Raw genomic sequence first — 57671 nt, 5'->3', positions numbered from 1 at the left:
TTGCGAATACTTCAAGTTCAACACCTAGCTCTCTGCAGTAATCAATTGTTACATGATTCTGTGGAATACGGGCAGGTCCTGCATTCATGTATTGTCCCTTATCAAAATTAGATGTTTGTTTTACACCATTAATTTCTGTTTCTGTAGTCCCCTTTCTTACTGTCCAATTTCGACCGCCTGTACGGTTTCTTGCTTCTAATATTTTACAATCATATCCAGCTTTACCTAATTCATAAGCTGCAGCCATTCCAGCAATTCCTGCTCCTAAAATGATAATTTTTTTACCATTTTTATTTTTTATTGCTAAATCACTTTTTTTAGGAGCAGTGAAATTTTTTGCGCTTACCATTGAGCTCCCTAATAAACCTAAAGATTCCATCGCACCCCAAACTGCAACTGCTCCGCCGACTTTACCAGCATGGTTAAGAAAATCTCTCCTTGTTAAGCTTTTTTCTTTGTTTTTTTCCATAAATTACTCCCCTTTGTTTTAATAGTTTTACCTTATTCAAAAAAGGTATATGTAATAAAATCTCACATACTTTGTTTTGATAGATATAACTTATACCTAAAATTTTAATAAGTGTATATTTTTGTAATAAAACCTTACACGTTATTTTGTTTGCATTCAGAAACTTGGGCAGCCATTTCAAAAATTCGTCATAAAGACCGAGAGTACTATTGACATAAAGTCGGCAAGCTTTTGAAACAATGTTGAAAGATTCCAAATCCCAAAATTGTTCTCATGGGCATTGTATTTTAGCTCTTTTGTACTGCAGTGGCTTTGGCGGAAATATTGCCGCAAAACGAAGATATCGCTTTTGTCCAGCAAAAGAAGAACACAGCTTCAAAGATTGGCGATAATATTGCAAGTAGATCAAAAAACACGAATAGGCAATTGGTCAAAGGATGAGCACTGAAGTTTTTTGCTGCGTGCGCTCTTAAAAAAGTACCACTTGACCGATTGCCTCGCCGTTTTCTTTTCCCTCGGAAAGGTTCAGGTGCCTGCCGGCTGGAAATATAGTCGGCTTGCGCTGTTTTACGATTCGGATTCAAAAGGAAAGGAACAATAAAAAGCAGCCAAGAAATGGCTGCTTCCCTTTTGACCTCTTATTCTTTTTCTTGAAATCATTTAATTTTTTCGATTTCTGGTTCGTCCGGTATGTCCCGTCCGTGCCATATCTTCGTTTTGCTGTTACTTCAACCCTAAAAGATAGATCGCCAAAGCAGGAGAAAAAAACATCCAAGAAAAGGAATAATCCGTAAAGCCAGTACCTAGCACTAAGCTTGTTATAGCCATTCAGTTTGTTTGCTCTGATTTGATTAGGTACATTGGAATATATCACTACTAAATCACCAACATAAATCTAATTAACCCTCTAACTTTTATTTTTTCTTTTTCACTAAATAGCCCATCCAAAAATACATCATGCTAATACATAAAATCATAAATTCAAATGTGCTTCCTATTGCTCCCATAGAAATAAAAAAGGTAACAAGAAGACAAATTCCAAGTACCAAACAGAACCCACAGTAAACGATTCTCCATACATTCCAGTTTAATCCAAAAGAACCTGCTCCGGTTATTACGCCGACAATGAGAAGGCTAATAAGAATCAATAAAGTAAGCTTATTAGTTGCCAATGTATCAATATTGGAATGGAGGGCTTGCCCTAAGGATGTACCCAGTAAAAAAAGAAAGCCATATCCTAACGTAGCAATGATCGTTAATGCCCCTAAGACAATGGCGATTGTTTTTGATAATACATATTTCTCCATTCACTCACCTGCTATAGCGTAAATTTTAATACATAGTAGAACTATTGCGTGCTATATTCATTGTTTTGCGTTGACGGCCACACCGTACGTACGTATCTTGCTAGGATCTCTCCGTCAAAATGCAATTGTCCTGCTAAGGACGAATTAATATTCAATCCCAATGAGCTCTTCACCTATACGCTGATAATCAGATTCTAAATTATATTTGAATTCCATTTTGCGCAGTGCCACATCCAAAGGTTCGGCATCTTCTACGCCCTAGGTGCTCCTCACTAAAGGTTGCTCAGAACGCACTGCATGCCGGAGCACGAGGACGGATGCCTGCCGCGCCAAGTTCTGTGTGTTACACTGCTGAAGAACACCGGGGATGACTTTAGCGTTCCGAAGGACATCGAGTCGATCCATGGTGACCAGAGGCATGTCGATGCGTTCTGGGTCTGGGGTTTACCTTTGCTGGCCATTTGCATGTACGATCAAAACTCATCCTGCGACCGTCGCTTCACATTATTTGGGTACCATAACAATAATACCAAATGAGTACCTATTTTAGATAAAAAAATCTCCTTCTCAAGTTTGTGTTAAGAAGGAGATTTCCGTATTACTTATCACACAGCAGTTTCTTGCTTCATAAAGAGAGATCTTAAATGTCTCTACCTAACATTTTAGGAACCAATGAAACACCGAGTTCTTTTAAAACATAAGTTAAGATAGTTTCGTTTAGCTATTATGGGTATGTTGTTTAATCAGATCAATTGTGTGGAAGAGTAAGCCCTTATCTCCCCAGTTCCCATGTCCAGGTACAACTGTTTCGACATGTGGATATTTTTCGATTACCTTTTTAACGGAGTTATCCCATTGTTCTACATTTGCATCAGAAAGATTTCCAAGATCTTTTGCATCTAATGATTTGATGAGGCATCCACCGAATAATAATTTATATTGGGGAAGCCAAACAGTAATGTTATCTTTCGAATGACCTTCGCCAGGATAAAAAGCTTCAATTACTGTGTCGCTTACTTTCATCACTGGGTTTACATCAAGTGTCGGTTTGGGCGAAGGATAACCATATTCTTTAGCTAGTTTTGCTGTCAAAAGTGTACTACGTACATCAATTCCCTGATTCAGTAACGCCCGAATGCCTGAAATGCTATCATCATGCGCATGAGTAATCAGCGCCAGAACAACTTTTTTCTTCAAATGTTTTTTGATCATCTTTAATAACTCTTCAGTTTTTTGGTCGTTCCCCCATGCTGTATCAATCAGGACTAATCCTTTGGAAGTAGAAACGATTAACCCATTGTGGTCATAGGTTGTGCCATTCCACTCATTATATGATGTATGTGTCCATACTTTGTCATTCAATTTCGTTAATACAATTGTCTTATCTGGATTGGTAATCTGAGTGGGAGATGAATTTTCTGATTGAGCAATCGTTTGATAATTAAACGATGTCATAACAACGGATAATGTTAGTAACAAACTAAACACAACTTTTCCTATCCATCCCTTGCTGATTTTCAAATGAATCTCACCTTTCTAAATTGGATTTCAACAACTCTTTACACACTTACCAATACAAAATATCAAGTATCTGTCGGGTTCTCCTTTATAATTCCAACATTCCTATTCCTCAACAGCTTTAAAAGTAAATATAGAAAACTTATTTCTTTTTTAGGATCCTAAGAGTTTCTAAATTCCTGAATCATGCCTTTCGATTTCTTCCCATAATAGAATTCGTTTGAAGAAAGTAGCTTCATCATTGATTTTCCCCTTAAACTTGAATGATCACCTCCTAGAAGCAACCTGTAACTCTATCAATCCATGAATTTCTACTTCGTATTATTTAAGATTTATCTAACACATTCGTTTCTCCCCTCACATTCCTTGACTTGTTATTCCAAGAAGAACAAGTAAACGAGCCTTCTTTGAACAATAAATCTTACATATGTAATTTTTTAATTATTACACGTGTAAGATTTCAAGTCAATCCTTTTAAACCCACCAAATTATTCACTCATATTTGGAAGTGATAACTATGATAATCCTAATAACTACATTTGTAAGTTTTAGAGGTAAAAAGAGTATAAGGATAGAAACTTTTAAATTATGCCACCGGCTTCCTACAGACACGCGGGTCGCACTTTATATCCTTGTCTTACTCTACAGCTCTACTGTCTTCACATTTCGGGAATTTTATCTTATCATCTGCAACTATCGAGGCACATATTTGGCATTAAATATTACATATGTATTTAATGCCAAATGTTTTTGCTTTATTATTTCAATTCATTGACTTCTTAAAATACGAACAATATACTATAATTATTACAATTGTAAGTTTAGGATGGTTTATATGAAAAAAATACCCCAAATCTCAGAAGCAGAATTAGAAGTTATGAAAATAATCTGGAAACATCCTTCCATCAATACCAATGAGGTTATTGAAAAGTTATCTAAAACAAGTAAATGGAGCCCTAAAACAATTCAGACGATGTTGTTACGGCTAATAAAAAAAGGTGCCCTGAATCATTCTAAGAAAGGCCGTGTTTTTGTTTATACAGCAAATGTAGCTGAAAGTGATTATCTAGAAATTGAGAGCCTTAGTTTTTTAAATCGTTTTTATAATGGTACTCTTAACTCTATGGTATTAAACTTTTTGGAAAATGATAAGTTATCAGATAATGAAATTAACGAGTTGTACCAAATTTTGGAAGAACGAAAGAACCGAAAGTAGGAAATAACATGGGCAGTTCTTTCTTTACTCTCTTTTTTATCAGTAATATCATATTGTCTGTGATTTTTTGCATCATTGTATTCATAAAAAAAATATTAAAGAACCAAATAACTGTAAACACCAATTATCATATCAGTGTGATTTCTCTTTTAACATTGCTTGTTCCTTTTATCCCCTTGCATTTTCTAAACACAAACTCTTTTTTTGACTGGATAATAAACTTAAGAAAAAGTCATTCAAAATTATCTACTATCTATTTTTCAGGTAAAACGAACGAGACTGTTCAAAGTGCAAATTGGCTACAAGATTTTTCGATGTCAGTTGACCATTCATCTTTCAAAATGATGGCTTCTGTCTTTTTCATAGTGTGGATAGCAGGAATGATTGTTATGCTTGCAGCCACTTTATATAGCAATCTGAGAATTAGCAAAATAAAAAAGAACTTACAAGAAGTTGAAAATTTAGAGTTATCAACACTTTTTAATACATGTAAAGAGGAAATACATATCCATAAAAAGATTGTTTTAGGATATTCCTCATTGATAAAATCACCCATTACCTTTGGACTTTTCCAACCATATATTGTCATACCAAAGGATATATCAACACTTTCTACTGACGAGATGAAATGTGTTTTGCTTCATGAGTTGTTCCACTGTAAACGGAGAGATATGCTAGTAAACTATTTCATGTGTCTGTCTAGAACTGTTTATTGGTTTAATCCTCTCCTATGGTATTTCTTAAGAGAAATGAAAACAGAGATGGAGATTTCTTGCGATTATGCAGTTTTAAAAACGCTAGATGAGGAATCACATCTCAAATATGGTGAGGTTATATTAAGATTTGCCTCTCTTTCTCAACGAACATCATCTTTGTTAGCTGCTTCGGAAATCAGCAGCTCATACAAACAAATAAAAAGGCGGATTGTTAAGATCGCAAATTTCCAAGTAGAACCACATCTGCTAAAGATAAAAAGTGCTCTAGTATTCATCATTGTTCTGGCGATTATCTTGATTAGTATCCCGTCTTTATCTGTATTAGCTGGGAACAAAGAAATACATTTTTCTAATACTAATGTAGTGAACAAAGATTACAATAGCATTTTTGGTGAATATTCAGGTAGTTTTGTACTTTATGATACAAAAACAAAAAAACATACTATATATAATAAAGAAGAAAGTACAACAAGATACGCTCCAGCTTCCACATATAAGATATTCAGTGCATTGTTTGCGCTAGAATCTGGGATTATTACAAGCAACAATTCTCAAATGACATGGGATGGAACTCAACAGCCATATGAAGAATGGAATCGAGACCAAGATTTATTCTCTGCTATGGGGAGCTCCGTCACTTGGTATTTTCAAAGTCTTGATCAACAAATGGGGAAAAGGAAACTGCAAAATTACTATGAACAGATAAATTATGGAAATGGTGATTTATCAGGCAATATATCTAATTATTGGATAGATGAATCCTTAAAAATTTCTCCAGTTGAACAGGTCGAAATTTTGAAAAAGTTTTATTATAATGAATTCGCTTTTGTACCAGCTAATATTCAAACTGTGAAAGACTCCTTACTTTTAGAAGAATCAAATGGTAATCTTTTATCTGGAAAAACGGGAACCTTAGATTTAAATGGAGAATTTATCGAAGGTTGGTTTGTGGGCTATGTAGAAACTATAGATAATACTTTTTTCTTTGCCGTTCATATTCAAGGTGAAAAGCAGGCAGGCGGAAGCTCTGCTGCAAAGATAGCACTTTCCTTATTGGAGAAGGAAGGTATTTATCGATCGGATTCTTGAAGATAGAAATGATTTTACATCTAGTTTTTCCTATTACGCTTCACTTATCCTCACCCTTATAAGTTAAACAGTTAAACCGCAGATTAAATCTGCGGTTTTTTTTTCAAAAAAAGGAGTGATTCCATTCCCTCATTTTTAGGAATATCGTGTTCCTTAGAAAGAAATCTTGCCTCTTGTTGAAAATACTTTAATAATACTGTAAATCCTAAACTTCTTGCCCCTGTTTATTACCAATCACTTATCTTTCACTTAGGATTTCAGATTGAATTATTTGTGATTAACGTTTGTTAGAATTAGTTAGATGGTTCTTTTAAATTTCCTCCGTTCTGAATATCTACATGAACTTTGAAGTCTACTGATAATTTACGATAATATTCTGAACGCCAATTCTTCAGCTCCTCCCTCGGTATCTTATTTCTGAAGAGCTGACCAAGTCCTAAAATATCAGCTTCACTTGCCTGCAGTTTATTGAACATTTTATTGAAACGCGTTGTCAGGAGAGCTTCTACTTCTTTTTTTATCCGTTTCAGTGAAGGATTCCCCTTTGTTTCTAAGATCATTACCTTCAGTCTGAGTTTTGACTGTAAGGAAGGCTTTTGATCAATGAACTCACTTTCATATTTCATTGTATTACCGAGAATTAGAACACTTGCATCATCTAAGACTTCTATTTCCCCCTGTGTACTTTCTCCTTTAAATGCATTGTATAGAAGAGTTTCATCAGTGCCGATTACCTCAACCAACCGTCCATTTTTTATCACAGCCGATCCGACTTGCTTTACTAAAGTAGTTTCCCCTAGACTTAGCATGGGGATGGCAACATCTCGAGTGTAAGAGTGAATACTCCTGTAAACATGCCAAACTCTTGTCAAAGCGATCTGTGGATCCCATCCTGCATTTTTTTCATAGAAGTCCAAAAGTGTGGTTCCTTCTGGTTCAACCTGCTTCATACTAGAAAAAAATTGGTCAATGTCATCATCACATATGGAGACTAAGGCCTTTGCAGGAATTTCTCTGGACCTCATGAACCCTCCTATAAGATCTTTCATTCCCTCTTCGGCAAATCTTTTTTCGATTACAATTACCTTTACATGAAGCAAGTCTACGCTGCTCTCCATATTCACACTAATATTATTGACTGCTTCGTTGACCGTCTTTCCAATACCAGTAACAACTCTGATCTGAATAGAATCCTGCAGAGGCTGGGGAATCTGGAGAAAAACTTTATAGTCTTCCCCCTTCTTAGAAATGCCTAAAACCACAGGCATGACACGATGGTTGATATCCTTGTTATCCCAACAGCCGCTCAAGGTGGTAGTCAAAAGTAAAATCATGATCATAAAGAAAATTCGTCTAAACAGTCCCATTCTGCCTCTCCTTTCTTGACCTGATTCCAAGGTATAAGATTGAAATTGGCACTGCACTCATGACATAGAATCTCAAAAATGTATTCCATATAAATAGGCGTTCAATATCATTCCAATTGGGAATGGATAAACAAATGATATAAATAAGTCCAGAGAGTGCGATTACAAGATAATGGGGTTTAATGGAAGGGATGCATGTGTGAACAATCCTAACCATCTTCCATAGGACTAATGAAATGAAAAGCATGATAAAAGTGATCAGACTCATCAAAAAAAACATGGTTACTCTGTCGAACATCAGCCAATTTAAATTGATTCCATCAATTGCCATGACAAAAGGAAGCAAAAACTTGGAAGCTGTAGCTTGTCCAAATGTAAGAATGGGAATATAGACAGAAATGAAAAAACAGGGAATGATGACGATTGCAGCTAAAAGAATTTTTTTCCTTTGGTAAGAGAAAAATGGCTGCACAAAGCCGAGGAACAAAAAACCTCCACCAACAGCAAAAAAACTATTTAAGTATGAGGGTTTTGTGATAAAAGAAAATTGTTTATTCCATATTGGGTAAACATAATACCAATCAACGTTCTGAAATGAGACAACTAAAATAAAGAAGATTAAAGGCAAAAAGAGGAGGGCTAGCAGTACGCCCGTTCGAAAAATGGCTTCTACCCCTTTAATAGTTAAGTAGCTTGAAATTGAAAGTAACAATGCCATGACTGCCCATAGCGGAGTCTTAGATAAAAAGACGATGGTAACAACTTCTGAATACGCACGTATCGTTATAATGTTGATTACAAGGAAATATAAAGCGACAGGTACTAAAAAAACAATAGCAATGCCCTTTCCTGCGCGTAAAAAGATGGTGATAATGTCTTCATTAGGAAAATAACTAAGCCCTTTCATGTAAAGAAAAATGACAATAAAATGAATACTCACCCCAATGCTAATCGGAATCCAGTGCCCAGCATCGGTACTTTCAATAATGTTTCCAGGGTACAAAAAGAAGATAAGTCCTAAATGAATTAAGATGTACATAAGTACGACGCAGAGACTTTTATCCACTTTTAATCTCATCCTTTGAATAATATATATTTAGGAATGGTACTCCTAATGTATTGATGCTTGCCCAATATGTACAAATCAAAAAAACACCTGCCAATATGCCCAATACACCATAAATAGAAGCAAGAATCAGGATAATATATTTAAAAATCCGGATAGAAATTGAATTCTGAAACCCGACTATTGTTGAGTTTGCAATTGTAGTAGCAGCCAGGATAATGATCAGCAGGTTGCTAACTAACTTGGCATCGACGGCAGCTTGCCCAAGGATAATACCACCGACCATTGTAATAGTCGGCCCGATGCTTTTCGGGAGTCTCACACTAGCTTCCATGATTAATTCCAATACTATAAGCATGATGATCATTTCCACAAATGCAGGATAAGGCACTCCTTCCCGGCTTTGTGCAATAGATAACGCTAATTCTATACGTAAAACCTCGGGATTAACGGATACCAGTGCAACATATAAACCGGGCACAATCAATGTTATTAAAACGCCGATAATCCGCAGCGACCGAATAGACACCATGAGAGGGAAAGGAAAATTCCGATCATTTTCCATTGCAAACATATCCCATAATAAGCTTGGAAGAATGAAAGCAAGGGGCATTCTGTCTACAAACAAAACCATTCTCCCCTTAAATAGTGACATGCTTGCTTCCTGTGGACTCTCTGTAGTGTTGAAGTGAGAAACCACACTCCAGAAAGAAATGCCCATAAGCTTAGATAAATCCTGTGCATTGTTCAGTTCCTTGTTCAGATTCTTTTCAATTTGATTCAGGATTTTATGCAAAAGGTTACTATTCACACGATCATCGTAATAGACAAGAGATAAGCTTCTTTTTTGATCAGTGCCTATTGAATAAGATCTAACTTGCAGCTTTTCTGAAACAATTTGTTTTCGAAGAATGCCTATGTTTGTATTAATGTCTTCATTAAAAGAACTTAAGGGTCCTTGCAGTATATTTTCATTCGCAGGCGACTCAATCGAACGATTGAGTGTCTGTGAAAATGGATCAACAGTCAGTACGAAATCTTGTTCATTCTTGAAAAATAGGATTATTTTCCCTTCTAAGATTAATGAAGTAATTTCATTCTTATCTTTATTCTTCACCTCTCCGATTCCATACAATCGCTGATCTGTTGTTTCAGTATTCAAAACCCGGGATTCAAATTGCTTTTGAATAGCCAGTAATGTCTTTGGGAAATCTACCAGGCTCTTTAGCCCTAAGATTACGGCTGAATTGTCTCCGAGCTCCTGTTCTATCTGAAAGAAATCATCATTTTTTCCTAATGAATCCTTGATTTCCTGTAATACAGATTCCATATACTATTATCCCTTCGTTAATGCATTCAATGTTAAAATGTTTCCCTTTTATTATTAAAATATGCATACATAGATAGTGTTCGATAAATAACATAGACTCTGTAATAGAGCTGAAATTTTTTCGTTTTACTATGGCGCATAACATGGCCGCACCCGCACCCATTCAGCCACTTTAAAGGCGGATTTTTTTAAAAGAGGATGAAAAAAAAGAGAAAGACAAATGGATATATCAGATATAAATGCAAGAAAAAATGACAACAAAACCCGCTGCAACTTCAATCAGTGGTTTGTTGTCACCATTAGCTTCCTTACCTTAATTCGTCATCAAAGAGTATTCCTTGCTTTCAACTATTGATATTTTTATAGTTCAGATGATAATTCCAACCCCATTTCATGTATCGAAAAGACAATTCCCTCCATCACTGCTCTGATAAAATCCTGCTTACGATGCGTGCCGTCAATGCCGGTAAATGTTTCTCTTATTTTCGAATCAGCATGCTTCCTGAAGCCTAAGAATTGGATACCAAAGCTCTAAATCTTCAAATTCACCATGCACCAGACTGACAATTTTCTTTCCTTGTAATCGCATGTATGAAATGTGTTAAATGGTTAGCACATCCCTAGGGGTCCTGCCAACGAAAGACATAATTATACGCTAGATGCCGGTTAATTTTCATCCTATACTTCGACATCCTCAAAGTGATTCTTTTTATTTTTATATCCGGCAAAAGTGCTAAGAGCTATTGCTAAAAGAGAAAGTACCATTAGCGTTCCTGATATAGGACGTGAGAAAATTTCTAAGAAATTGCCTTTATATAATCCTAATGTCTGAAGCAGTGATTCTTCCATCATTTTTCCTAATATAAATACTAATGCAATAGGGGCAACTGGAATTTCGGCCTTTTTTAAAAAATAGCCTAATAAACCAAAAACCAGTAACCCGCCAACATCCCAAAGACTATTGCTGATAGAGTATGTACCAACTATAGAAACAGCGATGATAATAGGGAAAAGCATTTTGAATGGAACACTTGCTATTTTCGCCCAGAATTTGGCCAGAGGCAAATTCATGAACAATAAAAGCAGATTGCCAATAAACATACTTGCTATAACTGCCCATACAAAGTCAGCATGACGAACAAACAATGTTGGACCTGGCTGTAAACCATGTAAAACAAATGCTCCCAGTAATACGGCCATTGTTGCTGAACTTGGAATTCCTAATAAAAATAACGGGATTAGCGCACCAGCTGTAAAAGCGTTATTTGCTGTTTCCGGTCCTGCAACACCCTCTATAGCTCCCTTACCGAAACGTGATTGATCTTTCGCTAATCTTTTCTCCATTGAATAGGATAACAAAGACGGAACAACAGAACTTATTCCAGGAATTAGACCCAAGAAAAACCCTAAAACTGTTCCTCTCCCTATGGACATAACAGAGGGACGGATTTCTTCCCGATTTGGAAGTAAACCTTTCACCATAGGTGGCTTTTCAGGCTTTTTCATCTGCTGTTCAAGACCTAATAAGATTTCAGATAGACCAAAAAGCCCCATCGCGATTGTTACAAAGTCAAATCCGTCTATCAGAAAAGGTGTTCCAAATGTAAATCTCATATCGCCAGAGCTTGGGGCAATTCCAAACATGGCTAGGACTAATCCGATTAAAACTGCTATGATGCCACGAATAATAGATTTCCCTGCAAGCCCTACTACCATGGTCATACCGAATAAAATTAAAGCAAAATATTCTGGAGGTCCAAAAGAGAGTGCAAATTTAACGAGATGAGGTGCTATAAATGCCACCCCAATTATAGCAACAACTCCACCAACGAATGAGCCAATTGCTGAAATCCCAAGCGCCACACCAGCACGACCCCTTTTGGCCATTGGATAACCGTCAAGACTTGTAATAACGGAGGCTGCTTCCCCTGGTACGTTCACAAGAACAGTTGTAATCGTTCCTCCATACATTGAACCATAAAATATTCCTGACAGCATGATAATGGCTGAAATGGGATCCATTGCAAATGTCATTGGAATTAGAATCGCAGTTCCTGCACTTGGTCCCAACCCAGGCAATATACCTACAAGCATCCCAACTGAAACACCTATTAAACAAAACACTATATTTTGCCAAGATAAAGCTGTTTCAAATCCTGACATCAATAACTGAAATGTATCCACCCTTTGCCCCCCTTACCATCCCCAAATGTTAGTTGGTAATGGAATATCCAAAATGGTCTTGAAAACTACAAATAATATTAGTGTTACTGAAGTTGCAGTACTAAGCGAGGTAGTCCACTTAAAATCAGGTATAAGAAGAATGAGCATAATAAGAATACTGGAAACGATAAATCCCAAATGAGGAGAAATAAGAATAAATAATAAAATGGAAAGGACAACTTTTAATACACTGATTAAAATTTTTCCTTTTGGAAGAACATCTGAAAAGGTAATTCTATTATTTTTCCTTAAGGAGTCAAGGATAAACAATATAGAAAAAACTCCAAGTAAGCCGCTTAACCACAATGGAAAAAATCCTGGACCTGGCCCGTACTGACCATAATATTCATACTTAAGTGAGGAATTAAACATAAAGATCGAAAATAATAATATAAAAACCCCAACCCATACACCATAATTTTTCATTAGAACAACTCCTTTCTTGGAGATAACTAATTTATGCAATAAACTCTTTTAAAAATACCCGGTTCAGAAGAAGAACCGGGTATTCATTTTATTACCAGCCGATTAAATCTTTTATATCTTCAATATCTTTTTTATCTTTTTCTAATAATTTCATATAATCATCTCCATTGACATAATGAGTCTGAGTTCCTAATTCTTTCATCTTTTCTTCGTGCTCGGCATTCTTTGCAGCATTCGCAAACGCTTTTTGGAGTACTTTAATTCTTTCCAGATCTACTCCAACTGGTGCTGCTAACCCTCTAGTTGATTGAGAGATAACGGGTTCAAAACCAGCTTCGGCAACTGTAGGAACATCTGGCAGGAAAGGTGATTTTTCCTCAGCCGTCACCGCTGTTACTTTTAATTGCTTTTCTTGATGCATTGGGTAAGCTTCGCCAACACTGGTAATTAATACATCAACGTGTGCACCTAAGAAAGCAGCTCTAGACTTAGCAGTACCCTCAAATTGTATTGCTCTAAATTTTGTACCGAGTTTTTCGTTTAATTTTAATGTAACTAAATGATCATCCCCAGCCACTCCAGTTGCTGTTGTGGTTACTTCATTTTTTTTTGCATACTCAACTAATTCTTCAAAGTTTGAAAATCGGTTGTCATCCACTCGAATTGCTACAGCACCAGGATCAGCAACGTGATTTCCTATTGTTTGAAATTTATCTAGATCAATTTGCTTCTCCATTGTTGGATTGACTAATCCGCTTGCAAGATTAGGGGAGTTAAGAAATCCTATTGTGTATCCATCAGGTTTGGCATTGGCAATTCCATTCCATCCAACCCAGCCGCTGCCACCTGGTTTATTAATGATATTTACAGTAACACCTAACTCATCCTCCAAGTATGGCTGAAGTGTTCTAGCTGTAGTGTCTGTTCCTCCACCTGCATCAAAAGCTACAATTATGTTTAACGGCTTATTAGGAAAATTATCCTTATTACTTGATGAAGTATTCGAACTAGCTTCCTGAGTACTTGAACATCCGGCCAGAATACTGAAAATTATAACTGCCATGAAAACGAGCGAAAGAACTTTTTTCATTTAGAATCCCCCCTAAATTAAATTGTTTTCTTAACTAGATAACTCTTTAACTAGTAAATTAGTTAAAAGGATTTATTCACCCTGAAAATTCGTTTAGGGCTGTAAGCAAAGCCTTTATATATCCCACTGAATAAGCAAACCCTATACTAGACGAACTCCATCCAATATTTGAATTAGACCATTTTATATCTGTATCAGGTAAATCTCCTTCCATAATAGGAACATGATCAGGATTAATACAGCCTTCATATCCAACCTTCTTGAGCTCTAAAAGAATCTTAAACATATTCAAGTCACCGTCATCTAATAAAGCTTCTTCAAATGCTTTTGCTGTAGCAAGACTTCCTCTAACATTTCTAAAGTGGATAAGAAATAATCTGCCTTTACGTCCGTAATGATTAATCTCATCTAAAACTAGTGAACTTCCGCCTTCTTCAGCTCTTGTTCCGACACAATAAATATAACCTACATTTTTGTTAGGAAATTCATCAATTATCCGATGATAACCAAGCCCGCCAAATGGACTGTCCGGATGCGGTGTATCGGATGGATGCATACCTATTTTGACATCGTAATCTTGTGCTATCGGAACGATTTGACTATATACTTCATTAAATCTCTCTCTCCACTTGATGTTTTCCTCCAGAGTAGGAGTAATCGCTTTTTCTTTTGTAAATCCTAAACTTTCTCCTCTAGAAATTGCACCTCCCCGTTGATAGGCTGTATATGGAGTTGATAATCCCTGGTATACGTCTCCCGCAAATCTTTGTCTAACAACTTTAATCCCTGCTTCGCCGAAGACCTTCACTGAATTGATAGCGCTCTCAATTACGTGCTCACTGCCTTCGCCGTCATTCATAAAGTTTTCTGTAATATTGGGTAGCGTTACACGATTAATATCAAGACCCCATGATCGAATCCTTCTCTTTTGTTTTAGCAAAGCGTCAAGGTCTGGATAGCCCTGTTCCTTAACACCGGGAAAGGATGATCCATTACCAAAGTCAACACAATCAACACCTAATTGACTCATCTGTTTTAAATCTTTATCTGATAAATCGAAGTAATTTGCAGTCACTGAAACCTTCATCAAATCGAATCACCTTCAATTCTATTATTTTTATGTAAAAGTGCTATTTTATGAAAACAGTTTTTATCGCAGTGAAAAATTCTTTTGCTGCCTCACCTTGCTCACGCGAATGGGAACTTGATTGTTTCATTCCCCCAAATGGTGCTTGAAGCTCAACTCCTGCACTTTCTGCATTAATTCGAACAAGCCCAGCCTCCATTTCTTCAACAAACGAAAGCATACTTTGAATGTTGCTTGTATAAATAGAAGCACTTAAACCAAACTTCACGTCATTAGCAACCTCTATAGCGTCTAAAAGAGTATCTACTTGAATAAGCGCAATGACTGGTCCAAATATTTCCTCTTGAGCAATAGTCATTTCAGAAGTAACATTTTCAAAGATAGTTGGTTCTACAAAAAATCCTTTTTCATAAGCATCACCGGTCAACTGTTTGCCGCCGATTAGTAGAGTTGCCCCTTCTTGTTTCCCTTTTTCGATGTATGCCAGTACTGTTTTAAATTGACTTTCATTGGCACATGGTCCCATCCAAATACCTTCTTTTAAGCCATCACCAACTGTAATTTCCTTGACTTTAGCTACCAGCTTTTCTTTAAATGTTTCATAAACTTTGCTTTCTACTATCACACGGCTTGTCGCTGTACATTTTTGTCCTGTGGATTTAAATGCTCCACTAATTGTTCCTTCTACTGCAAGTTCTAAATCCGCATCTGCAGCAACAATAACTGGGTTTTTCCCGCCCATTTCAAGTTGATACTTTGCACCACGGGCTAAAGCTCCCTGACCAATTCTTTTCCCTACTTCATTTGATCCTGTAAATGTAATCGCGTTTACATCTGGATTATCAGTAAGTGCTTGACCGATAACTGAACCTGAACCAGTAACTAGATTTAGTACACCGGCAGGGATTCCTGCTTCTTCAAAACATTCGATAACTTTTGCACATGTAATTGCCGTTTCTTGGGCAGGTTTAATTACAACACTATTTCCATAGATAAGGGCCGGTGCTATTTTCCATATCGGAATAGCTACAGGAAAATTCCAAGGTGTAATAACGCCTACCACTCCCAAAGGCACACGACTTGTAAACATTAATGCTTTACTATCAGTTGATGGAATGACATCACCTACTTTACGCATTCCTTCTCCAGCATAATATCGAAGAATTGCGACTCCTCTTGCTGTTTCACCTTTTGCTTCAGGTAAAGTTTTACCCATTTCACGAGTCATACATTCAGCAATTTCATCTGCTTTACGTTCTAAAACATTCGCTGCTTTATGCAAATAATTTCCTCGTTCATTACCTGATAATTTTCTCCATGCTATTTGTGCATTTTTGGCAGCTGAAACAGCTTGATCTAACTCTTCCTTTGTAGACATTTGAACATAGCCTACAACATCACTATTTGCGGGGTTCAAACTTGCTTGTACTTCCCCGCTAGAAGATGCTGCCCATTGACCATTCAAAAAGTTTAAGTATGTTTTTGTCTTTGTTTCTATAGTCATTGTTATCCTCCATTCAAATATAAACTCATTGCTAGATTACTTTCCCATGCAATTCAAGTAAACGCTTACAAACATTGACTAACAACTGATTTCTTTATTGTCTGAAGGATATTTTTCCAATGCATATTTAATAATTGTTTCTAGTTGCTGATAGTGTTCCTTCTCTACAGGTATCACCGGCGGACGAACTGTATTCACTACTGGTAATCCGATAACTTCCATACCTGCTTTAATCAATGATACTGCATAGCCTTTTCTGGCCTTGCGAATTCGGTTAATTGGCAAAAGAACATCCACATATATACCTCGTACAAGGCGATCATTACCTTCCAACAACGCTTTGTAAAATTGTTTTGAAATATGCGGAAGATAATTGGACATTGCTGAAGAATACGAATTATATCCTATTGGCGCATACGCCGGCATTGTAATTTCAGCAAACGGCATCCCATTTAGCCATTCAATTCGGTCACCAATTGTTTGCGTTAGTTCAAGGTTCAACTCCATATTACCGTGCCCATCTTTAAGCCCGACAATTTGTTGATACTCTAATAATCTTTGTAGAGTATCTAATTGTAAAATTGCATTATCACGTTGATAAACAATTGCATTTAAGTCACTATTCTCGACAATTGTTTTATAATAGTTGAACAAACCATCTTGCTCACCTTCAATTAAATATGGGGGTAGAATTAAATAGCCATCAGCACCTAAATCTTCAGATAGTGTCACTACCTCAACAGCATGTGAAATATTTCCTCCTACTCCTGTATACACAGGAACCTTTCCTTTAGCCACAGACATAGCTACTTCCACCATAGATTGGTATTCCGCTTTGTTTATTGCATGAAATTCGCCTGAACCACAAGCAATAAAGATGGAAGAGAGTCCCTCTTTCACTAAGAATTCAATATTTGCTGCTAAAGCTTTTTCATCTATTTTCCCAGCCTCATTATAAGGAGCAGTTGGAAAACCCAGGATACCCGTTGGTACTGCTTTTCTTTCGATTGCCATCATTGTGACCCGCCCTCCCAAATTAACTATTTTTATTTAGATAATACTTACACTAGGAAACTAGCTATCAGGTTTTAAACTTTTAATTGCTTTCTGTCTAACATAATTTAGATGGTGATACATACTGGCATATGCTGCTATTGGGTCACGCTTTTCAAGTGCATTATATATTTCAATATGCTGTCGCATTGTCTCTTTTAAATCCCTTTCTTCCAAAGGGATTTTTTCTAATATTTTGTGATGAAACTGCTGCAAGGGATTTATGACGCCTTCAAACAAAGCATTTTTGGCACTCTGTGCAATAATCATATGAAATTCTTTATCTTCTTCCGAAGAATCTTCTGTTGTTAAAACTTTCATTCTATCAATCGTTCCTTTTAATTTAGCGAGATCTTCATCTGTTATTTTTTCAGCCGCTAACGTTACTAGACCCAGCTCTAATGCGACTCTGATTTCACAAATTGAAAGCAAATCACCAGCTGAAAGTGCTAACATCATTGAGAAAGGTCCGCTCCCTACTTTTTTTGAAAAGAATGTTCCATTTCGCGTTTTACGGTTAACAATCCCCATAACTTCTAAAGAAGTTAAGGCCTCCCGTATAACTGGCCTGCTCACATTACAGATTTCCATCAGTTCAAACTCTGAAGGTAATCGTTCCCCAGGTTTTAGTTGACCAGTCATAAGTAAATCGATTATTTCATCGATTACTTGTTTTGACAGTGATTTTCGATTGACTGATTTTATATTACCTTCAAATTCTTTTTTTTCTCCCAAAACACTTCCTCCTTTTTGGGTGAGAACTTTTATTTGTTTAATTGTCTTTTTGTTTATTTGTAAGACAAATTAATTCCTAATTAAAATTGTAAGACAAATAAAATTAACTGTCAATTCTAAAAAATAAAAATATTCAAATTTTAATTACAACGGTCAAAAGGCTACCCAGTAATCATGTAGAGGGATATCTGAATAGACATTCATAACTTACACCTCGTCAATATAGAGCGTACGTTTGTATAATGAGTAAATTGAAAGGTGGCGATGATCCAATGCTTAGGGACCGTGGTAAAATGAGGTGGCAAGGTTTCTTTATGATGGAACATGTAAATATGCTCTGGGAAATGGAAGAAGAATATCTTAGAACAGCTAGACCACTGTTAGATGAAGGACAACTTTTTGAAATTTTAGAGTCAAAGTATAATGACATTATGAAACAAGTTGAATGAAGATAAAAAAGTAAAACAAAAATACTTACTCTTTTATGAAAAACTGGATAGCTATGTTGGCCTATCCGAGTACCGCTATATAATTTTTATTAAACATGCCAGTTCATACTTAAACATCAACAATAACAACATAAATAATATATATGTTGTTATATACTATAAAACTGAAAATAACAACATTGTCAGCAAAAATAAAATCAAGCTATGGCCATATTTCATTCTTAGAGAATGACAGTTAAAGAGATTCAGGAAGCCACAGGGATTTCGACTGCAACATTATATCGATCTAAAAAAAGAGCAAACCCCACAATAAAGGGTTTGCTCTTGGCTGTAATATGAAAATTCAATTCTCAATCTTATTTTTATTTTTCTCCAAATTGATGTTATTGATAAGAATTAATCGTTTACTGTTTTATTAAAAAACCCTATTTACTCCATTCAAAAACAAGATTTTCCGTTAGCCTTGAAAAAAAGCTCAGATTTTTTTACTGAGCTTTTTTATTGATATTTACTTATCCCATAATATACTTGTGATTGTCTTTTTGTTTAACTAACCTGCCCCCGTTTGGTTTGAGCTGATTGTTTGTAAGAATTGAACAACCTTTTTTGAGTATTAGTCGGTTAAATTATCTAAAAACAGGTTGTTTTTCCTCAGATAATGCTAATAGATGCTCTTTGATTTCTTCTACATTGACATTTTTTTGCGAAACACCGGTTTCCATTGCTGCGGTAGCAACAGCCGATGCTACATGAGCCGCTACTCTTCGGTCAAATGGGTCTGGAATCACATAATCCGCGTGAAGGTCTTCTGTTGAAATTAATCCTGCAATTGCATAAACTGCAGCAAGTTTCATTTCTTCATTAATTTCTTTTGCTTGAACGGTTAAAGCACCGCGGAAAATACCAGGGAATGCGAGCACATTATTGACCTGATTTGGGAAATCAGAGCGTCCAGTCCCTACTACGAGTGCTCCTGCTTCTTTTGCCACTTCCGGCATGATCTCTGGTACCGGATTAGCCATGGCAAAGATAATCGGATGTTGATTCATAGAACGAACCATTTCTTTCGTAACAGCACCTGCAGCTGATACCCCTACAAACACATCAGCTCCAACAAGAGCATCTGCTAATGTCCCTTGCTTTTGTTCCTTATTTGTCATGCGGGCCATTTCTTCTTTGAATTTATTCATCCCTACCGGACGATCTTTATAAATGATTCCTTTTGTATCACATAAAATGACATCTTTTACACCCATATGAAGTAATAGCTTGATAATTGCCACGCCTGCAGCACCTGCACCATTTGCCACCACACGAATATCTTCTATTTTTTTGTTCGCCAGTTTAAGAGCGTTGATTAACCCGGCAGCGGTCACAATGGCCGTCCCGTGTTGGTCATCATGGAAAACAGGGATATCACAAACTTTTCGTAAACGATCTTCTATTTCAAAGCATTGAGGTGCTGCGATATCTTCTAAGTTTATCCCACCAAAAGTAGGCTCTAATAATTTGACGACCTCCACAATTTTATCCGGGTCTGTTGTATTTAAGCAGATAGGAAATGCATCCACATCAGCAAAGGATTTGAATAACAATGCCTTTCCTTCCATAACAGGCATGGCAGCTTTCGGACCAATATTTCCAAGACCAAGTACAGCTGTTCCGTCTGAAACAACGGCAACTAGATTTCCCTTCATTGTGTAGTCATATACTTTGCTTTCATCCTCGTGAATGTCCAGGCAAGGCTCTGCTACACCTGGAGAATAAGCAAGACTTAGGTCTTTCGCATCTCGTACTGGAACTTTAGAATAGACACCTAGTTTTCCTTGGTTTTCCTTATGCATCTTTAATGCTTCATCACGTAAAGTTGACATATTTCGTATCTCTCCATTTGTTGAATTTTTCTGTTCTAGTTGAAAGTAGAAAACTTAGGACTGAGTAGTAGTTTCGCTGCTCTTTTCCCTTTAGTGTTCTCCCTATAATGTTTAAAGCATTTACCTTACACATGTCGTCTGTTTACACTAGTTTAACTAGTTTTTAACTTAATAATTTCATTAACAGCGTTGCTAATATAACAGTTGACGCACCGCCGAGTCTTGTTGCAACTTGTGCAAACGGCATTAATGACATACGGTTGGAAGCTGATAAAATGGCTACATCACCTGTTCCGCCTAGACCGCTGTGACAGCCTGTTACAATCGCTGAATCAACAGGATACATATTCATCACTTTCCCAACAATATACCCGGTTCCTACCATCGCAATAACAACAACAGAACAAACGACAACATAACCCGGAGTTACAATTTTCACCACATCTTCTAATGGGATATAGAGGATACCTAAACCAACCATAAGAGGCCATGTTAAGCTTGTTGAAACAAATTTATATAAATGATAGGCTCCTTGTTCCATTTTTGCAGGCATCACTTGCAAACATTTGACTAGTGTGGCAGCCACAATCATGAGTACAGGACCAGGAATACCAAGGAATTTATGCGCGAGACTGCCAAAGATGAAGAAACTGCAGGCAATCAATAATCCGGCACCCATTAGCGAAAAATCGACAGGTTTATTAATATTCGTTTCCTTTGAAATCCCATCGCCGCCTTTTGCTTTTACAAGTACACCATTTCCAGTTAGTTCAGGTCTTTTCTCCCCTAAACGTTTCATTAAACCTGCACAAATAATCGCAGCAATATTTCCAATGACAGCAGCCGGAATCATTTGGGATACAAAGCCTTCAGCAGATGTACCTAAAATTTGCGAGTATGCTAGAGAAAGCGGTAAGATTCCCTCTCCTATACCACCACCAATAATTGGTACGACAATATAGAAAAATGTATGTTTCATGTCATATCCAAACAATGATCCAACTAAAACTCCTGCTACTACTGCAGCAAGCGTTCCTAATACGAGTGGAACAAACATACGTGTAAACCCTTGGACTAAGACTTTTCGGTTCATCCCAAGTATGCTTCCTGCAACTAAACAAGAGATATATAGATAAAGAAAATTAGATGTTTTCATCAAGGTTGTGACCGCTTCCATTGCAGCCGGATTAATCAAATTATAAAATACCAAAATAGACGGAATTAAGAGTGCTAGTATCGCTGGGCCTCCAATATCCTTCAATATAGGAACTTTTAATCCTATTTCCCCAAGTAAAATTCCCATAACCATGATAACGGCAAAACCGCCAATCATATCAGGCGGGAGCTGATTGTATACAGATGCTCCATAAATAATAAGTGCTAATGCTACATAAAGTGGTAAGGGAATAACTCCTATCTTCAATTCATTAAGTTTAGATAAAAAGCTTTGTTTTTCAACTTTCTTATCTATATAATGAAGCGTTTGCATTTTTTTTGCTGGATCCATGTATTGCTCCTCATTTTCTTGACGTTGAAGATTTATCGCTTGTTCTTTCAGGTTTTTTGCAGACATATTTTATCGACCTCCTTAAAGTAACCGCTCTCATTTTGTTGTAATTATCTTACTCTAGTAGGAGATTAATATATATCTTTTGTAATTATAGACATCTTTTTGTAATTAAAAAAAGCAACCTAGGCTGCTTTTTAGTTATTCATATTTATCAAGTGCAGATCGGTTCGACTCATTATACATATAAGAATAAAGAGGTCTACCTATTCCATATGTTAATGTCTTATCAATTACATAAATATCATTTAAGAATTTTAAATACTTCCTAATTGAAACTCTCGATATATCTGTTACTTCTGCAATTTCATCTGTAGAAAATGGAGTATTCCCTTGCCTTTTAACAGCATCAAAAACTGTATTTAAAGTCTTTCTTGATAATCCTTTTGGCAGAGGCTTTAATGGTTCAGCTACAGCGTATTCATTTTGTTTGGCTAGTAAGAGTTCGTCTAAATCCTTCTGTTTCATTTTACTTTGTTGATTTAGATATAGGTGTTTATTTTGGTAAGATGTAAGTGCCTGTTGAAATCTCTCAAATTCAAATGGTTTAATTAAATAATCCACTGCTCCATATCTTAGTGCTGTCAAAATTTTATCTACGTCAGAGGCCGCTGTAATTAGAATGACGTCTAATTCTCTTTTTTCTTCTCTAATTTTACTTAATAGAGTTAACCCATTTTCTCCTGGCATGTAAACGTCTAAAAGCATTAGATCTACCTTTTTGCTATTGATGATTTTTGTCGCTTCATTAACAGAATGTGCTACACCCACTAAAAAGAAACCATCTATTTCCTTCAGATATCGTTTATTAAACTCTGCAACCATCGGGTCATCCTCTACAATTAGAACGTTTATCATTCGTTTTCCTCCTCTACCTCGTAAGGAACTTGAATAATAAATTCTGTCCCGTTTTCAACGCTTAAGTTTAGTTGAATTGTTCCTCCTAAACTTTCTATACTTTTACTCACTAAATATAGTCCGTAACCACGATTTGATTCTTTTGTTGAGTACCCTTTTTTAAATATATGAGGAAACTGCTCATTTTTAAGACCTGGACCTGAGTCACGGACTTTAATTTGAAGTTGATGTTTATAATAGTTTAATTTTAACTGTAGTTTCTTTTCCTTCATACCATCCATAGCTTCTATCGCATTATCTATTAAATTTCCAACAATTGTAATTAATTCATGGGTAACATTAGTCCCTTTAGGTGCTGGAATGACTGTCTCATTATCTATAATCATCTTCACCTGATTTTCTCTAGCAAAGCTAAGCTTCCCCATAATAAATCCTGCAAGAGCAGGATCTTTAATATTCTTCGTAACATAACCAACTTCATTTACGCGATGATTAACAACTTCATTTATAAAATTTGTTAACTCATCATAAAATCCCATTTTAACCATTCCAAGAATAACATGAAGCCGATTCATAAACTCATGTGACTGGGCACGCAAAGCTTCAGCATATATCCGAACACCTGTTAATTGTTCTGCTAATTGATGAACCTCAGTTTTTTCCCTAAATGTTGAGATTGCTCCGACTATTTCTTGGTTTACGATCAGAGGAACACTATTAACTAAAATTGATACACCATTAAAAGTTAACTCTTCATCCTGTTCGGGCTTACCTGTTTTTAACGCCCGATCTAATTTTGAATATGGCATATACTCTGTTAATTTCATACCAATAGGATTGTCTGGCAAGCCAGAATTCATAAAGATTCGTAAAGCTGACTTATTTACAAGTGTTATCGTTGAGTCTTTATCAACTGCAATAATCCCTTCGTGTACAGATTGTAGCATTGTATCTCTTTCTTCATGAATTTTGGCAATCTCAAATGGCTCTAATCCAAATAATATCTTTTTTATGTACCTTGCTATAATAACCGCTCCTAATACACCAACTAAAATACCTATGATTGAACCAAAGATAATATTATGATGCCCCTTTTCTAGAGCTTGTTCAACATTATTAAGAGATATCCCTACTGCGACGGCTCCAATCTGTTCATTATCAGCGCCGTAGATAGGAGTGAATGCACGTAATGATTGTCCCAGTGTCCCTTTAGATAACGAGATATGTTCTTCCCCCTTTAATACGGCCTTTTCATCTCCACCAACAAAGCTTTTTCCTATCATTTCTGGATTAGGATGAGATTTTCTAATTCCGTTCATATCCATAACCACGATAAAAAGAACATCAGTAGCTTGTTGAATATCGACCGTATATTGTTGGAACGCTCCTGCATTCTGTTCTCCATTCTCTAATCCATTTTTAACGATATCAGATTGGGCAACTGTTCTTGATACAATCTTTGCTTTTTCTTCTTGGTTGTTACGAATCGTATCACTTACTGTTTGACTAATTAATAAATCAGTAAACAGCAATGATAGAAGAACAACTATGCATACAAAGATAATGATGATGGTACTTAGCTTATATTTTTGTTTTGACAAGTGATCACTCCTATGAATCATGAATAGGTTGCACGCTTTATTTTAAATGACATATCTTTTTAATACATCGATGTTTAGTTGTAAATAAAAAGCCTTTCCTAAAAAGGTTATTAGGAAGGGCTAAAAAAGTAAATATTATTCTTAGTTAATTTATAAAAATACTAGTCTATAGCTAACATAACCACATACAAAAAAAATTATTTAAGGGGTAGCGTAACCCATTAAGCTAACAACCTAAATTACTAGATACGTAATGATCCTTGTTTTAAAATTAGCGAGCGATGGAAAAGTAGGCATGCCAAAGAAGCCTATTAAAACGCGATTTTTTTGCTAGGCAGCGTGTCTATGCTTCACCTTCGTTTCATACACACCCCCTAGAATATCAAAGACGGTCATTTTCTTGTACCGATGACATTTACGACCGTTCTTTTTGAGTAGCTGATAAAGGCGATGCAGAATTTTTAAAAGTTCTTCTGTGCCAACTGCTATCGCTTGAAACAGTAACGGAAAGTAATCTTTAATCATATAAATCGGTTTGTGTTCACTCAACTCCTGCTTTTTCTTTTCTAGTAGAAGCTGTCGCATTTGAAACATCGTAGAAGAACAGAGGAGAATGCCAAGGAGTTATCCATATAAATGGCACTCTAGGCGTTCTCTTTTAATATTCTTACATTCATCAATTTCAAAGAATGACTCCCACGTTTTAAATAAAATCTCAATCTGCCAACGAAGTGAATACAATGAATGCACATAATTCGTCGGTACTTCTTCTAGCGACGTGTTTGTGATATATACATTCATGCCCATTAAATGTTTACTTTTATTCTTCATGACAATACCTTTCTTCTTTTCACGTATCGCTTGGTTTTTCAGCCGTGTTTGCGTTTGATCACCGATAGGCTCAATGTGAAAAAAACAGACAGGTTTATAAAAAAAGCGTTTTATGCATCCCTAACAGGGGTAACTGAATAAGGGTGTTTTTGCACAACGCCTTGAAAAGGTATAATAAGCTGTATCCCTTGAGCCGCTTGAGTTCAAGGAAAGACTTTCAAAAGTACAGTATTTAAACGTGTCTTTTAGCCGACACAAGTAAATATTCCTAATGCTGAAAGCGCTTCATCAGTTGAAGCTTTTTGACGTGAACATCTAGTAAAGAAGACGGCTGTGATTAGAGACAGGTCAATATTATAAGAAACGTTTTCTTATATCCTCTTACCATAGGGATGAACTCCAAAAATTCAGTCTAAATAACGGTTATCAAGCAAAAGAAATTCAAAACGTCAACTTCTTGCTGCAGAATTGCGCACGATTGTGGAACAAGAAAACATATTTCTTTCTGCCAATTTAATTTAATCTTCGATTTCGGAAGAAAGGATCAATGGATTTGAGCATACTTTGTTAATGTAGTCTAAGGCTGAATCAGCAACCTGTTCAGGAGTATTCACTGTGCTATCTAACAAAAAATGATTAGGTTGTATTTTTACAAACCTCTCCAGACATATAGCCCAGTTTATGTTGTCTTCTATTTGTTTTATGTCCCAGTTTCGCTCCTGAAGTCTTTCCTTCACAAGTGCATCACTCGCTTTAATAAATCCAAAGTGAATGTTCAGAGACTCTTCATATTCTGGACACTCCAACACTTCAGGTGGCACAGATCCACCACATAAAATGGTGTGATATCCTTTGCTGTTACTTTCTTTTAAGGTTTTTAACCAGTTCCTCGTAGCTTTTTTTCTCCATGTCACATCTGCTCCATCTGGAACACCACAGTCGTCAAAATCATATACGATGAAATTGTTCAGCTGTCTCTTTTTTAACTCTTGAACGAGTGTCGTTTTCCCTGCTCCGCATGTACCTGTAATTAAGAAATTTATCTTGATCATGTTACGATTCACATAAGTTCCTCTTTTCTTAAATAGCTTCCTTTTTAACATTCATTATTGAGGAGTAGATTCCTTTTTTAACATTGTAAATCGTATAATCGTAATTTTAAGAAGTACGGAAAAAACCAACCTTTGCTCATATCTCGGTGTAGACGGGGTATTTGGTTCTAACACAGAAAAAGCAGTTCGTTCTTTCCAAAAATCCAAAAACCTGTCTGTAGATGGTATCGTTGTTCCTGCTACGAAAAAAAGCACTTGGAATATAATTTTAAAAAACCTAGGCAGATGTCGAAATCACCTAGGTTTCTTTTAATTTTTCATCCCTGTATAAATGTGAATCGCACTTCTTAAAAATTCTCGATTGTTGGAGATCGTCCTGGAACATAACGTTCACTCTGCATGGATATTTCAGGAAATCCCCTGATTGTGAGTAATGGAAAAACAGAAACTCTATAATTACACTACCCGCATTTCAGAAACGCCAAAAAGATTTGCTCTGTACTATTTAGTTGTTCTAATGACGTTAATCTCTCTACCTTCATTTCATAAGAAGAACAACCTTCCTAGGGGTTACAACCATTTGAATCTTCTCCGAACCAAAGCTATACAAACCAGCAGCAACGGCAACAATATACCATACGTAAAATCAAAGAACGGCCAAATGGCATTCAGATTGCTAATAGAAACAATATTCGGTGAAATAATGAGTGACAAGACAATCATAATCATCCCTAGTGGGTAAACTAGCTGACTGTATTCTTTAAGATTCAATGTTTGTGCTAAACCAAAACATGTAATATAAAAAGAAATAGTGAGTCTAAAGAAAATGGTAATAAACCATATTATTGCAAGTATTGCCTCTACCCTTGTAAAGAAATTAGCTATATTGATTTTCCTAGCCAATTTGTAGCTCGGATACTGTTGATTTGCGGTTTGATCTGCACCAAGAACAAGAATAGATAAAGTTGTAACTATAATCAAAACGAGTCCCCCTAAAAATGCTCCGGCAAAAAGACTTTTTTTTATTCTTTTTTTTTCATTGACATAAGGGAAAAACATCAGAAATAAAACGAGTTCTACAAAAGGATATGTAATAAATGTTAGAGAAGCACGGGCAATCGGTTTAAAACCCCCTTCCATAATCGGTTGGACGTTTTCGAACTTCATTTGTGGAATTAGTGAAATGACAAGAATTAACAATAACAGAAAAACACAAGGGAACATAATTTCTGCACTACGTGCTATGGTTTCTAGTCCAAGGCGGGTAGCCATAAAAACGATTATCGCAAAAAGGATAAGAATGGACTGGATAGGGGTATCCGGCATAATTTGAGTGGTCATGAAATCCCCGATTTCCCTTAAGGCCACTGCTGAATATAAAAAGGTGTAGGATAAAAACAAGAGGGAAACGAACATTCCCGGCCATTTACCAAGAATTTTTTTGCTGTATTCAACCAGCGTTAAATCAGGATAAAGCCTGCTGACAGCATAATAGAATAAAACGATAATCATCCCGATAGTCACGCTGAAAATGGCTGCAATCCAGGCGTCCTGTTTAGCTTCACTAGCGGTAATCGACGGCAATACTAAGATGGCATCCCCAATGATGTATACAATGATTAGTAAAGTGAGTTGGTGGCTACTGATTTTATTATTTCTAAAATTCATCGTCTTCTCCGGAACTTTGTTTTGAAAGAAGGTATCTTCATTTTCATATTCTTTTAATCGACTCCTGTAAGTAACTTTCTGTAGACATCTTTGCCCTGGGAAAAGTTTTTCAAACCATATTGCCCATTCACTTGGAGATTCGTGGGGTTACAAATATGGAGGAACTTTCATGCACCTACGTATTTCTGATAATGCTTTTAAATTTGTTTCAAACGTAACCCATTCTGAATAGTATTTGACCACTGTAAATTTAATTTTTATGAGGTAAAAACCCATCGTGCTGTGTATACTCTCTACTTGTATAAAACACAATCATCATGATTATAAATAAATCGATCCCAGATAAAATGGGTAAGGTGAATTTTACATTCATAATCTGTTTCAGCATCTTCATTGCAACAACGCTGTGCAGAATCCCTACAATAAAAGGAAGAAGTAAAAGGATCCATACTTGTAAGGAACCGATTTTTAACTTTTTTTATACTCATTCCTACCTGCAGAGTAAAAATGGAGATGAAAGAATGAATGCAGGAAGCAAAATGCCGCCTGCATGTTATAAAATACTATTACCTTTTAGTGATCCACTGACTAAATCCTGTAAATGAACATGTGTCACATTGGAAGGAAAATGATTATTTTGAGTACAAATTGCTAACTTATAGTGTGAATCAAGTGCCATTTGTTTAAAATAAAAAGAATGATCACCTAAATTCCCTGATTCCAACTCAAGTTGATAACTTGAATTCGTGTGAACGATTGAAAATGAATTCAGGGGAATTGTAAGGCCCTGCCCGACTGCTTTTATATAGCTTTCTTTAAGTGTCCATACTTCATAAAATCTAGATTCCTGTAAGTTAGGAGTTGAAAAGATATAATGGCATTCTTTTTCTGTAAAAAAGTGATTTGCAACTTCCAGATTAATTGGTTTAATTGCTTCCACATCAATCCCAACTGGAGTTGTATCTATTGCACACACGACCCAATCTTCAGAGTGACTTAAGTTAAATTCGAAATTTGGAAAATTCATTAAAAATGGTTTTCCGAAATCATTCATATTGAATTGACATTCACCATTTCTCATTCCTTTTTTGGCTATTATATATCGAATCAACAAATCTGCAACAAGTCCCCTTTGAGCATCCTCAAAATGAAGGAACTTGTTTATTTTTTTCTGTTTTTCTAAGGGTAATAGCTGTAATAATAGTTGAAATGTTGAAGTGTCTATACTTTTGTAAAGATTTACACCATAAATTTCACACATACTAACCACACCTTATCTCCCCCATTATTAATAGCCAATAATATATCCATATTGCTGCTTCTCGGAAAGCAAAAATAGTGTTTTAGTAAAAAATGGTATATCTTCAACAAAAAAACTGATAATAATACAAAACTCGTCTATTAACTTAAATTAAATACCCGATTATTATTTTAATTTCTTAATGAAATTTAAAACAATCCAACATTCCATTTAGGTGATGTTTTAACGTTTTAATAAGCGAGGTGTGTGGCTTATAGAAACAGTCCAACTTATACACTAATCGGACTGTTTCTTTGGTTTAGCTATTTTTTTCGGTTTTTCTAAGTCCTTACAGATCCACGTCCATTTCTTTTCTTTATTTAGTCTTTTTTACTTGTTGTACAGCTGCTTTTGAAACATAAAAATTCCCATTTGTTTGGACGGTCACACTATCAAGCTCTATTTCTTTGCCATTAATAATTACAATGTTTTTATTAACAGGGAATTCAGCTGTTGTTTTCCCTTTTTTAACTAAAAGCACCGGATTTTCTGAATTTGACACATCAACTTTCACATTTGCTCCAATTGCTTTAAATGCTGTCTCAGCATCAATAAATAATTGCTTGTCCAGTTTCTCCAAATCAAAGCCAAGCGCAGAAGCGACAGCGTGTGCAAGATCTGTGTTTTCTACAAGGCCTTCAGGTTTTCCGGGACCGTATGAGTATAAAAATAAATCCTCACCTGTATGACCTCCCGTCGTAAACCCGATATTGGCACGTGCAGCTAAAAGTTCTACAAACGTTTTTTGCAAGTTTGCTGATCCGTTTAGTAGCATTGATTCTTCTGCTGATAAATTATCTAATCCATAGAGTGCAGCTGCTTCTGCTAAGTTTGACCGGTCCGGTTTTAATTGCTTCATTGCTCCTTCAAGTGTCATGACAGCTTTTTTAAGTGGGTCTACATATGCTGAAACCGGTGTATTTGGATAGGTTTTGGTTGTTTTCTGGCTTCCAATTGAAAGTCCGCTGTTTCCGTGATCTGATACGGCAATTACCATAGTATTTTTATCTTTTTTTGCAAACTCCAATGCTTCTTTAACTGCAGCATCAAACGAAAGTATATCACTGATCATTCCAATTGAGTCATTAGCATGAGCTGCCCAGTCAGGCTTGCTGCCTTCAACAAACAGGAAGAATCCATCTTTGTCTTTTGAAAGCGCTGATATAGCCTTGCCTGTCATTTCAGCTAGAGCTGGCTGTGTTGGCTGAGTTTTTTTCCTGTCCAAATCATAAGCCAATTCAGCTGGTGCGAACGCACCCCACAGTTTGCTGGATTTAGAGGAAAGTAATTCTTCGCGTGTCTCGACAAAGTCATATCCCCTGTTTTCAATGACCTCTAATAAATTTTCTCCATCTTTTCGATTCTTTTCACCTTCACCTAAGGTAATAGAATTTTTCCCGCCCCCAAGAACGACATTCATATTCTGATAAACTTGCTGTTCTGCAATGTGATCATATTCACTTCGATGAGCTGCATGGGATGAAAATCCTGCAGGAGTAGCATGCTGAATTTCGGAAGTTGAAACAATCCCTGTTGCTTTACCGCTTATTTTCGCCCCCTCTAAAACATTGGCAACAGGCTTATAAGCTTTGTCTGCAAGTCTCGGATTCACACCAGGAGAAGTCACTTCTTCTGGAAGTACTCCTACAAATTTATCATTTGATTTGTTCCCAGTTGCCATAGCCGTTCCAGCTGGTGCTGAATCAGTGATAGCCGATTCAGCCGAATAGGTTCGAACTCCTCCTGTTAAAATCTCATCCATGACAAGAGGTTCTCCTTTGTACCACCTTGCTAAAGTGGTGGCACTTGAACTGACACCATCCATCACAAGCACGATCACATTTTTTGCTTTTTCAGGATCTTTTTTCGCTTCTGCTAAATCCGTTATATTAATGACAGATAAAGATCCAATTGCAATGCTTCCGGCCAGTGTCATGCTTAGTATTTTATTCTTCAACCTCCCCATCCCCTTTAACTTATATTTTTCTTAAACAAATCGATTATATACTGCTGTTTTTACCATACCGAACCTTCAAATAAATGGATAGATTATATCATCATGGTAAATATGTCATATTTTGAGAGTTAAGGGAATTGCGCTGAAGGAATAATAATTAATTAATATATATGTTTTAATTATCATATGTTTTAATATATACATCGTCATATATGAATAAATATATTTATAAGAATACAATGATTATAAAATCAATAATAACATTATCTTATATATAAATTTGTTATTAATAATATTGTTGAATTATATATTCAATTGAATGTTAATTATAATTCTATTTTATATATTATATTTAATGTTATTTATGATGGTAAATTATTTATTAAAAATAATTATTGATATATATATAAGTTATTTATTAACTATAAATATAACAATATTGATTTAGATACCAACATCAATAATTTCTTAATTAATGTTAGTGATAAGTTATTCTTTAATATCACTATTGCTAATGTGTTTATTATATACATCAACATATATGTTAATAATATAAATGAAATATATTATATTATTAATTTTGTATTTAATAATAATTTAAATAATATTAATTTCTTATAAGGCGACCTATATGATGACAAAACCTCTTAATAATATATGCATTCCCGAAGTTGATAATAAATCTAGAAAGTATTGAATTAAGCAAAAAAATATGTGATAATTTATAAAATAACATATACAACAACATATGTTTTAATATGCATTAACTATTGGATTTATTGATTGAAAAACGAGAAAAAGAGGTGTTCATTTTGGCAGCAAAAATAGTAACATTCGGGATTAGTAAGGGCGGCTGTTCAAAGTCAACCAGCAGTGGAATTACATCTTATCTTTTAAGTAAGGAAGAAAAGGTTTTAGCAATTGATATGGATGGACAAGGGAATTTGACCAGCTTCTTAACCGGGGAGTACGATATATGCAATGTGTTCGAGGAGAAAACAATTCTTGAAGCTATTTTAGAAGAGGACGCACGTTCATATATCATAAAGATCCAGGAGAATTTAGATTTAATTCCGTCTAACGATTTTTTGGCTACCTTACCGAGAAGGATGTATGAAAAAGGATTAAAATTGGATGCATTACAAAAAGCTCTACAGCCTGTTATGGAGGATTATGATTGGATTATTATCGATACGCCTCCAGCATTATCTGAACAGACAGTCATGCCATTAAGTACATATTCAGAAGCTGGAAGTTATGCTGTAGTTATGTTTGATGGATCAATGTTTGCATATTATGCCATTCCTAAATTCTTAGAGATTATTGAAGGAGCAAAAGAGCGATATAATCCTGCATTAAAAACTGCCGGCGTTCTATTCTCTTTAATTGATGCTAGAGCTAAAGAAAATGAAGTAATGGAAGAAGCCATTCAAGAGGATTATCCTGGATTAATGTTTAATTCAATTATTAGGAGAAAAGCTTCTACGAGACGATTAGCGATTTCAGGTTTTGATGGTAATGCCGAATTAAAAAATGCATTAGAATACTACATACCATTTGTGAAGGAGCTGAAAGATCGTGTCAACCAAAAACAGCCTCAAAGATAAAATAAAAAAACCAAATGCTACACAGGCGTTTTTTAACTCATATGATACAGAAAAAACAGATGAAAAATTAGACAACAATGTTAATGCTAATTTCAATAATGAAAATATAAACAATAATAAAGAGAATGATAATAACACAGATAAAATTAACAACAACACATATGTCAAAAACAACAGCGTTAATGTTGTTAATAATGATGTTACTGATAACATTGACAATAACAACGATGATGATTATCTTCGTGATTTAGTTGCTGGTAAAAAAACAACAAAGAAAAAAGCGAAGAAGGTATTCACTTCTTTTTATATGGATCCTGACTTAGCTGCAGAAGTAGACAAAATCGCAGCAAGAGGGGAAAAAGGTGATAAATCCAAGCTAATCAATGCGGCCATTAGAAAGTTATTGGAAGAGTACGGGGTTCTCGAAGGTAAATTTACAAGATAGAGCGATTGAATTGATTTCTCAAAACCGTCATTTAAACTAAAATAGAATTTACTTTAAATCACATAAAAGGTAAAAGATCAATCAGGTTATTTCTGATTGATCTTTTTAATATAACGATCTGTTAAATATAATGTTGATTTATTATTTCTCCTCAAACAAACGGTTCAGGGTAGTTGAATTACTTTAATACACACGTCAAAAAACACAAGCAGCTAACACTTAATTGAGCTTAAATAGTCAATTTGTTACAATAATCTAAAGTGAAATGTCGTTAAGTCATTGGAAATATTGCTTTGTGGAGGTGAGAACTATCGCAACACTTCATTTAATGGTTGGTCTCCCGTGCAGTGGGAAAACCACCCTCGCACAGAAACTCGAAAAGAAATATTCTGCACTTCGTCTAACTCCTGATGAATGGCATATCCGCTTGTTTGGACATGATATGAATGACAAGGACCATGATGCTAGACACGACTTAGTTGAAAGTCTGCTATGGGATGTTGCTGCCAGAGTTTTAATTCTTGGCTTAGATGTTATTTTAGACTTTGGATTTTGGGGACGCAGCGAGCGAGATGATTTTCGCTCAAGAGCATCAGAATTAGGAGCTGACTTTAAGATTCATTTTTTAGATGCAAACGAAAAGTTACTATTAGAGCGTCTTGCAGCAAGAAATGCTCATCTGCCTCAAGGTACGTTTCGGTTATCTGAGATTAACCTTAAAGAGTACATGCTGCTATTTGAGCCTCCTTCTCAAGAAGAGCTTGAATAATCTCATATTACAACAAACGGGTGTAAAAAATAATCACCTATTTTTTGTTTTAAAGATCAACAATTAGCGTTTTGACCAACCTAATAATAACTATTGCACCTATAAAAGTTTTACTTGTTCAGTATCATTAGTTAATTTGATTTCATACCTCCATCTTTATTAATACTCGTCTTCTTAATCAATCATGAAAATCACACTTATTAGTGCATTGACTTTAAATACCTTAGTAATTCTTCGCAAATAATGTTCTTAACCTTTTAATATAATGCATCCAAATAATGTTCCAAAGATGTGACAAATAAAAACGAGTAGCTTCATTGATAATATATAGAATGATAATAAACTATATGTTAACAATAACAATGTTGTTATTGTTAATCATGTTTTTATTATTAAACATATTAATAATAATAATCACTTAGTTATTGTTATTATTATCATTAATATATATTAATATATTAATGATAATAGTGTTGCTGTTGTTGATGATGTAATCATTATTAAACACATAATTATATATTAACAATAAATAATGTTGTTGTTGTTGTTGTTGTTAATGAAGTAATTATTATTAATAATAATGTTGTCTTTGTTAATGATGAAATTATAATAAAATATACTAAATATATTAACGATAAAAATGTTATTAATGATAATCTTATTATTAAAATTATAAATATATATAAATGATAATAACGTTATCGTTATTTTATTAATGAGATTATTATTGAATATACATATGTCATTAATGACAATGTTGACGTTGTTGATAATGAAATTGTTATTAAATATAAGTTAAGATCTAATTTTTGGAATTCAGAAACACCAAGAAGAATAAAATATAAAAGCCCCAGAGAATATGGTCTCTGGGGCCTCTTTTTAGATAGCCATTTTTTCGTGTACTTCAATCCAGCCTACTTGCTCAGATACTAACTCTTTAACAGCAGCATGGATGATCAGATCTTTTTCTCTTTCTGATAATCCCACAAATTCCTCTTCATCAAAAGTAATAACAAAATCACTTGGCACCTTAGCAATTACTCTCATAGGATCCCCTCATTTCGGACGTGTTATTATAGGATATTCAAAACCATATAAGCATATGACTGAATAATTACCATCCTCACATTTTTAGATGTCGAGAATGTTCGATTTTTTCTATGAATCTTTTTTACAAGGAGCTAGCTTGTAAGATAGTGTATTTGCTAGCTCCTCACTATCATATGAAACGAACAATGAAATCAATCTCCTCCCTCTCTTTGGTGATGCAGCAGCTGCATTGATGCACTGAACCACTTTTCCGATACAAAAAACCTAAGAAAAATCAAACTTTTCCGTTATGGAGAAGAGGTGAGGGGGGGCAACTAAAAGGGTTTTTATGATTGTAAGATTCATTGATTTATAGAAAAAAAGATTTAAAAAACTTGTCTATACTCCATTTCTTATAAACCAAACAAACCAAAAACCCGAACAATCACCTTGTTCGTGGTAGGGCTCTACTGTATATAGGCGATCTAAAATGATTTATTTCTCCGTTAAAACATCTTCATATATTCGACATCAGGCTAGATTTTTAGCTTCTTCACTATATAAACTTTAACTCCCTCTACTACCTCATTCTTTCTTGTCAAAAGGGGACAGCCTGTCCATCATATAAAGGCATTCATCATTTAGGAAAGAGACCCTTGTTAAATGATACGGTACTGTTCTTTTCCAGGAAAGTACAGCATATCTTATAACATCACTGCACCACTCATTCACTTTTGGAGGTTGATACACAATGGCGAAAGTTAAAGTTCCCAATAAATCGAAAAGCGCGAAAACAAAGGGATTAGGCGGAAAACGATGCTGCAGGTTCTCAATATCCGTCAGCAATGATACGGAAAAGAAATTAGATGCTCTTGCCGTCAGTACAGGTTTTTCTCGCTCAGAGCTCGCAGATTACCTTCTGCAGGCATGTGTCAACTCACCTGACTTTGTTTATGCCCTGCAGGAAAAACACAACGTGAATGAAAAATACAAAGTCTATCCTACGATCATCAATATAGGAGGGAGGCAGCAAGTCGTTTACTAAGCCATCACCCCAGGTGGCTTTTTTATTTTGCTTTTCTCTTTGGAGGGGTGGCAAACTTGAGTCCTTGCTGGATCCATTTCATTTCGCTTTCATGGCATTTCTTGCATAGGCCGTTGCGTTTATTGTGTAACCCTTTATCTCTGACTCGAATATGCTTCTCACATTTTCTGCATTCCATAGATATCAATCTCCTTGATTCAATGTGTGTTGCTATCACTATTGACCAAATGAGATTAGTTTATACATAGAAAATGTTTTTAAGTGGCTAGAAGGATCTGTACATTAAAAGAATTTGTGAACAAAAAAAGTCCTTCTGAAGAAGGACTTTGACTTGCAACTTATTTATCAACTAAAGGGGGTATTAGCATTATACCCATTTTATAATTTTTATATACATATAGTTATATACATTATTAAATTAATTGTATTTCTTTTGGGTTAAGCAAGAGATCATCAGCTATTTGACCAACAGGTGCCTTATCTGTAATTCTATAAAGTGGCTTAGAAATAAAAATCCGGTAGAAATAGTATTTACTTATTATTACTCAAAAAATTGTAATGCAGGGGAGAATATGTCTTGAAGTAACAAAAAATATAAAAAACCTTGATATTGGACAATCCAGAAAACAAATAGCTTCAACTGAAAATATTCTAAGAAATATAATGTTTTATTATACGTTTTAACATATATGATAAAACATATGTAAACACATATGTTAATGTTAATAATGATATGTATAGTTATTTTATTTTATCGACATTTACTTCAATTTTTTACTCATGTTGTACCAAATTGCTCCACCATGCTCAGAACTTGAAACACCGACGTTGAGGTATCCATGACTTTCATAGAAGCGAATTAAGTTCTCTTTACATGTAAGTGTAATCGTTTCACGTTTCTTCACTCTTGCTTCCTTTTCAAGGTGTGTAAGTAACTTTGATGCAACGCCTCGTTTTTGAAAATGCGGCGCCACAGCTACTCCTAAAATGCTTTGATGACCGCCAGACGCTGGATTTTGCTTTACATCACTAAACAAGTCATCTGTAATGAATGCTGTTTCGATGACTGGACCATTCACTAAACCTACGATTACGCCATCCTCTTCAGCTACTAAAAAACTATCCGGAATGAACTGAATGCGCTTTTCAGTTGCTTCACTTGTTGCAGCCTCTTCTTTTGAAAAACAAAGATTTTCAATGGCTACAAGTTCAGGTAAATCTTCTATTTTTACGTTTCGTATTTTTAACATATCCCTTACTCCTCCAAGTTAGATTATTTTCTTAATTTATATTATATAGTGAAGTGTCTTATTAAACTTTAAGAAAAATCAATAAAAATGGATCTTTATTGATGATATTCATCAGTTTACGACTCATACATTGATCTATATCATTTCCAGCTTAACAGCCTACTTAAAATGGTCTAGTATAAATAGAAAATCCACTGATTAAGAAAAATTCAGTGGATTTAGTCATGTTAGAGGGCTTTAGAAAGTAAAGAAATTAATTATATTCAAAGTCATTCAATCGTTGTCTAATTTTATTATTCACATCTAATTAAACACCAAACAAAAAAAGCGCCTAGTAGAGGCACTCAATAAATTACCGGACTTCTTGTTCAATTTCCCTTACTTTCTGCACGGATAATCCTGTATGGTTTGCAACATCTTGAACGGACATACTCGGTATTTTGAGTAAGCTTTTTGCAATTTCAATTGCTTTTTCGTTCTTTGCTCCATCAATTTGAGTTTTTTGATCTGCAATAAATTTTTCTCGGAGCTGATACATTCGAATGGTTTCCTCGTCAGCGCTTAAACGGCGTAGTTTATCTTCTGCTTTTGCTACTAACTGATCCAAGATAAACACCTCCTCTAAATTTGGCTGCTTAACCGAATCTCCTCTTAGAAATAATAACCATCTATGCAGAGGATTATGCAAATCAACATCCATTTCATTGAATTTTGGCATTTCAATAAAGTGAATTTCAAGCAAATCAGTAAGAAGTTGTTTGGATTTGTCTTCATAAATCTTATAGCTTGAGTGATAAGAATCAATGTCAGTCAGGTAATTAAATCCAAGTATATTAATTGTAATGGTTTTATTTAAATCCGAATATTTTTCAGCTGCTTTAAAATTTTCAGTATATAACTTAGACCAATAAAATAGAGTTCGTTCTTTCATATTGTATTCATTTGCTAGTTGAACCTCTATGTTGATTTTTTCACCCGTATGGCAAACAGCCTTAATATCAAGGATACCCTGTTTATCATCAATTTTTTCTTTACTTAGCTTTTCCTCAACTATATATAAATCTTCAACATCGTTTTCCAAAACGGCATTCAGGAAACCGATTAGTAAATCCTTATCTTGATTTTCACCAAATAACTTCTTAAAAATAATATCATTTAAGGGTTTCAGTCGTTTCATAATCAAACTCCTTCTACTCATATTATACAATGAAAACAGATCTATTCAAAGTAAATGCTTTAGATGTTAGACACCTTTTGAACATAAAGGCCCTTCAAAAGAAGGCTTAATAAATACATTAAAACATATGTTAATATATATGTTAGTGATAATGTTGTTTTGAATTTTAATACTATTATCAATATATATTAATATCAAAATGCATGTTTATAATGTATTTAAGTCACTATTTATTTTATCTTTAAATGATTTAAGTGAAAATTTAAAAAGTAACCCTTGTGAAAATAAAATGAAAGCGCTACAATGATTTTAGTTTAACGTTGTACTAAAACGTTATACTTGAATTTAGTCACAATGGAGATGATAATCTGGTTACAATCAAAGACATTGCAAAAGAGGCTGCTGTATCTCTTACTACAGCTTCACTTATCTTAAATAATAAACCAGGTGCAATTAGAATTTCAGAAGCAACTAAGAAGCGTGTAATTGAAGCATCAAAAAAATTAGGATATGTTCCTAATATGTCTGCACGCAATTTACGGGGACGTGATAACAAAACCCAATTAACAATCGCATTAATTTGGCCAATTGATACTCGTGTTTCTTTAGTGGGGCGTATCTTAACTGGTATTCAAAAATATATTGCTTCAGAAAATGAGCACGAAATTAAATTACTGGTGGAGACATTCAGTAATGAGGATGGGATTAATGCAGTAAAAGGTTTAAGGACATCAAACCTCTTTAATGGAGCAATTATAGCCAATACAACGGAAAAAGATGAGGAATTGATTCATAGCTTCGTACCTGATGTTCCCATCGTTTTATTCAATCGATTCTCCTCTTTATATTCCGTTATCCATTCAAATAATTATGAGGCAGGTAAAGCCGTAGCAGAACATTTTATAAAAAATGAACATCAAAAAGCTGTTATCCTGGTTCCGGATGTATCATCACAAGCTTTTGAATCGGGCTTGGCAGGAATCACAGAACGCTTTGATAAAGAACAGGCTGCACCAATTAAGTACATAAAGAGATACTGTCCCTATACTGAGCAAGGCGGTTATGATAGTATTCAGGCTTTAGTTCGTGAAAAATATATTCCAACAGCAATCATTTGTTTAAGTGATCATGTCGCTTTAGGAGCACTTTCTGCGTTAAACGATGAAGGGATATCCGTACCAAATGAGTGTGAAATTATAGGGTTTGACAATCAAGAGTTTTCTGAATTTACAAACCCTAAGCTATCTACCGTTAATTTACCTGTTGAGGATATGGCTTACAGTGCTGGAAAAATGCTTGTAAATAAAATTTTTGACCCATACAGTCCCATTGAAAGCGATATGTTTAACCTGAGAATTATTCATAGAGAAACAACTAAAAAGTAGAAACATAACGTAAATTCGAAAAAATAAAAGGGATTTTAAGAGTTAAAAATGAACATCCTTCCGTAAATATTTAAAGTGTGATTTTTACGAAAGGAACTTATCTTATATGTAATTAAAATGAAATCTTTAATTTTGATTAAAGATTTCAAAAAAAATTCCCAGTACAACGTTGTACTAAAACGTTGTACTGGAAAATATCATTCAAATTTCAAATGATTAATGAGAAAAAGGAGGGAAATATCTTGAAACCAAATATTGCAGTAGTTGGAAGTCTAAATATGGATATTGTTGTACATTTAGAACAATTACCTAAAGAAGGTCAAACTCTTCTAGGAGAAAAAATGCTGGAAGTAGCAGGTGGAAAGGGAGCAAATCAAGCAGTGGCAATGGGAAAGCTTCAAGCTGGGGTAAGCATGATTGGAAAAGTTGGATCAGACCATTACGCTTCTCATTTATTAGATTCTTTAAAAAATAGCAACGTAGAAACTCAACATATTTTAGTTTCTAAGAATCGAACTGGAATAGCATTAGTTACAGTGGAGAAGAGTGGTAAAAACCATATTGTTGTGTCACCAGGAGCTAACTTTGAACTAACGCCCGAAGATATATTGAATCAAAGGGAGGTGATCGATCAGTGTGAAATAGTTGTACTGCAGTTAGAAATTCCATTAGAAACTGTAAAATATACTCTTGATCTTGCAAAAAAAGCTAAAAAAACAACGATCTTAAATCCAGCTCCTGCTACAGTGATTAGTCAAGATATTCTAGAAAATGTTGATATCTTAATTCCTAATGAACAAGAATTATATGAGATGTCAGAAATAGAACAAGATCAATATACTATTCAAGAAGCAGCTCAAATTATTTTAGATAAAGGTGTTAAATCAGTAATTGTTACTCTTGGTGAAAAAGGCTGTTGTTACGTAGATCATGAGAAATGCAAGATGTATTCGGCATACCAGGTAAAAACACAAGATACTACAGCAGCTGGTGATAGTTTTATAGGAGGGTTTGTAGCGAGTTATATAAAAAGCAAAGATATTGATGCTGCCATAAGACAAGCCCAAAAAGTAGCAGCCATTGCAGTAACGAGAATTGGAGCTCAGAGTTCGTTGCCAACATTAGAAGAAGTGCAGCAATTTGAAAAGACTATTAATTATTTATAATTACATGAAATTCACTATTAAAAAGTAAGGGATGATGATTCAAGGCTTATGAAGAAGAAAAGAAATTTTTTGCTGAAAATGACATTGAATTTATCATCACAAATAATGAATCTGAAGAAGATATTATTGAAGCCGCCAAAGATGCAGATGGTTTACTCAATGCAAATGTGCAAATAACGAGAAAGGTTATTGAATCATTACCTAATTTAAAAGTGGTATGCCGTTATGGCATTGGCTATGACACTATAGATATACAAGCAGCAACTGACAACAAAGTATATGTCGCAAATGTACCAGATTATTGTATTGATGAGGTAGCAGATCATGCGCTTACACTTCTCTTAACTGCTTCTAGAAAAATAATGATAATGAATCAACAATTAAAAGAAGGTAAACAAATAACAGTTTTTGATGTTGCCCCTATTCATCGTTTTAGAACTCAGACAGTCGGTCTAATCAGCTTCGGCCATATCGCAAGAAATCTTTGTCAAAAGTTAAAAGTAATTGGTTTTAATGTTATAGCTTATGATCCTTTTTGTGGAGAAGAAATTGCAAAAGAATATGGTATTCAATTAGTAACATTAGAAGAGTTGCTGCGAACATCGGATATTATTAGTGTCCATGCTCCACTTGTGAAGGATACCTATCATTTAATAAATGAAGAAACATTAAAATTAGTCAAAAAATCAGCAATAATTGTTAATACAGGAAGAGGTCCTATCATAAAGGAACAAGCAATTATTGAAGCTTTACAAGAAAAGAGAATTGCTGGAGCAGCACTCGATGTTCTTGAAAAAGAACCGATTAATCCTGATAATCCTCTATTAAAATTAGACAATGTCATTCTAACACCACATGCAGCATTTTACTCAGAGGAATCTTCTAGTGAGATGAAACAAAAGGCAGCAAAAAATATTGTCAATGTATTAAAGGGTGACGTACCTAATTATTGGGTAAATCCCTTTTAAGAACCAATGTTAAATGCGTTTTGAATACAATTAGAAATTCAGGGAAAAACTTCTTCTTTAAAAGATAACAGTTGTATATAAATTTTTAACCGTTTTCAAAATAATAAAGTATTCTCTGATTAAACTAGCATTTGTTCCCATTGAGCAAAGGCTAGTTTTTAATAAGTATCTTCTTTTGAATCTTCCGACTGATTCAGATCCTTATTATTTAATTGATGGAACAAATATGTAAGATAAGAATTTAGTTCAAATCGTTCTTTATAAACAAAATCAGACAACGTTAACTTACTTTCTCTCCACACTATTTTTCCCCCTTAACTTTACTTCCTTATCTACAATATTCCCAAGCTATCATTCTTTTATACATATAAATTAATAAAATATTATTTTAAGAATAAATTTGCTAATAAAACGCAGAAAAGCCCTAAAATTTTCAAGACGGATCAAGTGAAAGAATGAAAACGGGTCTACTTTTGCACAAAAAAACCATTATAATGAAAGGTTTTAAATATATAACAACGTATATATTAACATATATGACAATGATAATATCATATTTAATATTAAATTATTATTCATGTATATGTATATGTATATGTATATAATGCAGATGAATTATATTTCGATTTTATTCAAAATATATATTAATAACCATTATAAAAATCAATCATGATTGCAGCACAGGTTTGGCGGGCGGAACAGGGGGAGAGCCGGTTATAGTTCTGATTTCGGGTACAGGCTCCTCATGTTTTTGGCGCAATGCAAAAGGCGAGGAACGACTGGGTGGATGCTGGGGCTACCTATTTGCTGATGTTGGCAGCGGTTATTATCTTGGACAACAGGCACTAACAGCTATCTTAAATGCATATAACGGCAGAGGTGAAAAGACCGCCTTAACTGAACCAGTTCGAAGAGCTCCATGAAAAGTTTTCTTGGTCTGGATCAAGATCACACACTTCTTACATCCATTGACCTGTAAATGCAATAAAAAGAGACAAGCTATTAGAGTGAGAATTATTGGAGTAGACTTTGTTACTCATATACTTATATTATTGTCCCTAATTCCAGATAATATATTGCTGTTAAAAACAATTGATTTGCAGCATATAATATTCAAATGGTAGCCAATTCCTGTATTAAAAGTTGAAAAATAAAAAAAAATCCACACATAATTTAACTACCGTGTGAATCAATTGATTGTTTCAATTAAAAGAGTTATTCCTTTTGAAAAGGGATAACTCTTTTAATTTTTATTCTTTAATTTTGTTCTTCTGTGTCCCATTGCTTCAGCAGCAATCTTTGCCTTTTCTTGCGAATTATGTACATATAGAACCGAAGTAGAAGTAGAGGTATGACCTAGTTGATCCATAACTAAAGTAATATCATTGGTTTCATCCATCAAAGTTGTTGCATAAGTATGTCTAAGTTTATGAGGTGACATACCTTTATCATAAGATTTTGTATACTTTCGAACTAAGTCTTGAATTGCACGAACTGAAAGGGGAGAGCTCTTTCCTTTGTATTTAGATAAGAATAGATATTCGAATTCTTCAATGGATCCGCCATACCTTTCATTTCGAACCTCCAAATACTCCTTCAAATCATTCATGGCGTCAGGTATTACTTGAATACTATCCAATTTATTACCTTTTCTAATAATAGATATTCTATTTTTTTTGAAATTCACGTCCCTCAATCTAATATCGGCAAGCTCATTAACCCTTATTCCACTAGCCAAAAAGAGAGAAAAGATTGCGTAATCTCTTTCCTTATCTCTTAGAAAATAAGATCTTTGCCTATCTGATAGAGATTTTTCATATTCATTCTTTAAGTAATAGAGGAAATTGATATCATCATTATCTACAAATATAGTATCTGTTAATTTTCTACTGCGTTCATTCAAAGTTTCCTTTGGCTTGCTTACACTTATTTTTTGCATGACATTACGATGAAAATAGGGTTCTCCGTCTTCAGCGCGTTCTGTTTGGGTAGTTAAGTATTTAAAAAGAGATCTTAAGGCTGACTTTTTTCTATTGACTGATGTTTTTTCACGCGTTTTTTTCTCATGTTTAGATACGACAATTTCTTCATTGGTAACTTTGTTAAAGTAAGCTCTGGCAGCATCAAGGGGTAAAGTAGCAAGATCTGAAAGAGAGATGGTAGAGATTGTTTGGGAAGAAGAAAATCCCTCTGTAAGTAACCAATAAAAAAAATCCTCATAATCCAAAAGATAATTAAGCAGGGTGGAGGGGGACCTGTCATTTTCCTCCATTGCTAAAACATATTCCTGGACGTAATCTGGCATTAGCTTAAGAATGTCTTCATATTTTTGTTTATGAGTAATATGCTGTCTGGATGTAGCCATGAATACACCTCTTAAAAATAATTGTGTGTATAATACAATTTTTACACATATTTGTTTACATAATAATTTTATTGTTTATTTAATTAGTGCAATAGTATAGTTTTGATATATACCATCAATAACATGATCTTCAAGTATTTTTGTAAAATAGCCAAGTTTACTTCCTGGTAAGACAATGTTTAAAGGTAATCCAAGTTTTTTCTGCTACAAGTTGCATGGCTAAATCAATACGAGTTTCACAAGCTCTATTAAGATATGAGGTTGGAAGTAATATCTAAAACTCTATTTTTATGAGAAGTTCTTTTAACAGTTGATCCAAAATTATAAATTAAATCGGGAGAAACATTTTTCTTTTAACAAATTTCCGGTTTTTATTTGCAAAGTATTACCCAGTGGTAATAGCTCCATTAATTGGTTACTTTCATTATACCAAACGTTTGTTTTGTTTTCTATATTAATTCTTCGTAAAATTAGTATTATACACGAAATTGAATTAGTTTCATTAAGATCATATTCCCTTTTAAAATTCGTAACTCACCTCATTATGTGTAGCCAAAAAACTTTCAATACAACCTTACCACATAAGATTTTTCACTATTCATTTACATACAAAGATTAGATAATGTAATTTTGAGTAACAGCCTTCAGCAACATATAAATTAATACATCAAATTTTTACGTGTTACATTACCATATACACAATAAAAAAAGAGCTGCGTAAACAGCTCTATGGTTCCTCAAATGCTAGTTTTACTATATTATTTGCCTGGTTTCGTAGATATATATTTTTTTACTACTTCATATACATATTCTTGATTGGCGGCTGCTGTATTTGGGTTGTATTTTCCACCATTCATTTTATTATTCGATAGGACACGAATACCTAAGAATGCTACATCATAGGCTTTCGCAATTTGTGCTGCTGAGGCACCTTCCATTTCTTCTACTGATGTCCCAAACTTAGTATGAAACCATTCGATTCGATCTACTTCGTTATTCCAAACGTCTGCAGAACCAATCGTCCCCTCAACAATCTTGCCCTTCGTATAAGAATCTTTCACTGCATGAGCAGCTGCAAGTAAATCCTTGTCTCCCTCGTAATAACGGGCTTTTTCAGCATTCGGGTCTTCTCCTGCACTTCCTTCAGAAGCCATTAAGTCCATAGGCTTCCATGCTGTTGGGTCAATTCCTTGGCCATCTTCTTTTTCTGCTGTTTTTAATGAGCCTAAGTTTACCGTTCTTTTTCCTAAGACGATATCAAAAACATTTAAATTTGGATCATGTCCGCCTGAAGTTCCTTGATTGATGATAGCTATAGGGTTATATCTTTCAATTGCGACTGCTGTAGCAGCTGCTGTATTCTCCATACCCTTACCTGTTTTTACAACGATTACAGGATACTTGTCTAGCGTTCCTTTATAAAAAACAAAATCCCCAGATTTTTCTTCTTTTACATTTTTCAACCGCTTTGCAAAGTTCTCTGCTTCTATTGGCATTGGACCCTGAACAATAATTGGTTGTCGTTCTTTTTCTTTGGCAGCTGCTTTTTGTGAATCATTCCATCCTACTAATGCTGATAAGAACAGTACAGCAATAATTGCTAAGAAAGCGTACTTTTTTAACATCTTGTTTTTCATTAGATAGTCTCCCTTGTTGTTTAATTACTTGGTAATTTGGTCAAAAATAAAAAGGTCTAAAACATGTAGAGTGGAATCTACCTTCTAGACCTAAGAGAGTGAAAGTATAAATAATTCATCAAAGAATACCAATGCTTAATCATATAGCGGCTGCCCTAAAAAGCCGAACGACCGAATACTTTAACTCGTAGTCCAGTTCTTTCACAGGGAACCAGGTAGAGACACTCAGACCATATTACCGAGCATATACGAGTATTACTATTTAAGATTATTACTTTGATAATATAGCAGACTTATAATAGAAATTCAATAAAAAACTGAACATTAATCGAATATTACGGATTAATATTCGTATTTAAAAAGAGGAATGGTTAAAAAAGTGAGGTTTATAATTAAGTTTTTTACGTTTAAACGAAACGTTAAGAAGCCAAAAAAGGACTTTTAAGGGAAGCTATGTTTTCTACTGTGAAAAGAACTTCCCCATATAGATATATGTTATTGTATATGTTGTTTTTGTATTTATTGTTAATATTAGTTACAATGTTTTCTTCATTAAGTGTGTAAATTTCCATCCTTGTTGAACCCTTATAGATACCCTCCTTCTTTAAAGCTGTTGAAGATGGGTTTAATCAAGTTGTAGCTGAACGTAACGAGCAAAACAGATTAAGTATGCCTACAAAGAATATTCTGATGGCAAAAAAATGTCTTCGCTATGATTAATAATGCTGCTGCCATATGTCTAAATTCAAACACTTCTCCAAACCTCTCTCTAAATTTTTTTTACAACACATTGAATTCAATAAAATGCGTTAATTCGCTTTGAATATGAACATCTAACTTCTTCATTTCAAGATAACTTTCATACTCATGAAACTTCTTTAAAAATGCTAAAATAAACACACCCTATAATACTGGAGGAACACAATGATCAGACCTTCATTAGCCAAGAGCATTATTTTAGAAATGAACCACCTTATAGATGAAGAATTAATTGTAGCAGATACTAGCGGGACTATCATTGCAAGTACGGATGAAAGCAGAGTAGGCACATTTCATGAAGGAGCGCAGATCTGCTGCCGTGAGCAGCGGAAACTTATTATTACAGAGAGAGATCAGAAAGTGCTGGCCGGAGTCAAAGCAGGCATAAATCTGCCAATCTTCTTTCACAATCAAATTGCAGGAGTGATTGGGATAACCGGAGATCCGGACCGTGTTTTCCCATTTGGAGAAATTCTGAGAAAGATGACCGAGCTTCTAATGAATGAACGGTACTATTTAGAGCAGCTTGAATGGCGTGCAAGGGCTATTGAAGCCTTTGTTTTTGATTGGATCCATAGGTCCGAATGGTCTGAGGCGTTTGTGAATCAGGCGGAACTGCTTGGAATTGACTTGTCAGTAGACAGACAGATCATTATTGTCCACTTTACTGGCCGCAAAGATACGCTGGTTGGGCAGGAAGTTCTGAATGATATCATGCAGACTTTCATGAATGAGAGTACAGATGTGTTTGTCCGGTGGGGAAATGACCGCTTTGTGATCCTCCATGCAGCAAAGGAGAAAAAAGATCGCACTCGGCAGTTTGCAATACAAATCAGCCGTTATCTTAGTGAAAGATATTATCTAAAGATCTCCATAGGGGTTGGTCAACCCTCTGCTGCGGCAGAAGTTTACCGTTCATTTGAACAGGCTGAGCGTGCATTAGCAGTGGCCAAGAACTCGAATTCAATCGTTTTTGATGAGGAATTACGGTTGGAATTGCTCCTGAAGGACATTAAAAAAGATACCAGAGAAGAGTTTGTGAGGCGGACCATCGCAACGATCATACAAGATCAGGAATTATTGGATACTTTAAAAACATTTCTTATCCATAACCAATCCTTCAAGCATACGGCAGATAATCTACACATTCATATCAACACCCTTCACTACCGTTTAAAACGGATTGAGCAGCTTACAGGATTAAACCCGCGTCACTCTGAAGACCTAACTGCACTTTACCTCGCCTTTTCCTTTTTAGATGATTATCCAAATAAATGAACTTAATATCCCGTAAACCTTGTAGGATTAACCATAGTTAATCCTACTTCTTTTATTTATGATAAAAGGAAGTACTTTTTTACATGAATAGGGAGGTATAAACTTGATGATACCCGCAGATATAAAAGCAAAGCTCCAAACCATTGCCGGAGCTGAAAACTATGATGATTCAAAAGCAGGGAGACTGGTATATTCTTATGATGCGACACCGCAGTTTCAATCGCTTCCAGACGCTGTTATTGCTCCAAGAAATACGATAGAAGTCTCAAAGGTCGTTAAATTATGCAATGAGCATCACATTCCAATTGTCCCTAGAGGATCAGGCACCAATCTATGCGCAGGTACTTGCCCGACTGAAGGCGGAATCGTTCTTTTGTTTAAACATATGAATACCATTCTTGAGATTGATGAGGAAAACCTTACCGCAACTGTACAGCCTGGAGTCGTCACACTTGAACTTATTCAGGCAGTTGAGGAAAAGGGACTGTTCTATCCGCCGGATCCGAGCTCTATGAAAATCTCAACTATAGGCGGAAACATCAATGAAAATTCAGGCGGTCTCCGTGGTCTGAAATATGGCGTAACACGCGACTATGTGATGGGGCTGGAAGTGGTTTTGGCAAACGGTGACATTATCCAAACCGGCGGAAAACTTGCAAAAGACGTAGCCGGATATGACTTAACCCGACTTTTTGTAGGTTCAGAAGGGACTCTCGGAATTGTAACAAAGGCCATTCTTAAACTGATTCCGGTGCCTGAGGATAAAATGACGATGCTTGCTCTCTATCAGGATTTAGAGGCTGCGGCAAAATCCGTTTCCAAAATCATCGCCAGTAAAATCATCCCGACAACACTTGAATTCCTGGATCAGCCTACCTTAAAAGTAGTTGAGGATTTTGCTCAAATCGGTTTGCCGACAGATGTAAAAGCTGTTCTATTAATCGAGCAGGACGGACCTACTGACGTTGTCAAAAGAGATATGGTAAAAATGGCTGCCATTTGCGAGCAGGAACAAGCTGTTTCAGTTAAGGTAGCGGAATCCGAAGCAGAAGCAGATAGCCTCCGGACAGCACGCCGCTCCGCACTATCTGCATTGGCCCGCCTGAAACCGACAACGATACTGGAAGATGCAACTGTACCCAGGTCAGAAATCGCAAAAATGGTGCTCGCCACAAATGAAATAGCGGAGAAATACGACCTCAATATTTGCACATTTGGTCATGCAGGTGATGGGAATCTCCATCCAACATGTTTAACTGATGTGAGAAATCATGAAGAAATTGAGCGAGTTGAAAAAGCATTTGAAGAAATCTTCGTAAAAGCAATCGAGCTAGGCGGTACAATTACAGGCGAGCATGGAGTCGGCGTCATGAAAGCTCCATATCTGGAGCTTAAGGCTGGCAAAGAAGGAATTGCCGCTATGAAAGCAATCAAACATTCACTTGATCCAAATAACATCATGAATCCGGGCAAAATGTTTGCCAAAGACTCAAGAAAACGGGTGGTGGTATCAAGATGACGACAGTAAAAGAACGTGAAGCCATTCATGTGCAGTTTAAGGAACGAATGAATGAAGATGAGCTCCTAAACTGCATGCGCTGCGGCTTTTGCCTGCATACATGCCCGACTTATATTGAATCTGGATTTCAGGAATCCCATTCACCAAGAGGCAGAATCGCTCTGATGAAAGCAGTTGTAGATGGACTTATAGAACCTGATGAGGACGTAGAAAAGTCACTCAATATGTGTTTGGGCTGCAGGGCCTGTGAACCTGTCTGCCCTTCCGGAGTAAATTATGGCCACTTGCTTGAAGAGGCGCGAGATATTATTAATCAAAACAAAAAGCATTCACTACCTGTTCGAACGGTCCGGAAAGTCGTATTTGAAGGTTTGTTCCCTCATCAGGAACGCATGCGCACTTTAACAGGGTTAATTGGCTTCTACCAACGTTCTGGTCTGCAGCGCGCTGTGCAATATACAGGCATGATGAAGCTTTTTCCTGACAGTTTATCTTCCATGGAAAAAGTGCTCCCGGAAATTCCGACATTAAGAGAAATGAAGAACCGGCCGACCTATCTGCCCGCTAAACCCGAAAAACGCAAGCGTGTTGCCTTCTTCTCCGGGTGTCTGATGGACACGATGTTTATGAAAACAAATGACGCAACTATGAAGCTGCTTCAGCTTACTGGCTGTGAAATTGTCATACCTAAAAATCAAGCCTGCTGTGGAGCCTTGCATGGTCACAGCGGTGAAAAAGACTCTGCAAAAGCCCTTGCTAAACGAAATATTACAGCATTTGAAGAGCTGCAGGTTGATTATATTATTACAAACGCTGGAGGCTGCGGAGCCTTTTTAATTGACTACGATCATCTGCTTAAAGACGAAGCTGAATGGTCAGAGCGGGCTGAATCTTTCTCAAGCAAGCTCAAAGACCTATCAAGCATTCTTGTTGAACTCGAGTTCTTTAAGCTGAAACTAAAGCTTCCGGAACAGATAATCACCTATCAGGACTCTTGTCATTTAAGAAATGTCATGAAAACATCTGCTGAACCCCGAACGCTATTAAAAGCGATTGGAAACACTGAATACCGTGAAATGAAAAACGCAGACAGCTGCTGCGGATCAGCCGGAATCTACAACATTGTTGAATCAGAAATGTCGATGCAGATTCTGGATTCCAAAATGAAAAACGCAAAAGCCACTCATGCCACAACCATCGTTACAGCAAACCCAGGGTGCCTGCTGCAAATGAAACTTGGTATTGAACGGGAGGGCTTGTCGAACAAGGTGCGTGCTGTTCATATTGCTGACTTGCTGCTGGAAGCAGTTCAAGATTAATAAAAATAGGTAAAGGGGCTGAGTTAAATCTCAGCCCCTTTTACATCTAATCTTTCTGAATCTTCGGCATAACCGTCCAATAAAAAAACACCATTTAAGAGATTAAATGGTGTTTTTTTGGCGTTCCATATCGATTGTATATTGATAGCGGTCCGCACGGTAAACGGATTTTGCTAATTCAAAGGGAGTGCATGAACCGAGCATGTTTCTCCGTTCTATCTTCAGAACGGGAGAACCTTCCTCTATGTTAAGAATCACAGAATCTCGTTTATTTGCAGTTGAAGCTTCTATAATTTCGCTGTCTTTTCGAATGGTAAGTCCAACTTCCTTTTCCATGTATTCACAAATAGAAGCAGCTGACTGTTTCAGGGTGAGGTTAGGTGCCAAATCCTTTGGAATGTACAACCTATCAAACCCAATCGCAAGTTCGTCAGCAAGCCTCAGGCGATGCAATTCGTACAAAGTTGCTCCGCGGGCAACGTTAAGTTTTTCAGCAAACTCCAGACTTGAATTGATTTCTTTTAATCTGATGACACTTGTCTCAGGTTTCATGCCTTTTGAGAAAGTATGCTCTGAAAACCCGATTATGGCTTTGGGCTGTTCCATTTTCATCGGCGCTACGAAGGTCCCTTTTCCCCTCACACGGTACAGATACCCCTCATCGACAAGGTTGGAAAGAGCTTGCCTGACTGTCATCTTGCTGATGCAATAGGTTTCTGCATATTCCCGTTCAGAAGGAATCATCTCACCTGGCTTTACTTCCTGAGCTAAGATGGCTTTTTTGATAATCTTCTGAAGCTGATGGTAGATGGGAAAAGGAGACTTCTTAAAGATCATTATGCGTATCGTTTCGCCTGGTTCAATTTTGAAAGTGCATCCTGATCTGCGATGATCGTTGTGTCAGGATGCTTTCTTAAAATGGTTGCCGGAATAGCATTTGTCACCTCTGAATGGAACAAATCATAGATGATAGACGCTTTTTGTGTCCCTGATGCGAGCAGAAGGATCTTTTTGCTTTTCATAATCGTTGAAATGCCCATAGTCACTGCACGGGTAGGCACTTCTTCATTGGACGCAAAGTAGCATGAATTAGCTTTCCGGGTAGATTCCGCTAGACTGACAACGTGAGTTTTTGAATCAAAAGAACTGCCTGGCTCATTAAATCCAATATGCCCGTTTTGGCCGATTCCAAGAAGCTGAAGATCAATGCCCCCTGAAGCTTCAATTATTTGCTCAAATGCACTGCACTGTTCTTCCAAATCACTCGTTTCACCGTTTGGAAGATGCGTCTGTTCCACTGGAATACAGATGTGATCAAACAGATTTATCTTCATATATGTGTGATAGCTGTTTGGATCATCTTTCTTCAAACCGGCATATTCATCTAAATTAAACGTTTGAATATGGCCGTATGACGTTTTATTCTTTTTAAAGTCATAAATTAGCTCCTGGTATGTTCCGAGAACTGTTCCGCCTGTAGCTAGACCAAGAACCTAGTCCTCTTTCTCTTTCACTTGCTTCAAAATGATTTCAGCTGCAAGCTTGCTCATTTCATGATAATCCTTCGCTTCAATCAGCTTCATAAAAACCAAACTCCTTGAGGTCATTTTCCTTTACGGCATCTCTACAGCAAGCACATCCTCACTGCCTTGTTCCTGATAGCCAGATTTCAGCAGTTTTACTTTAGCTCCCTCAGGCAAATTCGTAAAAATAACTGGTGTGATTGTTGACGCTGCATGCTTTTTAATATAGTCAAGATCAATCTTTAGAAGTGGCGTTCCCTTTTTCACAACTTGACCTTCCTCAGCAAGGGATGTAAAGCCTTCTCCGTTTAGGGAGACTGTTTCAAGGCCTACGTGAATTAAAAGCTCCAAGCCATCCTTTGACTTTAATCCTATTGCATGCTTGGTCGGAAAAACGCTCACAATTTCTCCATCAACAGGTGAAACGAGTGTATGATTAGCAGGCACAATGGCAAATCCGTCTCCCATCATCTTTGAAGAAAAAACAGCATCCGGCACTTCTTCAAGAGGTTTTACCTCTCCTTCAAAAGGCATTACAAGTGAACCTTCCTCAGAGATTGAGATCTCTTTCTCAGCTTCTTTTTCACCTTTTTCTTCAGCAGTATCTGCCGTATTGACCATAGCTTCTTTCGGAACACCAAAGAAATAAGTTAGAACAAATCCGCCTGCATAGCCAGCTAACAGTCCGACAATATATTTAAACCACATTCCGTCTGCAATCAAAGGAATCAATGCCATACCTGAAGGACCAATTGCAATCGAACCAATATTTCCGAAAATACCTACGATTGCACCGCCTATTCCTCCGCCAATACAGGCTGTGATAAATGGACGCCCAAGGGGCAGGATAACACCATAAATCAGAGGTTCGCCAATACCAAGAATACCAACAGGCAGAGCACCTTTTATCAAATTAGTTAATTGAGTGTTCTTACGGCACTTGATCCAAAGTGCCAGAGTCGCACCGACTTGTCCAGCACCTGACATCGCAAGAATCGGCAGCAGCACTGTCATGCCTGAGATGTTAATCATCTCAATATGAATGGGAATTAATACTTGATGGAGTCCTAACATAACGAGTGGAAGAAAAGTTGTTCCAAGAACAAATCCTGCAAACGCCCCTCCGCGATCAAGTGTCCAATTGATAGCTCCAATCAGGTTGTCCGAAATTAGGCCGGCAAACGGCATGATGATAAAGATTGTTAACAGTCCAATAATTAAAAGAACAATAGTTGGCGTGACAATAATGTCAATGGCATCCGGAATCCATCTGCGCAGGAACTTCTCAACCATAGCCAGAAGATACACAGCGATTAAAACCCCAATAATTCCTCCCTGTCCTGGGGATAATGCTTCACCGGTAAAGATATTGGTGATTGGCACTTCCGGCGTCGCACCAGTCAAGAGTGTAACGCCTCCAATGACTCCGCCCAGTGCAGGTGTTGCGCCAAATTCTTTTGCTGCATTAATCCCAACATAAATGACCAGATAACTGAAAATCGCATTTTTAATAACATTTAATATCGTGACATATTGCTGCCATGTTTCTTCGGATAAGTTTCCAGCTGTAATATTGTTCGCAAGAATTGAAGCAATACCGGCAATCAGGCCAGCTCCGACAAATGCCGGGATCAGCGGAATGAAAATACTTCCGATTTTGCGGAGAAAAGTTTTAAAAGGCGTGCTGTTTTTCTTTTTCAACTCCTGCTTAATGTCAGCACCTTTTGCTTCATAGTCAGATGCACTGCCTTGTCCTTTTGTTTCCTCAATCGCTGCACCGAACTGGTCAGCCACTTTTGTGACAACCCCTGGGCCAAGAATAATTTGATATGTTTCATCATCGACCACTCCGACTACTCCATCGACTTCTTTTATTTTCTGTTCGTTAATGTTCCCTCGGTTCACTGGCGTTACTCGAAGGCGTGTCATACAGTTTGTATAAGAAGCAATGTTTGAACTGCCTCCAAGAGCCGTCAAAATTTCATCGGCCATTTTACGATACTTACTCATGGTGTCTCCCCTCTCAGTTGAAAAATCATTATTTTATGGCTTCTCTGATAAATCCTTGTGAAGCATTTAGTTTTTCTAAGGCATCTTCATAGGATAGATTGGTTAAAATCATTAGAATTGCAAGTTTAGAGTTATCCTTCGCTTTTACAAGATACTTTTCCGCTGTCTCATACGAGCAGGATGTTGCTTCCATCACTATGCGTTTTGCTCTTTCTACGAGCTTCTTATTTGTCTGTTGAACGTCTACCATCAAGTTGCCATACACCTTTCCAACTCCAACCATAGAGGCAGTTGAAAGCATATTGCAGATCAGTTTTTGTGAAGTGCCGGATTTTAAGCGCGTTGAGCCTGTCAGAACTTCTGGTCCATTCACTACTTCAATTGCTATATCAGCTGCATTTCCCACTTCAGATCCTTTGTTGCAGCAAACAGCGATAGTATTTGCACCGATTGAATTTGCATACTCAAGCCCTCCAATGACATATGGAGTGCGGCCGCTTGCTGCAATTCCAACAACAACATCTTTACTTGTTAGCTGTATTTCCTTTAGGTCGTCTACTCCAAGCTCTTTCCTGTCTTCGGCTCCTTCAACGGCTTTTATAAATGCTTTCTCTCCGCCAGCAATCAGCCCGATCACTTCACCTGGGTCCGTTCCAAACGTGGGAGGGCACTCAACAGCATCAAGCAGCCCTATTCGTCCGCTTGTACCAGCACCCAGGTAAATCAGGCGGCCTCCCTGTTTTTTAGCCTGAATGATGGCATCCACCGCTTTTGCAATTGATGGAATCTCCGCCTTTACAGCTTTAGCCACTTTCTCATCTTCTTCGTTCATTACTGTTAATAGCTCAGTTATAGACATTTCATCTAAGTTCATCGTTTTCTCATTACGAGTTTCGGTTGTTAAATGTTCAAGCATATGATCACCCTTATCTATGAATTGAAATCGGTTCCTGAAATCGTTCTCAGATAGAGAATAACACAGACTGAAACAAAATTTCAATAATTATATAACTTTAATGAAATTACGTTACAAAATCTTATTTTTCTACATAATATGCAGTAATACCAAACGATAATCACCTACTCTTAGAATGGTTCTAAAGGAGAAATATCTTTATTGGAAACATTTACATCGTTGAGTCATTAAATCAAAAACTCCCATTCAACTTAATTAGTTGAATGGGAGTTTTTGATTTAATCTACTATTTTTTTACTGACGAAAAGAATAAGCAGTGGCAGGAAAGAATTATTCCCACATCAAATTTAAAAGTTTTTCTACTTTTTCTACTTCAGTTTTTCCAGTTTGTTTGTCAATTACTGAAGTATATAGATGAGGAATAACTAACTCAGCACCATTAGCTAAACATGTTTCTACTACTGTATGAACATTACTTAAGTCTATTCCGCCTGTTGCCCTTTTTTAATCATATACATCGCTTCTATTCCAGAAAATTATGGCCTTTGCTGCTCGGAAGGATTGAATCCTAACATCTTACGATCACGCTTCTTGAGAAACCAATGATTTCGTTCGACGAAGTTATTGAGATATTTCACTTGTCTTATTTGGATGACAACTTGCATCTTCAATATTTTCGAACATAGCCTTAATAAAAAAGTAAAGGAACCAGAGCGATTAACTCTGGTTCCTTTTTTCAGTCTTCGACAAAATCCGAGGCGTGCATGTGTAATGCTTAAGGATGGGAAACAATCAATTCACAATCGCCATCTAATTCAAATTCTCCTAATCCCACTGGAATTATGAAATGGGTTCCTTTATTAAGAGAATATTTCTCACCATTGTGAACTAGAGTTCCATCACCCTTGATCACACTTAGAAGCATATATTGATCATTAAATGAAAGAGTAACCTTCCCTTCTATTTCCCACTTATACACTGAGAAAAATTCTGATTCTACAAACGTGGTAATCGTTATATTCTCCTGCTTCAAAACTTTAGGGGCAACCCCAGTGTCATGATGCGGCACAGTTGTCACATCAATCGCTTTTTCTAAATGAAGATCTCGCAAATTGCCCTCTGCATCTCTACGATTGTAATCATACACTCTGTAGGTTGTGTCAGAGCTTTGCTGTGTTTCTAATACAAGAGTACCTTCACATAATGCATGGATAGTTCCGCTTGGTACATAGAAAAAATCGCCAGGCTTGATTTTCACTCTGCCCAGTAGTTCGTTCCAATTACCTAAATTAATTTGTTGGATTAATTCTTCTTTTGTTTTTGCGTTGTGGCCGAAGATCATGTCGGCACCTTCTTTACAGTCAAGGATATACCAGCATTCCGTTTTACCAAGTTCTCCACTTTCGTGTTCCTTAGCATAGGAATCCTCTGGATGGACCTGAACGGATAAATCCATGTTTGCATCCAATATCTTCGTTAATAGCGGAAAAATTTCTTCCTTCGGGTTACCAAAAAGCTCTGGATGCTCACGCCATAGCTTGTCCAACGCCAAGCCAGCATATGGTCCATTTTCTATGATAGAAGGTCCATTTGGATGAGCGGAAATTGCCCAGCATTCACCTGTTTTATTATTTGGAATTTCGTAATCAAATTCTGTTTGTAAGGCAGTTCCACCCCAAATACGTTCTTTAAAAACTGGTTTTAAAAATAAAGGTTGCACTTTAATTCCTCCTTAAGTAGTTTTAACTTTGCTTTTCCATTAGAAATGCTTGATGAGCAAGCATAAGGGCTCCAGTAATTCCTGCGTTATCCCCTAAACCTGGACGAACAATATACTCAGAAAGCTCAGGTAAAGCAACATACTCGTTAACTAGTTCTTTTAAATACTTGTAAGTATTAGGAAATACTTGCTCCTGGTTCATGACTCCTCCACCAAGAATAATCCTTTTTGGTGATAAAATTAAAATATACTGCATGAGAGCTTGGGCAATATAGTAGCCTTCCATATCCCAAACCTCCATCCGATCAACAAGGTTAACACCTTTGTCGCCCCAGCGAGCTTCAATAGCAGGTCCGGCAGCAAGACCTTCTAAGCAATCGTGATGATAAGGGCACTTTCCTTGATAATTATCATTCGGATGACGCCTCACA

47 protein-coding genes, 6 pseudogenes and 1 riboswitch (2 of these 54 running past the window's edge) are annotated in these 57671 nt (G+C 36.0%); of the genes and pseudogenes, 16 read left to right on the top strand and 37 right to left on the bottom strand.

Annotated features, from left to right (window positions below):
• The 4 genes from K8L98_RS25595 to bla all read right to left on the bottom strand — a co-directional run.
• Positions 1-469 carry the 5' end (the start) of an FAD-dependent oxidoreductase gene (locus K8L98_RS25595; RefSeq protein WP_243551616.1) on the bottom strand. 1157 nt of this gene lie to the left of the window's left edge, so 469 of the gene's 1626 nt are visible here — the first part of the coding sequence; the start codon lies at positions 467-469; its stop codon lies beyond the left edge, outside the window.
• A gap of 580 nt (positions 470-1049) precedes the next feature.
• The gene (locus K8L98_RS25590; protein ID WP_243551614.1) at positions 1050-1343 is read right to left on the bottom strand and encodes a hypothetical protein; all 294 of its coding nucleotides are present in this window, start codon (positions 1341-1343) and stop codon (positions 1050-1052) included.
• Positions 1344-1383: 40 nt separating this feature from the next.
• A complete protein-coding gene (locus K8L98_RS25585) occupies positions 1384-1776 on the bottom strand; it encodes a hypothetical protein (RefSeq protein ID WP_243551612.1) in 393 nt (130 codons plus the stop codon).
• 717 nt (positions 1777-2493) lie between these two features.
• On the bottom strand, positions 2494-3297 hold the full coding sequence (gene bla / locus K8L98_RS25580; protein WP_243551610.1) for a subclass B1 metallo-beta-lactamase: 804 nt from the start codon (positions 3295-3297) through the stop codon (positions 2494-2496).
• 832 nt (positions 3298-4129) lie between these two features.
• Here bla and K8L98_RS25575 point away from each other — a divergent pair.
• Both K8L98_RS25575 and K8L98_RS25570 read left to right on the top strand, forming a co-directional pair.
• Positions 4130-4510, top strand: coding sequence for a BlaI/MecI/CopY family transcriptional regulator (locus tag K8L98_RS25575; RefSeq protein ID WP_243551607.1), 381 nt, complete (start codon positions 4130-4132; stop codon positions 4508-4510).
• A gap of 8 nt (positions 4511-4518) precedes the next feature.
• Positions 4519-6315, top strand: a complete 1797-nt coding sequence (locus K8L98_RS25570) for a BlaR1 family beta-lactam sensor/signal transducer (RefSeq protein WP_243551605.1) — start codon at positions 4519-4521, stop codon at positions 6313-6315.
• A gap of 293 nt (positions 6316-6608) precedes the next feature.
• Here the strand turns inward: K8L98_RS25570 and K8L98_RS25565 are convergent, their stop codons facing one another.
• The 11 genes and pseudogenes from K8L98_RS25565 to K8L98_RS25515 form a co-directional block, all read right to left on the bottom strand.
• Positions 6609-7682: a Ger(x)C family spore germination protein gene (locus K8L98_RS25565; protein ID WP_243551603.1), complete on the bottom strand. Its 1074-nt coding sequence runs from the start codon at positions 7680-7682 to the stop codon at positions 6609-6611.
• Complete coding sequence (locus K8L98_RS25560; RefSeq protein WP_243551601.1) at positions 7669-8748, bottom strand: GerAB/ArcD/ProY family transporter; 1080 nt, start codon at positions 8746-8748, stop codon at positions 7669-7671. Before K8L98_RS25560 ends, K8L98_RS25565 begins: the two co-directional genes overlap by 14 nt.
• Complete coding sequence (locus K8L98_RS25555; RefSeq protein WP_243551599.1) at positions 8741-10078, bottom strand: spore germination protein; 1338 nt, start codon at positions 10076-10078, stop codon at positions 8741-8743. The genes K8L98_RS25560 and K8L98_RS25555 overlap by 8 nt, the downstream gene beginning before the upstream one ends.
• A 499-nt stretch (positions 10079-10577) precedes the next feature.
• Positions 10578-10667 (bottom strand): annotated as a pseudogene (locus K8L98_RS25550) (protease); the annotation flags it as partial.
• Between the two features lie 89 nt (positions 10668-10756).
• Positions 10757-12262, bottom strand: coding sequence for a tripartite tricarboxylate transporter permease (locus tag K8L98_RS25545; RefSeq protein WP_243551597.1), 1506 nt, complete (start codon positions 12260-12262; stop codon positions 10757-10759).
• Between the two features lie 12 nt (positions 12263-12274).
• Positions 12275-12727 carry a tripartite tricarboxylate transporter TctB family protein gene (locus K8L98_RS25540; protein WP_243551595.1) on the bottom strand — a complete coding sequence of 151 codons (453 nt, stop codon included), beginning with the start codon at positions 12725-12727 and terminating at the stop codon, positions 12275-12277.
• 91 nt (positions 12728-12818) lie between these two features.
• Positions 12819-13817, bottom strand: a complete 999-nt coding sequence (locus tag K8L98_RS25535) for a tripartite tricarboxylate transporter substrate binding protein (protein ID WP_243551593.1) — start codon at positions 13815-13817, stop codon at positions 12819-12821.
• A gap of 76 nt (positions 13818-13893) precedes the next feature.
• The gene (locus K8L98_RS25530) at positions 13894-14904 is read right to left on the bottom strand and encodes a mannonate dehydratase (protein WP_243551591.1); all 1011 of its coding nucleotides are present in this window, start codon (positions 14902-14904) and stop codon (positions 13894-13896) included.
• A gap of 43 nt (positions 14905-14947) precedes the next feature.
• The gene (gene gucD, locus K8L98_RS25525; RefSeq protein ID WP_243551589.1) at positions 14948-16408 is read right to left on the bottom strand and encodes an alpha-ketoglutaric semialdehyde dehydrogenase GucD; all 1461 of its coding nucleotides are present in this window, start codon (positions 16406-16408) and stop codon (positions 14948-14950) included.
• Positions 16409-16486: 78 nt separating this feature from the next.
• A complete protein-coding gene (gene kdgD / locus K8L98_RS25520; protein WP_243551641.1) occupies positions 16487-17422 on the bottom strand; it encodes a 5-dehydro-4-deoxyglucarate dehydratase in 936 nt (311 codons plus the stop codon).
• 60 nt (positions 17423-17482) lie between these two features.
• Positions 17483-18196, bottom strand: coding sequence for a FadR/GntR family transcriptional regulator (locus tag K8L98_RS25515; protein ID WP_243551587.1), 714 nt, complete (start codon positions 18194-18196; stop codon positions 17483-17485).
• Positions 18197-18510: 314 nt separating this feature from the next.
• Between K8L98_RS25515 and K8L98_RS26640 the strand changes: the two genes are divergently transcribed.
• Positions 18511-18645, top strand: coding sequence for a hypothetical protein (locus K8L98_RS26640; RefSeq protein WP_275976779.1), 135 nt, complete (start codon positions 18511-18513; stop codon positions 18643-18645).
• A 626-nt stretch (positions 18646-19271) separates the two neighbouring features.
• Here K8L98_RS26640 and ystJ read toward each other — a convergent pair.
• The 6 genes and pseudogenes from ystJ to K8L98_RS25485 all read right to left on the bottom strand — a co-directional run bounded on the left by ystJ (position 19272) and on the right by K8L98_RS25485 (position 26440).
• Positions 19272-20519 carry an NADP-dependent malic enzyme gene (ystJ, locus tag K8L98_RS25510; RefSeq protein ID WP_243551585.1) on the bottom strand — a complete coding sequence of 416 codons (1248 nt, stop codon included), beginning with the start codon at positions 20517-20519 and terminating at the stop codon, positions 19272-19274.
• Between the two features lie 163 nt (positions 20520-20682).
• On the bottom strand, positions 20683-22026 hold the full coding sequence (locus tag K8L98_RS25505; RefSeq protein ID WP_243551639.1) for a 2-hydroxycarboxylate transporter family protein: 1344 nt from the start codon (positions 22024-22026) through the stop codon (positions 20683-20685).
• A 201-nt stretch (positions 22027-22227) separates the two neighbouring features.
• Positions 22228-22944 carry a response regulator gene (locus K8L98_RS25500; RefSeq protein ID WP_243551582.1) on the bottom strand — a complete coding sequence of 239 codons (717 nt, stop codon included), beginning with the start codon at positions 22942-22944 and terminating at the stop codon, positions 22228-22230.
• Positions 22941-24545, bottom strand: coding sequence for a DcuS/MalK family sensor histidine kinase (dcuS, locus tag K8L98_RS25495; protein WP_338037057.1), 1605 nt, complete (start codon positions 24543-24545; stop codon positions 22941-22943). Before dcuS ends, K8L98_RS25500 begins: the two co-directional genes overlap by 4 nt.
• Positions 24546-24875: 330 nt before the next feature.
• Positions 24876-25436, bottom strand: a pseudogene (locus tag K8L98_RS25490) (transposase); the annotation flags it as partial.
• 458 nt (positions 25437-25894) lie between these two features.
• A complete protein-coding gene (locus K8L98_RS25485) occupies positions 25895-26440 on the bottom strand; it encodes an AAA family ATPase (RefSeq protein ID WP_243551578.1) in 546 nt (181 codons plus the stop codon).
• A gap of 70 nt (positions 26441-26510) precedes the next feature.
• On the opposite strand from K8L98_RS25485, the gene K8L98_RS25480 reads away from it, so the two are divergent.
• Positions 26511-26741: a peptidoglycan-binding domain-containing protein gene (locus K8L98_RS25480; protein WP_338037059.1), complete on the top strand. Its 231-nt coding sequence runs from the start codon at positions 26511-26513 to the stop codon at positions 26739-26741.
• 257 nt (positions 26742-26998) lie between these two features.
• Here K8L98_RS25480 and K8L98_RS25475 read toward each other — a convergent pair whose 3' ends face one another.
• The 3 genes from K8L98_RS25475 to K8L98_RS25465 all read right to left on the bottom strand — a co-directional run bounded on the left by K8L98_RS25475 (position 26999) and on the right by K8L98_RS25465 (position 31362).
• The gene (locus tag K8L98_RS25475; protein WP_243551576.1) at positions 26999-28096 is read right to left on the bottom strand and encodes a GerAB/ArcD/ProY family transporter; all 1098 of its coding nucleotides are present in this window, start codon (positions 28094-28096) and stop codon (positions 26999-27001) included.
• Between the two features lie 553 nt (positions 28097-28649).
• Positions 28650-29357 carry a 4'-phosphopantetheinyl transferase family protein gene (locus tag K8L98_RS25470; protein WP_243551574.1) on the bottom strand — a complete coding sequence of 236 codons (708 nt, stop codon included), beginning with the start codon at positions 29355-29357 and terminating at the stop codon, positions 28650-28652.
• A 355-nt stretch (positions 29358-29712) separates the two neighbouring features.
• Positions 29713-31362, bottom strand: coding sequence for an alkaline phosphatase (locus K8L98_RS25465; protein WP_243551572.1), 1650 nt, complete (start codon positions 31360-31362; stop codon positions 29713-29715).
• An 803-nt stretch (positions 31363-32165) separates the two neighbouring features.
• Between K8L98_RS25465 and K8L98_RS25460 the strand changes: the two genes are divergently transcribed.
• The 3 genes from K8L98_RS25460 (at position 32166) to K8L98_RS25450 (ending at position 34174) form a co-directional block, all read left to right on the top strand.
• Positions 32166-32960, top strand: a complete 795-nt coding sequence (locus K8L98_RS25460) for a ParA family protein (protein WP_243551570.1) — start codon at positions 32166-32168, stop codon at positions 32958-32960.
• Complete coding sequence (locus tag K8L98_RS25455; RefSeq protein ID WP_243551568.1) at positions 32932-33405, top strand: ribbon-helix-helix domain-containing protein; 474 nt, start codon at positions 32932-32934, stop codon at positions 33403-33405. Before K8L98_RS25460 ends, K8L98_RS25455 begins: the two co-directional genes overlap by 29 nt.
• A 295-nt stretch (positions 33406-33700) precedes the next feature.
• The gene (locus K8L98_RS25450) at positions 33701-34174 is read left to right on the top strand and encodes a P-loop nucleotide/nucleoside kinase family protein (protein WP_243551566.1); all 474 of its coding nucleotides are present in this window, start codon (positions 33701-33703) and stop codon (positions 34172-34174) included.
• An 879-nt stretch (positions 34175-35053) separates the two neighbouring features.
• Here K8L98_RS25450 and K8L98_RS25445 read toward each other — a convergent pair.
• A complete protein-coding gene (locus tag K8L98_RS25445) occupies positions 35054-35221 on the bottom strand; it encodes a DUF7167 family protein (protein WP_243551564.1) in 168 nt (55 codons plus the stop codon).
• A 733-nt stretch (positions 35222-35954) separates the two neighbouring features.
• Here K8L98_RS25445 and K8L98_RS25440 point away from each other — a divergent pair.
• On the top strand, positions 35955-36248 hold the full coding sequence (locus tag K8L98_RS25440; RefSeq protein ID WP_243551561.1) for a ribbon-helix-helix domain-containing protein: 294 nt from the start codon (positions 35955-35957) through the stop codon (positions 36246-36248).
• A 761-nt stretch (positions 36249-37009) separates the two neighbouring features.
• Here K8L98_RS25440 and K8L98_RS25435 read toward each other — a convergent pair.
• Together K8L98_RS25435 and K8L98_RS25430 are read right to left on the bottom strand one after the other, a co-directional pair.
• Positions 37010-37498 carry a GNAT family N-acetyltransferase gene (locus K8L98_RS25435; RefSeq protein WP_243551559.1) on the bottom strand — a complete coding sequence of 163 codons (489 nt, stop codon included), beginning with the start codon at positions 37496-37498 and terminating at the stop codon, positions 37010-37012.
• Between the two features lie 352 nt (positions 37499-37850).
• Positions 37851-38675 carry an Rpn family recombination-promoting nuclease/putative transposase gene (locus tag K8L98_RS25430; protein ID WP_243551557.1) on the bottom strand — a complete coding sequence of 275 codons (825 nt, stop codon included), beginning with the start codon at positions 38673-38675 and terminating at the stop codon, positions 37851-37853.
• 335 nt (positions 38676-39010) lie between these two features.
• On the opposite strand from K8L98_RS25430, the pseudogene K8L98_RS26955 reads away from it, so the two are divergent.
• The 5 genes and pseudogenes from K8L98_RS26955 to K8L98_RS25410 form a co-directional block, all read left to right on the top strand.
• A pseudogene (locus K8L98_RS26955) lies at positions 39011-39184 on the top strand (LacI family DNA-binding transcriptional regulator); the annotation flags it as partial.
• 12 nt (positions 39185-39196) lie between these two features.
• Positions 39197-40060, top strand: a complete 864-nt coding sequence (locus tag K8L98_RS25425; protein WP_243551555.1) for a LacI family DNA-binding transcriptional regulator — start codon at positions 39197-39199, stop codon at positions 40058-40060.
• Between the two features lie 242 nt (positions 40061-40302).
• On the top strand, positions 40303-41226 hold the full coding sequence (gene rbsK / locus K8L98_RS25420; RefSeq protein WP_243551553.1) for a ribokinase: 924 nt from the start codon (positions 40303-40305) through the stop codon (positions 41224-41226).
• A 62-nt stretch (positions 41227-41288) separates the two neighbouring features.
• Positions 41289-42194: pseudogene (locus tag K8L98_RS25415) on the top strand (C-terminal binding protein); the annotation flags it as partial.
• Positions 42195-42808: 614 nt separating this feature from the next.
• The gene (locus K8L98_RS25410) at positions 42809-43117 is read left to right on the top strand and encodes a BadF/BadG/BcrA/BcrD ATPase family protein (protein WP_338037058.1); all 309 of its coding nucleotides are present in this window, start codon (positions 42809-42811) and stop codon (positions 43115-43117) included.
• A 320-nt stretch (positions 43118-43437) separates the two neighbouring features.
• Here the strand turns inward: K8L98_RS25410 and xerS are convergent, their stop codons facing one another.
• The gene (gene xerS / locus K8L98_RS25405) at positions 43438-44559 is read right to left on the bottom strand and encodes a tyrosine recombinase XerS (protein ID WP_243551549.1); all 1122 of its coding nucleotides are present in this window, start codon (positions 44557-44559) and stop codon (positions 43438-43440) included.
• Positions 44560-45317: 758 nt separating this feature from the next.
• Complete coding sequence (locus K8L98_RS25400; protein ID WP_243551547.1) at positions 45318-46196, bottom strand: 5'-methylthioadenosine/S-adenosylhomocysteine nucleosidase; 879 nt, start codon at positions 46194-46196, stop codon at positions 45318-45320.
• Positions 46197-46364: 168 nt separating this feature from the next.
• A riboswitch (purine riboswitch) is annotated at positions 46365-46468 on the bottom strand.
• Between the two features lie 652 nt (positions 46469-47120).
• Between K8L98_RS25400 and K8L98_RS25395 the strand changes: the two genes are divergently transcribed.
• The 3 genes from K8L98_RS25395 to K8L98_RS25385 all read left to right on the top strand — a co-directional run bounded on the left by K8L98_RS25395 (position 47121) and on the right by K8L98_RS25385 (position 51071).
• Positions 47121-48233: a CdaR family transcriptional regulator gene (locus K8L98_RS25395; RefSeq protein WP_243551545.1), complete on the top strand. Its 1113-nt coding sequence runs from the start codon at positions 47121-47123 to the stop codon at positions 48231-48233.
• Positions 48234-48339: 106 nt separating this feature from the next.
• A complete protein-coding gene (gene glcD, locus K8L98_RS25390) occupies positions 48340-49752 on the top strand; it encodes a glycolate oxidase subunit GlcD (protein ID WP_243551676.1) in 1413 nt (470 codons plus the stop codon).
• Positions 49749-51071 carry a (Fe-S)-binding protein gene (locus K8L98_RS25385; RefSeq protein WP_243551543.1) on the top strand — a complete coding sequence of 441 codons (1323 nt, stop codon included), beginning with the start codon at positions 49749-49751 and terminating at the stop codon, positions 51069-51071. Before glcD ends, K8L98_RS25385 begins: the two co-directional genes overlap by 4 nt.
• Before the next feature lie 102 nt (positions 51072-51173).
• Here K8L98_RS25385 and K8L98_RS25380 read toward each other — a convergent pair whose 3' ends face one another.
• The 8 genes and pseudogenes from K8L98_RS25380 to K8L98_RS25345 all read right to left on the bottom strand — a co-directional run.
• Positions 51174-51908, bottom strand: a complete 735-nt coding sequence (locus K8L98_RS25380; protein ID WP_243551541.1) for a GntR family transcriptional regulator — start codon at positions 51906-51908, stop codon at positions 51174-51176.
• Positions 51908-52654 (bottom strand): annotated as a pseudogene (nagB, locus tag K8L98_RS25375) (glucosamine-6-phosphate deaminase). Before nagB ends, K8L98_RS25380 begins: the two are co-directional and overlap by 1 nt.
• A gap of 30 nt (positions 52655-52684) precedes the next feature.
• Positions 52685-54604 (bottom strand): glucose PTS transporter subunit IIA, encoded by a 1920-nt coding sequence (locus tag K8L98_RS25370; protein WP_243551539.1) that lies wholly within the window; start codon positions 54602-54604, stop codon positions 52685-52687.
• A 28-nt stretch (positions 54605-54632) separates the two neighbouring features.
• A complete protein-coding gene (gene murQ, locus K8L98_RS25365; protein ID WP_243551537.1) occupies positions 54633-55520 on the bottom strand; it encodes an N-acetylmuramic acid 6-phosphate etherase in 888 nt (295 codons plus the stop codon).
• Between the two features lie 330 nt (positions 55521-55850).
• Positions 55851-56006: a KDGP aldolase gene (locus K8L98_RS25360; RefSeq protein WP_243551674.1), complete on the bottom strand. Its 156-nt coding sequence runs from the start codon at positions 56004-56006 to the stop codon at positions 55851-55853.
• Positions 56003-56188 (bottom strand): annotated as a pseudogene (locus K8L98_RS26950) (DDE-type integrase/transposase/recombinase); the annotation flags it as partial. The gene K8L98_RS25360 and the pseudogene K8L98_RS26950, both read right to left, overlap by 4 nt.
• A 107-nt stretch (positions 56189-56295) precedes the next feature.
• The gene (manA, locus tag K8L98_RS25350) at positions 56296-57246 is read right to left on the bottom strand and encodes a mannose-6-phosphate isomerase, class I (RefSeq protein WP_243551673.1); all 951 of its coding nucleotides are present in this window, start codon (positions 57244-57246) and stop codon (positions 56296-56298) included.
• Between the two features lie 16 nt (positions 57247-57262).
• Positions 57263-57671: the 3' end of an ROK family protein gene (locus tag K8L98_RS25345; protein ID WP_243551534.1), read on the bottom strand. 464 nt of this gene lie beyond the right edge of the window; the window shows 409 of its 873 coding nt (coding positions 465-873); the start codon falls outside the window, past its right edge; the stop codon is at positions 57263-57265.

Origin of the sequence: Metabacillus dongyingensis (genome assembly GCF_019933155.2) — a bacterium.
In the GTDB taxonomy this organism is placed as follows: Bacteria; Bacillota; Bacilli; order Bacillales; family Bacillaceae; genus Bacillus_P; species Bacillus_P dongyingensis.
The sequence above is the reverse complement of the archived record's forward strand: the minus strand, read 5'-3'. Positions and strand labels throughout refer to the sequence as shown.

Excerpts from the sequence above, each read along its gene's own strand:
- K8L98_RS25585 (WP_243551612.1), bottom strand. The coding sequence starts at position 1,776 with ATGGAGAAATATGTATTATCAAAAACAATCGCCATTGTCTTAGGGGCA.
- K8L98_RS25575 (WP_243551607.1), top strand. The coding sequence starts at position 4,130 with ATGAAAAAAATACCCCAAATCTCAGAAGCAGAATTAGAAGTTATGAAA.
- K8L98_RS25570 (WP_243551605.1), top strand. The coding sequence starts at position 4,519 with ATGGGCAGTTCTTTCTTTACTCTCTTTTTTATCAGTAATATCATATTG.
- K8L98_RS25565 (WP_243551603.1), bottom strand. The coding sequence starts at position 7,682 with ATGGGACTGTTTAGACGAATTTTCTTTATGATCATGATTTTACTTTTG.
- K8L98_RS25555 (WP_243551599.1), bottom strand. The coding sequence starts at position 10,078 with ATGGAATCTGTATTACAGGAAATCAAGGATTCATTAGGAAAAAATGAT.
- K8L98_RS25540 (WP_243551595.1), bottom strand. The coding sequence starts at position 12,727 with ATGAAAAATTATGGTGTATGGGTTGGGGTTTTTATATTATTATTTTCG.
- K8L98_RS25535 (WP_243551593.1), bottom strand. The coding sequence starts at position 13,817 with ATGAAAAAAGTTCTTTCGCTCGTTTTCATGGCAGTTATAATTTTCAGT.
- K8L98_RS25530 (WP_243551591.1), bottom strand. The coding sequence starts at position 14,904 with ATGAAGGTTTCAGTGACTGCAAATTACTTCGATTTATCAGATAAAGAT.
- gucD (WP_243551589.1), bottom strand. The coding sequence starts at position 16,408 with ATGACTATAGAAACAAAGACAAAAACATACTTAAACTTTTTGAATGGT.
- kdgD (WP_243551641.1), bottom strand. The coding sequence starts at position 17,422 with ATGGCAATCGAAAGAAAAGCAGTACCAACGGGTATCCTGGGTTTTCCA.
- K8L98_RS26640 (WP_275976779.1), top strand. The coding sequence starts at position 18,511 with ATGATGGAACATGTAAATATGCTCTGGGAAATGGAAGAAGAATATCTT.
- ystJ (WP_243551585.1), bottom strand. The coding sequence starts at position 20,519 with ATGTCAACTTTACGTGATGAAGCATTAAAGATGCATAAGGAAAACCAA.
- K8L98_RS25505 (WP_243551639.1), bottom strand. The coding sequence starts at position 22,026 with ATGGATCCAGCAAAAAAAATGCAAACGCTTCATTATATAGATAAGAAA.
- K8L98_RS25500 (WP_243551582.1), bottom strand. The coding sequence starts at position 22,944 with ATGATAAACGTTCTAATTGTAGAGGATGACCCGATGGTTGCAGAGTTT.
- K8L98_RS25475 (WP_243551576.1), bottom strand. The coding sequence starts at position 28,096 with ATGAATTTTAGAAATAATAAAATCAGTAGCCACCAACTCACTTTACTA.
- K8L98_RS25470 (WP_243551574.1), bottom strand. The coding sequence starts at position 29,357 with ATGTGTGAAATTTATGGTGTAAATCTTTACAAAAGTATAGACACTTCA.
- K8L98_RS25465 (WP_243551572.1), bottom strand. The coding sequence starts at position 31,362 with ATGGGGAGGTTGAAGAATAAAATACTAAGCATGACACTGGCCGGAAGC.
- K8L98_RS25445 (WP_243551564.1), bottom strand. The coding sequence starts at position 35,221 with ATGAGAGTAATTGCTAAGGTGCCAAGTGATTTTGTTATTACTTTTGAT.
- K8L98_RS25440 (WP_243551561.1), top strand. The coding sequence starts at position 35,955 with ATGGCGAAAGTTAAAGTTCCCAATAAATCGAAAAGCGCGAAAACAAAG.
- K8L98_RS25435 (WP_243551559.1), bottom strand. The coding sequence starts at position 37,498 with ATGTTAAAAATACGAAACGTAAAAATAGAAGATTTACCTGAACTTGTA.
- K8L98_RS25430 (WP_243551557.1), bottom strand. The coding sequence starts at position 38,675 with ATGAAACGACTGAAACCCTTAAATGATATTATTTTTAAGAAGTTATTT.
- K8L98_RS25425 (WP_243551555.1), top strand. The coding sequence starts at position 39,197 with ATGTCTGCACGCAATTTACGGGGACGTGATAACAAAACCCAATTAACA.
- xerS (WP_243551549.1), bottom strand. The coding sequence starts at position 44,559 with ATGGCTACATCCAGACAGCATATTACTCATAAACAAAAATATGAAGAC.
- K8L98_RS25400 (WP_243551547.1), bottom strand. The coding sequence starts at position 46,196 with ATGAAAAACAAGATGTTAAAAAAGTACGCTTTCTTAGCAATTATTGCT.
- K8L98_RS25395 (WP_243551545.1), top strand. The coding sequence starts at position 47,121 with ATGATCAGACCTTCATTAGCCAAGAGCATTATTTTAGAAATGAACCAC.
- glcD (WP_243551676.1), top strand. The coding sequence starts at position 48,340 with ATGATACCCGCAGATATAAAAGCAAAGCTCCAAACCATTGCCGGAGCT.
- K8L98_RS25385 (WP_243551543.1), top strand. The coding sequence starts at position 49,749 with ATGACGACAGTAAAAGAACGTGAAGCCATTCATGTGCAGTTTAAGGAA.
- K8L98_RS25380 (WP_243551541.1), bottom strand. The coding sequence starts at position 51,908 with ATGATCTTTAAGAAGTCTCCTTTTCCCATCTACCATCAGCTTCAGAAG.
- K8L98_RS25370 (WP_243551539.1), bottom strand. The coding sequence starts at position 54,604 with ATGAGTAAGTATCGTAAAATGGCCGATGAAATTTTGACGGCTCTTGGA.
- murQ (WP_243551537.1), bottom strand. The coding sequence starts at position 55,520 with ATGCTTGAACATTTAACAACCGAAACTCGTAATGAGAAAACGATGAAC.